General features: G+C 73.7%; 47 protein-coding genes and 3 pseudogenes (2 of these 50 only partly in view). 26 read left to right on the top strand and 24 right to left on the bottom strand.

Going from position 1 to position 56,971, the window contains the following annotated elements; genetic code table 11:
• The 8 genes from ACIBQZ_RS04565 to ACIBQZ_RS04530 form a co-directional block, all read left to right on the top strand.
• Positions 1-233, top strand: the final stretch of a protein-coding gene (locus ACIBQZ_RS04565; protein WP_396087055.1) for a response regulator. The gene continues 454 nt to the left of window position 1, outside the view; the window shows 233 of its 687 coding nt (coding positions 455-687); its start codon lies off the left edge, out of view; the stop codon is at positions 231-233.
• Between the two features lie 73 nt (positions 234-306).
• A complete protein-coding gene (locus tag ACIBQZ_RS04560; RefSeq protein ID WP_396087054.1) occupies positions 307-1,674 on the top strand; it encodes a glycoside hydrolase family 6 protein in 1,368 nt (455 codons plus the stop codon).
• Positions 1,668-2,825 carry a cellulose-binding domain-containing protein gene (locus ACIBQZ_RS04555; protein WP_396087053.1) on the top strand — a complete coding sequence of 386 codons (1,158 nt, stop codon included), beginning with the start codon at positions 1,668-1,670 and terminating at the stop codon, positions 2,823-2,825. The genes ACIBQZ_RS04560 and ACIBQZ_RS04555 overlap by 7 nt, the downstream gene beginning before the upstream one ends.
• A 112-nt stretch (positions 2,826-2,937) precedes the next feature.
• On the top strand, positions 2,938-4,395 hold the full coding sequence (locus ACIBQZ_RS04550) for an ATP-binding protein (protein ID WP_396087052.1): 1,458 nt from the start codon (positions 2,938-2,940) through the stop codon (positions 4,393-4,395).
• A gap of 110 nt (positions 4,396-4,505) precedes the next feature.
• Positions 4,506-5,357 carry a hypothetical protein gene (locus ACIBQZ_RS04545; RefSeq protein ID WP_396087051.1) on the top strand — a complete coding sequence of 284 codons (852 nt, stop codon included), beginning with the start codon at positions 4,506-4,508 and terminating at the stop codon, positions 5,355-5,357.
• Between the two features lie 52 nt (positions 5,358-5,409).
• Entirely contained in the window at positions 5,410-6,183 is a 774-nt protein-coding gene (locus ACIBQZ_RS04540; protein ID WP_396087050.1) for a MerR family transcriptional regulator, read from the top strand.
• Complete coding sequence (locus ACIBQZ_RS04535; RefSeq protein WP_396087049.1) at positions 6,180-7,088, top strand: ABC transporter ATP-binding protein; 909 nt, start codon at positions 6,180-6,182, stop codon at positions 7,086-7,088. Before ACIBQZ_RS04540 ends, ACIBQZ_RS04535 begins: the two co-directional genes overlap by 4 nt.
• Positions 7,085-8,665 carry a hypothetical protein gene (locus ACIBQZ_RS04530; RefSeq protein ID WP_396087048.1) on the top strand — a complete coding sequence of 527 codons (1,581 nt, stop codon included), beginning with the start codon at positions 7,085-7,087 and terminating at the stop codon, positions 8,663-8,665. The genes ACIBQZ_RS04535 and ACIBQZ_RS04530 overlap by 4 nt, the downstream gene beginning before the upstream one ends.
• A gap of 15 nt (positions 8,666-8,680) precedes the next feature.
• Here ACIBQZ_RS04530 and ACIBQZ_RS04525 read toward each other — a convergent pair whose 3' ends face one another.
• From ACIBQZ_RS04525 to ACIBQZ_RS04500, 6 genes are all read right to left on the bottom strand, one after another.
• Positions 8,681-10,915 (bottom strand): putative bifunctional diguanylate cyclase/phosphodiesterase, encoded by a 2,235-nt coding sequence (locus tag ACIBQZ_RS04525; RefSeq protein ID WP_396087047.1) that lies wholly within the window; start codon positions 10,913-10,915, stop codon positions 8,681-8,683.
• 93 nt (positions 10,916-11,008) lie between these two features.
• On the bottom strand, positions 11,009-12,634 hold the full coding sequence (locus ACIBQZ_RS04520) for an acyl-CoA dehydrogenase family protein (RefSeq protein ID WP_396087046.1): 1,626 nt from the start codon (positions 12,632-12,634) through the stop codon (positions 11,009-11,011).
• A 10-nt stretch (positions 12,635-12,644) separates the two neighbouring features.
• Positions 12,645-13,361 (bottom strand): alpha/beta hydrolase, encoded by a 717-nt coding sequence (locus ACIBQZ_RS04515; RefSeq protein WP_396087045.1) that lies wholly within the window; start codon positions 13,359-13,361, stop codon positions 12,645-12,647.
• 151 nt (positions 13,362-13,512) lie between these two features.
• On the bottom strand, positions 13,513-14,934 hold the full coding sequence (locus tag ACIBQZ_RS04510; protein WP_396087359.1) for a DUF4332 domain-containing protein: 1,422 nt from the start codon (positions 14,932-14,934) through the stop codon (positions 13,513-13,515).
• Positions 14,935-15,060: 126 nt separating this feature from the next.
• Positions 15,061-18,000: an Ig-like domain-containing protein gene (locus ACIBQZ_RS04505; protein WP_396087044.1), complete on the bottom strand. Its 2,940-nt coding sequence runs from the start codon at positions 17,998-18,000 to the stop codon at positions 15,061-15,063.
• 219 nt (positions 18,001-18,219) lie between these two features.
• Positions 18,220-18,348, bottom strand: coding sequence for a hypothetical protein (locus ACIBQZ_RS04500; protein ID WP_396087043.1), 129 nt, complete (start codon positions 18,346-18,348; stop codon positions 18,220-18,222).
• A 136-nt stretch (positions 18,349-18,484) separates the two neighbouring features.
• Between ACIBQZ_RS04500 and ACIBQZ_RS04495 the strand changes: the two genes are divergently transcribed.
• The 5 genes and pseudogenes from ACIBQZ_RS04495 (at position 18,485) to ACIBQZ_RS04475 (ending at position 23,141) form a co-directional block, all read left to right on the top strand.
• Complete coding sequence (locus tag ACIBQZ_RS04495; protein WP_396087042.1) at positions 18,485-20,233, top strand: dynamin family protein; 1,749 nt, start codon at positions 18,485-18,487, stop codon at positions 20,231-20,233.
• Positions 20,230-21,672, top strand: a complete 1,443-nt coding sequence (locus ACIBQZ_RS04490) for a dynamin family protein (RefSeq protein WP_396087041.1) — start codon at positions 20,230-20,232, stop codon at positions 21,670-21,672. The genes ACIBQZ_RS04495 and ACIBQZ_RS04490 overlap by 4 nt, the downstream gene beginning before the upstream one ends.
• A gap of 24 nt (positions 21,673-21,696) precedes the next feature.
• Positions 21,697-22,104, top strand: coding sequence for a YccF domain-containing protein (locus tag ACIBQZ_RS04485; RefSeq protein ID WP_396087040.1), 408 nt, complete (start codon positions 21,697-21,699; stop codon positions 22,102-22,104).
• A gap of 65 nt (positions 22,105-22,169) precedes the next feature.
• Positions 22,170-22,438: pseudogene (locus tag ACIBQZ_RS04480) on the top strand (GlsB/YeaQ/YmgE family stress response membrane protein).
• 136 nt (positions 22,439-22,574) lie between these two features.
• Positions 22,575-23,141 (top strand): GNAT family N-acetyltransferase, encoded by a 567-nt coding sequence (locus ACIBQZ_RS04475; protein WP_396087039.1) that lies wholly within the window; start codon positions 22,575-22,577, stop codon positions 23,139-23,141.
• Here the strand turns inward: ACIBQZ_RS04475 and ACIBQZ_RS04470 are convergent.
• The 3 genes and pseudogenes from ACIBQZ_RS04470 to ACIBQZ_RS04460 all read right to left on the bottom strand — a co-directional run.
• A complete protein-coding gene (locus tag ACIBQZ_RS04470; protein WP_396087358.1) occupies positions 23,123-26,452 on the bottom strand; it encodes an Hsp70 family protein in 3,330 nt (1,109 codons plus the stop codon). The genes ACIBQZ_RS04475 and ACIBQZ_RS04470 overlap by 19 nt on opposite strands.
• A 119-nt stretch (positions 26,453-26,571) precedes the next feature.
• Positions 26,572-26,979, bottom strand: a pseudogene (locus ACIBQZ_RS04465) (NUDIX domain-containing protein); the annotation flags it as partial.
• Between the two features lie 141 nt (positions 26,980-27,120).
• Positions 27,121-27,564, bottom strand: a pseudogene (locus ACIBQZ_RS04460) (GNAT family N-acetyltransferase); the annotation flags it as partial.
• Positions 27,565-27,669: 105 nt separating this feature from the next.
• Here ACIBQZ_RS04460 and ACIBQZ_RS04455 point away from each other — a divergent pair.
• Both ACIBQZ_RS04455 and ACIBQZ_RS04450 read left to right on the top strand, forming a co-directional pair.
• Complete coding sequence (locus tag ACIBQZ_RS04455) at positions 27,670-29,889, top strand: glycoside hydrolase family 9 protein (RefSeq protein ID WP_396087038.1); 2,220 nt, start codon at positions 27,670-27,672, stop codon at positions 29,887-29,889.
• Positions 29,890-29,899: 10 nt separating this feature from the next.
• Positions 29,900-30,454 carry a hypothetical protein gene (locus tag ACIBQZ_RS04450; RefSeq protein ID WP_396087037.1) on the top strand — a complete coding sequence of 185 codons (555 nt, stop codon included), beginning with the start codon at positions 29,900-29,902 and terminating at the stop codon, positions 30,452-30,454.
• Between the two features lie 199 nt (positions 30,455-30,653).
• Here the strand turns inward: ACIBQZ_RS04450 and ACIBQZ_RS04445 are convergent, their stop codons facing one another.
• Complete coding sequence (locus tag ACIBQZ_RS04445) at positions 30,654-31,223, bottom strand: pyridoxamine 5'-phosphate oxidase family protein (protein WP_396087036.1); 570 nt, start codon at positions 31,221-31,223, stop codon at positions 30,654-30,656.
• A gap of 141 nt (positions 31,224-31,364) precedes the next feature.
• On the opposite strand from ACIBQZ_RS04445, the gene ACIBQZ_RS04440 reads away from it, so the two are divergent.
• Together ACIBQZ_RS04440 and ACIBQZ_RS04435 are read left to right on the top strand one after the other, a co-directional pair.
• Positions 31,365-31,727, top strand: a complete 363-nt coding sequence (locus ACIBQZ_RS04440; protein WP_396087035.1) for a metalloregulator ArsR/SmtB family transcription factor — start codon at positions 31,365-31,367, stop codon at positions 31,725-31,727.
• Complete coding sequence (locus ACIBQZ_RS04435) at positions 31,724-32,203, top strand: SRPBCC family protein (RefSeq protein ID WP_396087034.1); 480 nt, start codon at positions 31,724-31,726, stop codon at positions 32,201-32,203. The genes ACIBQZ_RS04440 and ACIBQZ_RS04435 overlap by 4 nt, the downstream gene beginning before the upstream one ends.
• Before the next feature lie 383 nt (positions 32,204-32,586).
• Here ACIBQZ_RS04435 and ACIBQZ_RS04430 read toward each other — a convergent pair whose 3' ends face one another.
• The 5 genes from ACIBQZ_RS04430 to aceA all read right to left on the bottom strand — a co-directional run bounded on the left by ACIBQZ_RS04430 (position 32,587) and on the right by aceA (position 39,580).
• Positions 32,587-33,894: a DUF1996 domain-containing protein gene (locus ACIBQZ_RS04430; protein ID WP_396087033.1), complete on the bottom strand. Its 1,308-nt coding sequence runs from the start codon at positions 33,892-33,894 to the stop codon at positions 32,587-32,589.
• Between the two features lie 241 nt (positions 33,895-34,135).
• Positions 34,136-34,921 (bottom strand): pectate lyase, encoded by a 786-nt coding sequence (locus ACIBQZ_RS04425; RefSeq protein ID WP_396087032.1) that lies wholly within the window; start codon positions 34,919-34,921, stop codon positions 34,136-34,138.
• Positions 34,922-35,033: 112 nt separating this feature from the next.
• Positions 35,034-36,509, bottom strand: a complete 1,476-nt coding sequence (locus ACIBQZ_RS04420; protein ID WP_396087031.1) for a mannitol dehydrogenase family protein — start codon at positions 36,507-36,509, stop codon at positions 35,034-35,036.
• A gap of 180 nt (positions 36,510-36,689) precedes the next feature.
• Complete coding sequence (gene aceB, locus ACIBQZ_RS04415) at positions 36,690-38,291, bottom strand: malate synthase A (protein ID WP_396087030.1); 1,602 nt, start codon at positions 38,289-38,291, stop codon at positions 36,690-36,692.
• Positions 38,291-39,580: an isocitrate lyase gene (gene aceA / locus ACIBQZ_RS04410; RefSeq protein WP_396087029.1), complete on the bottom strand. Its 1,290-nt coding sequence runs from the start codon at positions 39,578-39,580 to the stop codon at positions 38,291-38,293. The genes aceB and aceA overlap by 1 nt, the downstream gene beginning before the upstream one ends.
• Positions 39,581-39,710: 130 nt before the next feature.
• Between aceA and ACIBQZ_RS04405 the strand changes: the two genes are divergently transcribed.
• On the top strand, positions 39,711-41,216 hold the full coding sequence (locus ACIBQZ_RS04405) for a helix-turn-helix domain-containing protein (RefSeq protein ID WP_396087028.1): 1,506 nt from the start codon (positions 39,711-39,713) through the stop codon (positions 41,214-41,216).
• Between the two features lie 25 nt (positions 41,217-41,241).
• On the opposite strand, the gene ACIBQZ_RS04400 is transcribed toward ACIBQZ_RS04405, so the two are convergent.
• The 4 genes from ACIBQZ_RS04400 to ACIBQZ_RS04385 form a co-directional block, all read right to left on the bottom strand.
• On the bottom strand, positions 41,242-41,853 hold the full coding sequence (locus ACIBQZ_RS04400; protein ID WP_396087027.1) for a hypothetical protein: 612 nt from the start codon (positions 41,851-41,853) through the stop codon (positions 41,242-41,244).
• Positions 41,850-42,044, bottom strand: a complete 195-nt coding sequence (locus ACIBQZ_RS04395) for a hypothetical protein (RefSeq protein WP_396087026.1) — start codon at positions 42,042-42,044, stop codon at positions 41,850-41,852. Before ACIBQZ_RS04395 ends, ACIBQZ_RS04400 begins: the two co-directional genes overlap by 4 nt.
• A 56-nt stretch (positions 42,045-42,100) precedes the next feature.
• On the bottom strand, positions 42,101-42,946 hold the full coding sequence (locus ACIBQZ_RS04390; RefSeq protein WP_396087025.1) for a polysaccharide deacetylase family protein: 846 nt from the start codon (positions 42,944-42,946) through the stop codon (positions 42,101-42,103).
• 80 nt (positions 42,947-43,026) lie between these two features.
• Entirely contained in the window at positions 43,027-44,328 is a 1,302-nt protein-coding gene (locus tag ACIBQZ_RS04385) for an EAL domain-containing protein (RefSeq protein ID WP_396087024.1), read from the bottom strand.
• Between the two features lie 220 nt (positions 44,329-44,548).
• Here ACIBQZ_RS04385 and ACIBQZ_RS04380 point away from each other — a divergent pair, with 220 nt between their 5' ends.
• The 4 genes from ACIBQZ_RS04380 (at position 44,549) to ACIBQZ_RS04365 (ending at position 47,011) form a co-directional block, all read left to right on the top strand.
• The gene (locus tag ACIBQZ_RS04380) at positions 44,549-45,310 is read left to right on the top strand and encodes a lytic polysaccharide monooxygenase (RefSeq protein WP_396087023.1); all 762 of its coding nucleotides are present in this window, start codon (positions 44,549-44,551) and stop codon (positions 45,308-45,310) included.
• A 67-nt stretch (positions 45,311-45,377) separates the two neighbouring features.
• Positions 45,378-45,917, top strand: a complete 540-nt coding sequence (locus ACIBQZ_RS04375) for a DUF305 domain-containing protein (RefSeq protein WP_396087022.1) — start codon at positions 45,378-45,380, stop codon at positions 45,915-45,917.
• A gap of 48 nt (positions 45,918-45,965) precedes the next feature.
• Positions 45,966-46,451, top strand: coding sequence for a MarR family winged helix-turn-helix transcriptional regulator (locus tag ACIBQZ_RS04370; protein WP_396087021.1), 486 nt, complete (start codon positions 45,966-45,968; stop codon positions 46,449-46,451).
• 26 nt (positions 46,452-46,477) lie between these two features.
• Positions 46,478-47,011, top strand: coding sequence for a GNAT family N-acetyltransferase (locus tag ACIBQZ_RS04365; RefSeq protein WP_396087020.1), 534 nt, complete (start codon positions 46,478-46,480; stop codon positions 47,009-47,011).
• A 6-nt stretch (positions 47,012-47,017) separates the two neighbouring features.
• Here ACIBQZ_RS04365 and ACIBQZ_RS04360 read toward each other — a convergent pair whose 3' ends face one another.
• Positions 47,018-47,656, bottom strand: coding sequence for a response regulator (locus tag ACIBQZ_RS04360; protein ID WP_396087019.1), 639 nt, complete (start codon positions 47,654-47,656; stop codon positions 47,018-47,020).
• Positions 47,653-48,828: a sensor histidine kinase gene (locus ACIBQZ_RS04355; protein ID WP_396087018.1), complete on the bottom strand. Its 1,176-nt coding sequence runs from the start codon at positions 48,826-48,828 to the stop codon at positions 47,653-47,655. Before ACIBQZ_RS04355 ends, ACIBQZ_RS04360 begins: the two co-directional genes overlap by 4 nt.
• Positions 48,829-48,977: 149 nt before the next feature.
• Here ACIBQZ_RS04355 and ACIBQZ_RS04350 point away from each other — a divergent pair, with 149 nt between their 5' ends.
• Positions 48,978-49,766: an ABC transporter ATP-binding protein gene (locus tag ACIBQZ_RS04350; protein WP_396087017.1), complete on the top strand. Its 789-nt coding sequence runs from the start codon at positions 48,978-48,980 to the stop codon at positions 49,764-49,766.
• Positions 49,763-52,306 (top strand): ABC transporter permease, encoded by a 2,544-nt coding sequence (locus tag ACIBQZ_RS04345; RefSeq protein ID WP_396087016.1) that lies wholly within the window; start codon positions 49,763-49,765, stop codon positions 52,304-52,306. Before ACIBQZ_RS04350 ends, ACIBQZ_RS04345 begins: the two co-directional genes overlap by 4 nt.
• Here the strand turns inward: ACIBQZ_RS04345 and ACIBQZ_RS04340 are convergent.
• Positions 52,227-53,054, bottom strand: a complete 828-nt coding sequence (locus ACIBQZ_RS04340; RefSeq protein WP_396087015.1) for an HAD family hydrolase — start codon at positions 53,052-53,054, stop codon at positions 52,227-52,229. The two genes, ACIBQZ_RS04345 and ACIBQZ_RS04340, sit on opposite strands and share 80 nt — an antisense overlap.
• A gap of 192 nt (positions 53,055-53,246) precedes the next feature.
• On the opposite strand from ACIBQZ_RS04340, the gene ACIBQZ_RS04335 reads away from it, so the two are divergent.
• Entirely contained in the window at positions 53,247-54,194 is a 948-nt protein-coding gene (locus ACIBQZ_RS04335) for an alpha/beta hydrolase (RefSeq protein ID WP_396087014.1), read from the top strand.
• Here the strand turns inward: ACIBQZ_RS04335 and ACIBQZ_RS04330 are convergent.
• Entirely contained in the window at positions 54,179-54,478 is a 300-nt protein-coding gene (locus tag ACIBQZ_RS04330) for an antibiotic biosynthesis monooxygenase family protein (RefSeq protein WP_396087013.1), read from the bottom strand. The two genes, ACIBQZ_RS04335 and ACIBQZ_RS04330, sit on opposite strands and share 16 nt — an antisense overlap.
• A gap of 152 nt (positions 54,479-54,630) precedes the next feature.
• Between ACIBQZ_RS04330 and ACIBQZ_RS04325 the strand changes: the two genes are divergently transcribed.
• Complete coding sequence (locus ACIBQZ_RS04325; protein ID WP_396087012.1) at positions 54,631-55,269, top strand: GNAT family N-acetyltransferase; 639 nt, start codon at positions 54,631-54,633, stop codon at positions 55,267-55,269.
• Positions 55,270-55,305: 36 nt separating this feature from the next.
• On the opposite strand, the gene ACIBQZ_RS04320 is transcribed toward ACIBQZ_RS04325, so the two are convergent.
• Positions 55,306-56,971: the 3' portion of a response regulator gene (locus ACIBQZ_RS04320; protein ID WP_396087011.1), read on the bottom strand. Its footprint extends 428 nt past the window's final position; only the last 1,666 of its 2,094 coding nucleotides appear in the window; its start codon lies beyond the right edge, outside the window — the gene reads right to left on this strand; it ends in the stop codon at positions 55,306-55,308.

Genomic DNA, 56,971 nt, shown 5'->3' with positions numbered 1-56,971 from the left:
GGCCGGCGCTGACCGGGCTCACGGAGCGGGAACGCGAGATTCTCGTGCTGGTCGCGCACGGACTGTCCAACGACGACATCGCCGAGCGGCTGCACGTGTCCCCGCTGACCGTGAAGACCCACGTCAACCGGGCGATGACCAAGCTCGCCGTGCGGGACCGGGCGCAGCTGGTGGTGCTCGCGTACCGCACCGGGCTGGTCCGGCCGGGGGAGCAGCTGCCCGCGCACCCTTGAGGTTTCGGTGGTGTTACAACTACCGTGGTCGATGCATGGGAGCGCTCCCATACTCATCCCCAGGAGTTGTCGAATGCGCTTGAGAACCCTCGCCACCGCCACGGCGGCCGCCGCCGTGGTCGCCGGCACCGCCGTGCTCTGGCCCGGCTCCGCCTCCGCTGCCGAATCCCCCTTCTACGTCGACCCGCAGACCGGCGCCGCCCGCTGGGTCGCCGCCAACCCGGGTGACTCCCGGGCCGCGGTGATCCGCGACCGGATCGCCGCGGTCCCGCAGGGCCGCTGGTACACCCAGAACAACACCGCCACCGTCGCCGGCGAGGTGGACTCCTTCGTCGGGGCCGCCGCGGCCGCCGGCAAGACACCGATCCTGGTCGTCTACAACATCCCCAACCGCGACTGCAGCGGCGCCAGCTCCGGCGGCATGCCCAACCACAGCGCGTACCGGCAGTGGATCGACCAGGTGGCTGCCGGGCTCAAGGGCCGCGCGGCCGCGATCGTCCTGGAGCCGGACGTCCTGCCGATCATGACCTCCTGCCTGACCACGGCCCAGCAGGAAGAGGTCTACGCCTCGATGGCGTACGCCGGCAAGAAGCTCAAGGCCGGCTCGGCCGCCGCGAAGGTCTACTTCGACGCCGGGCACTCGGCCTGGCTGTCCCCGTCCGAGATGGCCGCACGGCTGAACCGGGCGGACATCGCCAACAGCGCCGACGGCATCTCGGTCAACGTGTCCAACTACCGCACCACCGCGGAGTCGACCACGTACGTCCGCAACGTCATCGCCGCCACCGGCGTCTCCCGGCTCAAGGGCGTGATCGACACCAGCCGCAACGGCAACGGCCCCGCGGGCAGCGAGTGGTGCGACCCGGCCGGCCGCGCCATCGGCACCCCCAGCACCAACGCGGTGTCCGACTCGATCCTGGACGCGTACCTGTGGATCAAGCTGCCGGGTGAGGCCGACGGCTGCATCGCCGGGGCCGGGCAGTTCGTCCCGCAGCGCGCCTACGACCTGGCGATCGCGGCCGGCCCGGTGACCACCCCGCCGACCACGCCGCCGACGACCCCGCCCACGACCCCGCCGACCACGCCGCCCACCACCCCGCCGACGACGCCGCCGACCAGCCCGCCGCCGGCCGGTGGCTGCGCGGTGGCCTACACCGCGAACGCCTGGTCGACCGGCTTCACCGCCGACGTGCGGATCACCAACCGCGGCCCGGCGCTGAGCTCCTGGACGCTGACCTTCACCGTGCCCGCCAACGTCACCCTGGCCAGCGGCTGGAGCGGCACCTGGAGCCAGTCCGGCAGCACCATCACCGTCCGCAACGCGGCCTGGAACGGCTCGCTCGCCACCGGAGCCACCACCAGCACCGGCTTCCAAGCGACCTTCACCGGCGCCGCCCCGGCGAACCCGACCGCCTTCACCCTGAACGGCACGCCGTGCTGATCCGGCTGGCGGCAGCCGGCGCCCTGCTGCTGGGCACGGTCCTCGCCGCGGCGGCCCCGGCGGCCGCGGCCACCGCCTGCGACGTCACCTACACCGCCAACTCCTGGAGCACCGGCTTCACCGCCGACGTGCGGGTCACCAACAACGGCGCGCCGGTCAGCGGCTGGGTGGTGAGCTGGACCTTCACCGGAAACCAGCAGGTCACCAACGGCTGGAACGCGCAGCTGACCCAGTCCGGCCGCGCGGTGACCGCGGCGGCGCCGTCGTACAACACCACGCTGGGCACCGGGGCGTCGGCGAGCTTCGGCTTCCAGGCGACGTACTCGGGCAGCAACCCGGCGCCGGCGTCCTTCGCGCTCAACGGCGTCTCCTGCAACGGCGACACCCCGCCGACCACTCCGCCGCCCTCGACCCCGCCGTCGTCCACCCCGCCGTCCGTTCCGCCGTCCACCCCGCCGACCTCGACGCCGCCGCCGGCCGGCTGCACGTCCGGGGTCCGGTGTGACGGTTTCGAGGGCACCCAGGCCGACTGGGCGGTGACCTATCCGGACTGCTCGGGCACCGGCAGGGCGGCCTTCGACACCGCGGTCGCGCACAGCGGCAGCACGTCGCTGCGCGTCGACGGGGCGGCGGGCTACTGCAACCACGTGTTCATGCGCAACACCGCGCTGCTGCCGGCGGGCGCCTCGGCGCTCTTCGTGCGGTACTGGGTGCGGCACACCACCGCGCTGCCCGCCGCGCACACCACGGCGGTGGCGCTGCGTGACGTCAACGACGGCAACCGGGACCTGCGCTTCGGCGGCCAGAACGGCGCCCTGCAATGGAACCGCGCCTCCGACGACGCCACGCTGCCGGAACAGAGCCCGGCCGGGGTGGCGCTGTCCGCGCCGCTGCCGACCGGCGCCTGGACCTGCGTGGAGTTCAAGGTCAACCAGGCGGACGGCACGATGCAGACCTGGCTCAACGGCACCTCGGTGCCCGGGCTGCTGCAGGACGGCGTGCCGACGCACGACATCGACGGCCAGTGGCTGAACCGGACCTGGCGCCCCGCCCTGGCGGACCTGCGACTGGGCTGGGAGAGCTACGGCGAGGGCGCGGACACCCTCTGGTACGACGACGTCGCCGTGGGCACCACCCGCGTCGGCTGCTGACGCACGCGGTACGGGGGCGGCGGCGCTGTGACGGCGCCGCCGCCCCCGGCCGATCGGTGAGCGAGCCGATGTGTGCCCGGCGTGTCACTCTTGGTCGGGAGAGGGGGCCGCCATGTCCTTCGAGTACGCCGGCGCCACCGTCGAGATCGTCGACGCCACCACCATCCTCGCCGCCGCCCGGGTCAACCCGGTCGAGCTGCTGCGCCGGGCCACCTTCCCGGCCCCGGTGCGCCGGGCCGGGCTGACCGTGACCAGCGCGGACACCGAGTCCGGGCCGGTGCACGTGTTCGTCGCGGAGATCCGCACCAACGACGACGACCGGCCCCAGCGGGAGCGGATCCGCGCGGTCGTGCTGGGCAACGACCCGGTCGGCACGCTGCTCGCGAAGCGGATCGCCGCCGGCGACCCGGTGGCCACCAAGATCGTGGACGGGGTGGGTGCGGCGGCCGTCGCGGCGTACAAGAAGCTCGGTCTGGACCGGCCGTCCGGGCCGGCGGCGGACCGCGAGCCGGACACCGCGGTGCTGGCCGATGCGACCGCCGGGCTGCAGGCCGCGGTGACCTACGACCAGGCCGGCGGCCTGGTGCGGCTGCGCGCCGAGGTGGCCCGCGACGAGGTCCAGCCCGCCCACCTGGCGGCCATGGTCAAGCTGACCCTGCAGGCCGTGGTCGAGCTGCTCGGGCCCGAGGCCGGCGAGTCGCCGCTGGCCGGCCGGCGCTACGTGGTCAGCCGCGAGGTCATCCCGAAGGTCGCGACGACCACCCAGACGGTCACCCTGGACCAGGTCGGCGGGCTGGCCGACGTGGTCGCCGAGCTGCGCCAGATCGCCGTGTCGTTCCGGCACCCGGAGGCGATGGCCCGGTGGGGCGCCCGCCGGCCGCAGGGCATCCTGATGTACGGCCCGCCCGGCACCGGCAAGACGATGCTGTCCCGGGCGCTGGCCAACGAGATCGGCGCCGACTTCCGCGAGATCCGCACGCCGGAGATCCTGGACAAGTGGCTGGGCGGCTCCGAGCGCAACATCAAGCAGATCTTCCGCGACGCCCGCCGCTACCGGGTGCCCACGCTGATCCTCTTCGACGAGTTCGACTCGATCATCAGCTACGCGGGCTCCGGCGGCGACGCGGCCAGCCAGGCGATCAACGCGGTGGCCGGCATCTTCAAGCAGGAGATGAACGACCTGATCGAGGCGAACCCGAACGTCATCGTGGTGGCGACGACGAACTTCCCGCACCGGGTGGACGACTCGCTGATCCGCTCGGGCCGGTTCGACGTGAAGATCTCGGTGCCCAAGCCCGACGAGGTGAGCCGGGCCGAGATCTTCCGCAAGATGATCGCTCAGCTGGTGGCGGTGCACGAGGAGCCGGGCTTCACGATGTTCGCCGACGGGATCGACACGGCCGAGCTGGGCCGGCTCAGCCACGGCATGACCGGCGCGGACATCAAGGAGATCCTGCGCCGGGTGCAGCTGACCAAGGCCATGCAGGACGCCCGCACCGGCGGCCTGGTCGAGCCGATCAGCCAGCGGGAGCTGATCGCCAGCATCAACGAGCTGCTGGGCAACCGCTGAGCAGGCGGCGGGCCCGGGACGCCGGGGTCCGCTACTGCTCGCGGTCCGCGACCACGAACAACCGGTCCGGGCGCGGGGGCCGCCGCGGGCCGCGTGAGAGGATTCGGGCCATGGCACATCAGCGTGGGACCGGCAATATCGATGCGCGGGTATCCCTCGCCCAGGACCGCGGCACCACCCCCGCCGAGCTGTACGGGCTGGCGTCGGACTCGTCGGCGCTGGTCCGCGCGGCGGTCGCGGCCCGGCCGGACGCGCCGGCGGAGGCGCTGCGGCCGCTGGCGCGCGACCGGGACCGCACGGTCCGGGAGGCGGTCGCGAAGAACCCGGCCACCTCCCAGGGCAACCTGCTGCGCCTCGTCGGCGACGCCGACCGGTGGGTGCGCTGGGCGGTCGCGGCCAACCCCGCGGTGGATGCCCGGATCCGCAGCGTGATGGCGAAGGCCCAGGACAAGGAGCTGCGCGGGCTGCTCGCGGAGATGCCCGCCCTCGAGCCCGAGCTGGCCGCGGTCCTCATCACCGACGCGTCGCCCGAGGTGCGGGAGCGGCTCGCCGCACACACCCAGGACCCCGAGGTGATCACAGAGCTGCTGCAGGACCGTACCGTCCGGGTGCGCAAGGGGCTCGCGATCAACAGGCGGACCACCGCCGAGCAGCGGCACCTGCTGGCCCAGGACCCCTCGCCGGACGTCCGCGCCGCGCTGGTGCGGGCGGTGCCGCTGGACGAGGCCGACCTGGCGGCGCTGGTGGACGACCGGTCGGTGGAGGTGCGCCGCTCGCTGGCGACCTCCGCGGTCACCCCGGAGCACATCCGGCAGGCGCTGGAGAACGACGCCGACGAGACGGTCGCGGAGGACGCCCGCCGCTACCGCGCGTCGACCGCCGACAAGCCCGCGGCCGCGGCGAAGCGCGGCGGTCACCGCCGTGCGGTCGGCACGCGTTTCCCGGGCAAGCCCACCCGATAGCCCCCGCGTTCGGCCTTGCGTGTGACGTTACGTCACAGTCCACACTGACCTCATGCGGGTCAAGGAACTGGCCGACCTCACCGGCACCACGGTGCGCACCATCCGGTACTACCACCAGATCGGGCTGCTCCCGGTGCCTGCGATGCGCGACGGCCGCCGCGCCTACGACCTGACCCACGTGGCCCGGGTGAGCCGGATCCGCTGGCTGGCCCGCGCCGGTGTGCCGCTGTCCCGGATCACCGGGCTGCTCCAGGACCGTCCCGGCGCGGGCACGATGGCCGACCTCACCGCGACCGCCGCGGCCATCGAGGAGCAGATGGCCCAGCTGGAGGCGCAGCGGGAGCTGGTGTGCCGGCTGCTCGAGGCCGCCGTCCGCGGCGACCTGCTCTCACCCATGCCGGCGGTGGCCGCCCGCTTCTACGAGGGCCTGCTGGAACGGGCCCCCGACGAGAAGGTCCGGCGGGAGATCCGGCGCGAGCGCGACTTCGTGGAGCTGGCCTACTACCGCGGCGACATGCCTGCCGAGGCGGAGGCGGTCTACCACGGCTTCACCGAGGCGCGGCTGCAGGAGAGCCTGGCCAGCTACTGGGAGATCGCCCACCGGTCACCGGAGGACCACGAGGTCGACCAGGTGGCGCTGGCCACGGTGGAACGCATGGTGGGCCGGCTCGGCCCCCGGTTCTCCCGGCTGGCCGCCGCGCTCGACCCGGCGACGGTCCGCCGCGCCGCCGAGCTCTACGTCCGGGTCTCCGGCGACGACGAACGGCTCAGCCGGGCCATCGCCGACACCCTCATCCGCACCATCGAGGAGGTACGGGGCCGATGACCACCACTGCGATCATCGACGTGCGGGAGCTGGTCAAGCGGTTCGGCCGGTGCGCCGCCGTGGACGGGCTCGACCTGGCCGTCACCGCCGGGCAGGTGCACGGGTTCCTCGGCCCGAACGGGGCCGGCAAGACCACCACCATCCGGGTGCTGCTCGGGCTGTACCGGGCCGGCGCCGGCCACGTCCGGGTGCTCGGCCTCGACCCGGCCGTGCGGTCCGCGGCCATCAACCGGCGGACCTCGTACGTGCCCGGCGAGCTCCACCTCTGGCCCAACCTGACCGGCCGGCAGTGCCTGGACGCGCTGGCCGGGCTGCGGGGCGTACGGGACGAGGCCGCCGAGCGGCGGCTCGCCGACGCGTTCGCGCTGGACGTGCGCAAGCGGGTGCGCGCCTACTCCAAGGGTAACCGGCAGAAGGTGGTGCTGGTCGCCGCGTTCGCCGCCCCCACCGACCTGCTGATCCTGGACGAGCCGACCTCCGGCCTGGACCCGCTGATGGAGGAGGTGTTCCGGCAGTGCGTCCGGGAGGCGGTGGCCGCCGGGCGTACGGTGCTGCTGTCCAGCCACATCCTCAGCGAGGTCGAGCAGCTCTGCGACACCGTCACCATCATCAAGGACGGGCGGCTCGTCGAGTCCGGGCGGCTGGCGGCCCTGCGGCACCTGGCCGCCTCGCGCGTCACCGCCCGGGTGGCCGACGGGCACCGTACGGCGGTCACGGCCGGGCTGCGCGGGCTCGGGCTGCTCAACGGCGACCCGCCCGGCGCCGAGCTGACCCTGAGCGTGCCCCGCGAGCAGGTCCCGCCGGTGCTGGAGCTGCTCGCCCGCACCGGTGTCGTCGACATCACCTGCACCCCGGCCAGCCTGGAGGACCTCTTCCTGCGGCACTACGAGACGGTGCAGCGGTGACCACCGTACGGCTGCTGCTGCGCCGGCACCGGCTGCTGATCGGGTCCTGGCTGGTGTTGTTGTGGGCGCTGTGTGCCGCGACGCCGTGGGCGTACCAGAACACGTACCCGACGGCGGAGGCCCGCGCCGTCGCGGTGCACCAGGCCCGCGCCGAGACCGCCTCCACCCTGCTGCTCGGGGAACTGCCGCTGCCGGGTACGCCGGCCCAGATGTTCGCCTGGGAGATCGGCGGCATCGTCAGCATCCTGGTGGCGATCTTCGCGGTGCTGCTCGCGGTGGCCCTGACCCGGGCCGGCGAGGACGACGGCACCCTGGAGCTGATCCGCGGCTCCGGGGTGGCCCGCCGGACCCCGCTGCTGGCCGCGCTGACCGTGCTCACCGCGGTGGCCGCGACCGCCGGACTCGGGGCGGGCGTGGCGGCCGGGCTGTGGAGCGGTCACGTGGACGGCGTCACCTGGTCCGGCGCCGCCGCGTTCGGCGCCGCGCTGACCCTGGTGTGCCTGCTGTTCGGCACTCTCACCGCGGTGCTGGCGCAACTCGCCTCGACGGCGCCGACAGCCCGCCTGCTCGGCTCGGCCGGTCTCCTGCTGGCGTTCGTCCTGCGCGGGGTGGCGGACGTCCGCGACGTGGGCCCGCTGAACTGGGTCAGCCCGCTGGCGGTCCGGGCCACGGTGCTGCCGTTCACCGCGAACCGCTGGTGGGCGCTGGGCGTGCACCTGGCGGTGGCGGTGCTGCTCGGGGCGGTCGCGGTGACCCTCGACGGCCACCGGGAGTACCGCGCCGGGATGGTCCATCGCCCGGAGACCCGGGACACCCGGCTGCCGGTGCGCTCCGTGCGGGGACTGCGGCTGCGGCTGGCCCGCCGCTCGCTGCTGATCTGGACTTGCGCGGTGGGCGGGCTGGCCGTGTTCTTCACCGCGATGGGCTCAGGGGTGGTCGATCAGAGCCGCACCGGCGAGGTCGGCGGCTTCCTGGGTGCGCAGCTCGGCGCCGACCCGGTGGCCGGGTTCTGCCGGTACGCCGCCACGCTGCTCGGCATCGTCGTCGGCGCGTACGCGATCCTCCAGGTCTCGCAGTATCACCGCGAGGAAGCCGAGGGCCGCACCGCGCTGCTGCTGTCCACCGGCATCCGCCGCCGCGCGCCGCTGCTGGCCCAGACCGCAACCGCCCTGCTGACCAGCGCCGCAGTGCTGGCCGTCGCCGCCGTGCTGGCCGCGGCCGTCGCACCCGCGACCATCGGCGGCACGGACCCGGCGCTCCGGATGTTCGTCTTCGTCGCCGGGCAATGGCCGGCCACCGCCGCGATGGCGGGGGCGGCGGCGATGCTGGCCGGGCTCTGGCCGCGGGCGCTGGGCGTGGCCTGGCTGCCGCTGGCCGCCGGTGGGGTGTTCGCGCTGCTGGGCACGCTGCTGGAGGTGCCCCGGCGGATCCTGGACTGGGGGCCGTTCCAGCAGGTCCCGGACCCGGTGGCGGCCCACCCGGACTGGTGGGGGCTGCCGGCACTGCTGCTGCTCGCGGCGGTGACCGCCGGCATCGGACTGCTGGCCGCGGGCCGCCGCGACCTCCTGGCCGGCTGACCCACCGGAAACCCGTTACGGGTGGGCGGTGAGGGCGTGGGCGGCGAAGTCCGGCTCGGCGACCGGTTTGCCGAAGTGGTAGCCCTGGGCCAGCTGGTAGCCGAGGCGGTACAGCTCCGCCGCCTGTTCCGCCGTTTCCACGCCCTCGGCGACCGCGGACAGGCCGAGGCCCTCGCTGACCCGGATCAGGGCCGTCGCGATGACGGCGTGCCGGCCCGCCATGGTGATGTTGTCGACGAACGACTTGTCGACCTTGAGGACGTCCACCGGGACCTGCTGGAGCAGGCCGAGTGACGAGTGGCCGGTGCCGAAGTCGTCGAGCGCGATCCGGACGCCCAGCTCGTGCAGCTCGTTGAGGGTCTGTACGGCCTGGCCGCCGCCGAACACCGCGGTCTCGGTGACCTCCACGGTGAGCCGGTCGACGGGCAGGCCGGTCTCCGCCAGGGTGCGGGCGACCACCGCGGCGAAGCCGGGCTGGGCGAGCTGGCGGGCCGAGACGTTGACGCTGATCTTGCTCGGGGCCTGGGTGCCCCAGTCGGCCAGCCACTCGACGGCCTGGGCGCACGCGGTGCGCAGGATCCACTCGCCCAGCTCGATGATGAGCCCGTTGTGCTCCGCGGCCGGGATGAACCGGTCCGGGGAGATCATGCCGCGTTCCGGGTGGTCCCAGCGGACCAGCGCCTCCACCGCCCGCAGCCGGCCGTGCGGCAGCTCCACGATGGGCTGGTAGACCATCCGGAACTGGCCGGCGTCCAGCGCGGTGCGCAGTTCGGCGCCGAGGCGGGCCTGCTCGTCGGCGTTGTCGTCCAGTTCGACGGTGTGCCGGCGGCAGGCGCCACCGCCGCTGCGCTTGGCGGCGTACATGGCGACGTCGGCGCGGCGGAGCACCTCGACGGCGTCGTCGGTGCCGGTGGCGTCGGCGATCCCGATGCTGGCGCTGACCAGCAGGTCGTGCCCGCCGGCGCGGACGGGCTCGTGCAGCGTGCCGGCCAGCCGGGCCATCGTGGCATCGACGGCCGCGGCCGTCCTTCCGGTCAGCAGCACCGCGAACTCGTCGCCGCCCATCCGGGCCACCAGCGCGTCCGGGCCGGCCGCGCGGAGCAGGCGTTCCGCGACGGCGATCAGCAGCCGGTCGCCGATCGCGTGCCCGAGTGCGTCGTTGACCTCCTTGAAGTCGTCCAGGTCCAGCAGCGCCACCTGCATCGTGCCGGTGGCCAGGCCCTCGGTCAGCCCCTGCTCCAGGCGGCGGCGGTTGGCCAGCCCGGTCAGGTCGTCGGCCATCGCGAGGTCCTCGAGCAGGTCGGCCTGGTGCTGGACCTGGGACACAAAACCGGCCATCCGGATCACCACGAGGACGAACAGGATGACGGCGCCGGCGGCGATCACCAGCCGGTCCACCGCGTTGTCGCCGATGCCGGGCACGAACAGCAGCGCGGGGGCCAGCAGCGAGCTGACCGCCAGCAGGACCAGCCGGGACCGGCCCACCCGGGCGTCGCTGGGCCGGCTCGCCGTGGTGCCGGTCCAGCGCATGGACGGGTGCAGGGCGGCCGCCGCCCACCAGATGTAGGAGAGCAACCAGCCGGACTCGAGCAGGCTGCCGCCGTCGGACTCGGAGTAGAGCGAGAGCAGCGAGTAGGAGACGTCCGCCGCGAGCAGCAGCAGCGCCGCGACGCTCAGCAGCCATGCGCTGGTCGAGCGGGCGCCCGAGCTGGTGAAGAACCGCGCCAGTATCGCCAGCAGCAGGGCGTCGGCGGCCGGGTAGGCCACCCCGATGACCCGTTCCAGCGTCGAGGCGGTCGAGCCGGCCGCGATCGGGTGCATGACGAACACCCAGAACACCAGGCCGATGCCGATCGCCACGATGGCCGGGTCGACCAGGCCCCGGAGGTCGACGCCGCGGCGCCGGCCCCGGCTGAGCTGCACCAGACCGACAACCAGCATCGGGTACGCGCACAGATAGAAGAAGTCGGCCGCGGACGGGTACGGCTCCTGGTCCAGGATGTACTTGTAGTACTCCCAGACGAGGTCACCGATGACCCAGGTGGTCTGCCCGGCGGCGAACCAGTACCACATGCGGGGCCGGGCGGGGCGGTGCAGGCGGACCGCCAGCGGGATCAGCAGGCACGACAGCAGCCCGATGATGTTGTAGATGACGTTGGCCGCGAGCCCCTCGTACGGCAGCAGGCTGTGGCCGGCCGTGGCGAGCCCGCCGACGACCAACCACCACCACCAGAGCCGCTTATGCCACACGGAATGCCATCGGTCGGCGCCGCGGCCACCTGAGAATTTCACCCGGGCACGCGACGGCCGTCACGCCGCACGCAGCCGCCTCCGGTCCGGCGGTCAACCCGGGAAGGCGCGGTCGACCAGGGCAGCCGTGTCCAGCCCGCGCGGCAGCGTGCCGAACGAGTGACCCCAGTCGCCGCCGAGCCGGCTGGCACAGAACGCGTCGGCCACCACGGCCGGGGCGTGCCGCACCAGCAGCGACCCCTGCAACACCAGCGCCATCCGCTCCACCACGCGGCGGGCGTCGGTCTCCAGATCCTCGCCCGCGCCCAGCAGGCCGGTCAGCTGCGCCGCGGCCGCGTCGAGGCGCGCGTCGGCACCCGCCGCGGCGCCCACCTCGGCCCGGAACGCCTCCAGGCCGGCCGGGTCGCGGCGCAGCGCGCGCAGCACGTCCAGCGCCTGCACGTTGCCGGAGCCCTCCCAGATCGAGTTCAGCGGGGCGTCCCGGTACAGCCGGGGCAGGCCCGACTCCTCGACGTAGCCGTTGCCGCCGAGACACTCCAGGGCCTCGCCGACCACGGCGGGCTGCCGCTTGCACACCCAGAACTTGCCGACCGCGATCGCCAGGCGGCTGAAGGCGCGCTCACCGGCGTCACCGCGCGCCCCTCGGTCCACGGCCCCGGCCAGCCGCAGGGCCAGCGCTGTCGCGGCCTCCGACTCCACCGCCAGGTCTGCCAGGACGTTGCGCATCAGCGGTTTGCCGATCAGCGGCCCGCCGAAGGCGGACCGGTGCCGCGCGTGATGCACGGCCTGGACCAGCGCCGCGCGCATCCCTGCGGCCGATCCGGTCACGCAGTCCAGCCGGGTCATCGCGACCATCTCGATGATGGTGCGCACGCCCTGGCCCTCAGCGCCGACCGGCCAGGCCACCGTGTCGTCGAACTCGGGCTCGCTGCTGGCGTTGCTGCGGTTGCCGAGCTTGTCCTTGAGCCGCTGGATGGCGAACGGGTTGCGCTCGCCGCCGGGCAGCACCCGCGGCACCAGGAAGCAGGTGAGCCCGGCCGGGGCCTGGGCCAGCACCAGGAACAGGTCGCACATGGGCGCGCTGGTGAACCACTTGTGGCCGCGCAACCGGTAGGTGCCGTCGGCGGCGGGCAGGGCGGAGGTCGTGTTCGCGCGGACGTCCGAGCCGCCCTGCTTCTCGGTCATGCCCATCCCGGCGAGCAGGCCCCGCTTGGCCGCCGGGGTCCGCAGGCCGGGATCGTAGACCCGGGCGGTGAGCAGCGGCTCGTAGACGGCGGCCAGCTCCGGGGCGTGGCGCAGGGCCGGGACGACCGCGTACGTCATCGAGATCGGGCACGAGTGGCCCGCCTCGACCTGGCTCCAGGTGAACAGGCCGGCCGCGCGGGCGACGTGGGCGCCGGCCCGCTGGTCCGCCCACGGCGCGCCGGCCAGGCCCTCGGTGACCGCGACCTCCATCAGGTGGTGCCACGCGGGGTGGAACTCGACCTCGTCGACGCGGTGGCCGTATCGGTCGTGGGTGACCAGGCGGGGCTCGTACACGTTGGCGTCGGAGGCCCAGCGCTGCGCCTCCGCCTGCCCGCCCAGCTTGCCGAGCCGGTGCAGGTCGTCGGCGGCCCAGCCGGCGCCCTGCAGGGTGAGGTGCTCCAGCAGGGCGGCGTCGGCGGCGATGTCGTGGCCGGCCAGCGGCGGCGGCTGGTTGACGACCTCGTGGGTAGGCATGCCCCCAAACTTAGGCCCCGGCGGCGGGTGGGGACCAGGTGCGAGCCATCTCCGCGATCCGCTCGGCGACCCCGCCCGGGTCGACGACCTGGTGCAGGTGCCGGCCCGGGATCCGCTCGACGGCCCAGCCCCGGGCGGCGGCCTCGTTCGCCACCTGGTCGTACGGCGGGCCGAACAGCAGGTAGCCGCACGGCTGCGCGTCCCAGCCGGCCGGCACCGGGATCAGCTGCTCGTAGAAGCTCAGCGGCAGCCGGGGCTGCTCGGCCTCGACGGCGGCGCGGACGGCCGGCTCCGGCAGCATCGGCGCCACCTCCGACTCGTCGAACCAGGTGGTCCACGGCGGCAGGATGCCGTCGACGGCCCGCTCCCGCAGGAACGGCAGCGCCTCCGCCGGCACCACCGGGGTCGGCCCCTGCCGGGCCGGCAGCGACGCGTCGACGAACAGGCAGCCGACCACCGGCCGGGTCGCCGCGGCGACGACCACCGGCACGAACAGCCCGGCGTTGCTGTGCGCGACGAGCACGACGGAACGGCCGGCCGGCACCGCGTCGACGGCCGCGCCGACCGCCGCCACCACCCGCGGCCAGAACGGGGGCCCGCCCGCGCCGACACCGGCCAGCGACGGCACGACCACGGTGGCTCCGCGCCCGCGCAGCCGCTCGGCGACCGGCGTCCAGGTCCCGGGCCCGACCGACGGGCTGTGCACCAGTACAAAAACGGCGTCCATGGTGCTCACGGTGTCGGAAACCGGCCGCCGTGACCAGTGCGGCGCGTGCGCCCTGAGCGAAACCGCGCCGGCCCCAGGCTGTCCAGACAGGAGTGACGGCGAAGGCCCGGCCCCGCTCAGGTGCGGGGCCGGGCCTTCGTGGCGTTTCCGGTCAGTTCTGCAGGACGCCGCGGTCGGCGAGCAGCTTCGCCTGCTGCGGCCAGGTCACCAGGCTCGGCGAGAAGCGCATCCCGGCGGCGGCGATGGCGGCCCGCAGGGTGGCCTCGTCGGCCGCGGCGAGCTGGGCGAAGGTGGTGATGCCGGCGGCGACCAGGGCGGCGGCCATCTTCGGGCCGATGCCCTCGATCCGGATCAGGTCGTCCGGGGCGGCCGGTGCGGTGCTGTCGGGGGTGCGCTGCGCCGGGACCGGGTCGGCGCTCGCGGTCGGCTCGGCGCTCTCGGTGGTGGCGGGCTCGGTGCTGTCCGCCGGCTCCGGGGTCGGAGTCGGGGTCGGGGTCGGGGTCGGGGTCGGGGTCGGGTCGAGCGCGGGGGCCGGCTCGGTGAGCGCCGCCGGGGCCGCGATCACCGGGTCGGTGGTCGCCGGGGCGGTGGTCGCCGGGGCGGTGGCCGCCGGCGCGGTGGCTTCCGCAGCCGTGGCTTCGGCGGTGGTGGCTTCGGCGGTGGTGAGGGGCTCGACGGCCGGGGCGCGGTCGGCTGCCAGGTCGTCGGCGAGGGCATGGAAGCCGCGCTGGTCGCCCTCGGCCAGCAGGCGGGCCTGCGCGGGCCAGGTCGCCAGGTTGGGGGAGAGGCGCAGCTTGGCGGCCTTGACGGTGGCCCGCAGGTCGGCGAGGTCGGCGTCGGCCAGCTCGCGGTAGGTGGTGATGCCGGCGGCGGCCAGGGTCGCGGCGATCTTCGGGCCGATGCCCTCGATGCGGGTCAGCTTGTCGCCCACCGGCGCGGCGCCGGTCCCGGCGGAAACCGGGGCGGCGGCGACGGGCTCAGCCTCCGGCACGACGACGGCAGCCGGCTCGGCCACCGCAACCGGCTCGGCGTCGGCGAACGGCTCGGCGTCGGCGGCGGGCTCAGCGACCGCAACGGTCTCGGTGTCGGCGAACGGCTCGGCCACCGCGTCCGGCTCGGCGACGGGCTCGGTCACCGAGGTGTCAGACGCGGCTACCGAAGAGTTGTCGGACGTAGCGACCGGCGAGGTGTCGGACGCGGCGGTGAGGACGGGCTCCGGGTGCGCGACCGGCTCGGTCTCCGCGGCGACGGGCTCGGCGTCGAACTCAGGCGCCTCGGCCGGCGAGGCCTCCACGATGGCCGCGACCGGCTCCGCAACCGGCTCGGCGGCGGTCACGGCAACCGGCTCCGCGACGGGCTCGGTGGCGGTCTCGGCAACCGGCTCCGCGACCGGGTCGGTGGCGGTGTCGGTGACCGGCTCCGGCTCTGCGGCGGTCTCGGTGGCCGGCGGAGCGACAGCCGTCGCCGCAGCGGGAGCCGCGGCCGCGGACCGGCGGTTGACGAGGATCCGTCCCCAGATCAGCCAGCCCGCGAGCAGGCCGACCAGGAGGGCGGCAACGATGGACAGGAGCATTGCCACGGCATGCCTCCGAAGACGAGGGTCGAGATGTAGGCGCGCAGCTTCGCACATCTCGATACCGCCCCGGTTGCGGCGTGCCGTTTTTTCGGCCACCGGACGGGTGATTTCCCCACGAGCCGGTCAGGGGCGCGGCCTCAGCAGCGTGATCCGGCTCGCGCCGAGCTCCGTCACGTACAGATTCCCGGTGCTCAGGTCCTGGGTCACGTCGAGTGGCTGGCTGAATCCGGTCAGGCCGGTGAGGCCCGTGGTCCGGTTGCTCAGCGTGCCGTTCGGCGCCACGTCGAAGGTCTCGATGTCCTGCCCGGCCGAGTAGCGCACCACCAGCAGCTTGCCGTCCAGCGCGCCGCCGCGGTACTCGATCGCGCCGTTCGCCGAGGCGTGCAGGCCCGCGTCGTACGTGCCGGCCAGGTCGAAGTTCGGGTCCGGCAGCGTGCCCACCGGGTACGCGCCCACCTGGTACGGGTCCGTGCCCGCGGTCGGGTTGCCGCCGGCCAGCACCCACTCGCAGCGTTGCGGGTTCGGGTGGCCGTAGTAGCGGCCCGGCTTGACGTCGAACACGTAGTCGGTCTCGGCGGTCGGCACCGACGTCAGCCCCGGCACGGCCGGTCCGGTGTAGCCGCGGCGCGCGCAGGACGCGGGCAGCGGCGCCGGCGTCGCGGGCGTGTTCCCGCCGGCCGCGGAGCCGTTGGTCGGCGCGTACAGGTGGCCGTTGCGGTGCCAGACCAGGTCGTACGCGTTCCGCACCCCGGTCGCGTGGAGGGTCAGCGGGGCCCCGGCCGCGTACGGGTCGTAGCCGCCCCCGTCCGCCGTCTTCACGTCGATCGGCGTACCGGTGAACGCCGCGGTGTCGAACCGCAGCACGGCCGCGCTGAGCAGTTGCTCGGGCCGGTTGCCCCACGTCGAGTCGGCGGCGCCCATCGCGTTGTTCGCGCCCTGCGAGACGTAGAGCGCGCCGTCGGGTCCGAAGGCGAGCGAGTTCGTCTCGTGGTCCTTGACCGAGCGCGGCAGGTTGACCACCACCGGCGTGTAGGTGGCCAGGTTCGTGCCGCTGAGCCGGCCGATCCGGCCCGACCAGTCCGGCACGTTCAGCGGGCCCACGTACTCGTAGTTGTCGGTCACCCAGAGGTTCCCGGCCGGGTCGAAGGCCATGCCGATCACCGTGCGGGCGGGCGCGCCGGGCAGCCCCAGCGCGGCCGCGTTGTCCCGGACCGCGGTGTTGATCGTGGCGGTGCCCAGGGTGCCGTCGGCGTTGACCGGGAAGCGGAAGATGCGCCCGTCGAGCGTGCCCGCGTACAGGCGGTTGTCGGGGCCCTTGAGCACCGTCGTGAAGGACGCGCCGGTCGCGACGCCGACCACCTTGTCGAAGGCGGCCCCGCCGGTGCCGCCGCCGGCTCCGGTGGTGAAGACGATCGAGTACGGGGTGAACGCCCGCCCGCTGACGTCCTGCACCCCGCTGGTCAGGCTGAACCGGTACGTCGTGTTCGCCGCCAGCGGCGCGGTCGGGGAGAGGTTCACGACGTCCCCGCCGCCGCTGGTGATGGTGGTGGCCGGCACCGCCGTGCCGTCGGCGACCCGGGTCAGCGTCACCGTCGCCGCGGTCAGCGTGGCCTGGTCGACGCCGCCGTTGGGCAGGACCAGATCCTCGACCACGCTGCCGGTCGGCGGCACACCGGTGGCGCCGTTGGCGGGTGTGCTGGTGCGCACGCCGGGGATCGCGCCCGCGCCGGGCACGCTGGCCACGTCCACGTAGTTGAGCTTGGTGTTGGTGCCGCCGGCCGGGCTCAGCGTGAGCCGCCCGTCGGTGACCCGGACCGTCCGGGTCGCGGTGGCGTGCTTGACCGACGCGGCCGGGGTGAAGGCGGCGACGGCGTTCTGGTCCTCGATGCTGAGCCAGTGCGTGCTGTCCACGGCGGTGCCCGCGTCGCCGACCGCGGCCGTCACCGTGTACGTGCCGTTCGGCACGACGGCCTCCCACGAGCCGGGCGTGGTCACCCCGGTGGACCCGGCCGGCAGCTGGGCGTGGATCAGCGTGGCCAGCCGCACGTCGGCCTGCCCGGCGGCCGGGTTCCGGTTGCGGCCGTTGCCGGCCAGGCTCAGCGGCGTCGCGGTGCCCAGCTGCACCCAGCCGTAGCCCCGCGCAGCGGCGAACGCGTCACCGGAGTCGCGGACGTAGCCGGCCGGCGGCGCGGTCGCCGCGTCGGAGAAGTTCACCTTGAGCGCGTACGCGGCCGGAGTGGCCGTGACGGCAGCGGAGCGCGGCGACTCGGCGCCGGCGCTGTCCACGGCGGCCACGGTGTAGGAGTACGCAGTGCCGTTGGCGGCGGTGAGATCCAGCCAGCTCGTCGCGGCGACCGGAGCGGTGCCAGACACCAGGGTGGTGCCCCGGTAGACGCGGTATCCGGCAGCGGCGGACGCCGTCCAGGCCAGCGCGACCTGCGAGTCGCCCGGTGTCGCGGTCAGCCCGGTGGGCGCCTCGGGCGCGCCGACCCGCGCGATCTCCAGGTGGTTCAGCTTGGTGTTGGTGCCGCCGGTCGCGTCGACGGTCAACCGCCCGTCGCTCACCGGCACGGTCACGGTGGCGGTGCGGTACTCGGCGGCGGCGGTGGAGACGAAGCCGGACACCGCGGTCACGCCCTCGGCGCGGACGGTGTGCGCGCTGTCGTAAGCCGGCTGGTCGCCGACCGACACGGTGACCTGGTAGGTGCCGGCGGGCAGCGCGTACTCCCATGCGCCGGGAGTGGTCACGCCGTTGGTGCCGCCGACGTCGCCGTACTGCAGGTGGATCAGCGTGTTGAGCCGGGCGTCGATCCCGGCCCGGGCGCGGTCGCGCGTGTTGCGGCTCAGGTCCAGCGGGTCGTGTGTGCCGGCCGTCACCCAGCCCGAGCCGCGCGCGGCGTCGTAGCCGAGCCCGGTGTCCGCGGTGTAGCCGGCCGGGACCGCCGACGCGGCCGGCTGGAAGTTGACCTTCGCGACCGGGGTCACCGCCGCCTGCGCGGGCGCCGCGGCTGCGAACGGCGCGACGAGGGCGGCCACGGCCACTGTCCACAGAAGACGACGCACGACGAGCCCCCAGACCGGCCCGCACAGGCCTGGCGGCAGCCTGGCACGGACGTCGCGCCACGCTCACTGTCAGCAATCTGTCTGCTCCGTTTCCCCAGGTCAGCGCCGGACCGAATGGTCTTGCTCGGACCGTTGGGCACGAACGGATACAGCGCCCGTAAGCGCCGATCATCGAGCGGATCCGGCTGACCCGGTACAGATCACCTGCGGGCCGGCGGTCTACTGTGGCCGGCGCCGGCGGGCGATCGTGTAGAGGTCCCGGGCCGGGCCGATGAGCTGCCCGGCGGCCGGCCACACCGCCCGCAGCCGCCGGTGCAGCGGCACCGCCTCGGCCCTGCCGGCAGCCATCGCCGTGACCCTCTGTGCCATGCTGCTGGCCACCTGGTCCGTCGTCGCCGTCCGCACGGTGCGCGCGGCCCGCCGGGGTGACCTTCTCCGGCCTGCGCCGCCCGCGTAGCCTCTGAGCAGGGCCGCGACGAGATGAGTGAGGGAGCCGTTGGCCACGGATCTGCTCGCCGAGCTGGCCGGCGCACGCCGCCTGGCCGTGGCACACGACCGGCCCGACCTCGCCGGACGGCTGGACCGCGCGACGGTGCAGCTGCGCGGCGAAGAGGTCACCGTCGCGGTGGTGGGCGAGTTCAAGCAGGGCAAGAGCACGCTGGTCAACGCGCTGCTGCGGACCGACGTCTGCCCGGTCGACCCCGACGTGGGCACTGCTGTGCCCACGGTGCTCCGCTACGGCAAGGAGCCCTCGGTCACGCTGCGGGTGCCCGCCGCCGACGGCTCCGCGGAGGCCGTCGTGGTGCCGTTCGACCAGCTCCTGCCGGAGGTCACCGCGGCCACGCCGACCGCACGCAGCGTGGAGGTCCGGCTGGACCGGCGGCTGCTCGGCACCGGCCTGTCCTTCGTCGACACGCCCGGCGTGGGCGGCCTCAACTCCGCGCACGGCAACCTCACCCTGGGCGCGCTGACCGGGGCCGCGGCGGCGCTGTTCGTCACCGACGCGTCCCAGGAGCTCACCGCGCCCGAGGTCGCGTTCCTGCGCCGGGTGCTGGAGCGCTGCCCGGTCGCCTGCTGCGTCGTCACCAAGATCGACCTCTACGACGAGTGGCGGCGCATCGTCGAGCTGAACGCCGCTCACCTGGCCGCGGCGGGCATCGACGTGCCGATCGTGCCGGTCTCGTCGTTCCTCCGGCTGCGCGCCCAGGCCCGGGAGAACGCCGAGCTCAACGCCGAGTCCGGCTACCCGAGGCTGGTCGAGCTGCTGCGCCGCGACGTGCTCGGTGCGGCCCGCGCGGGGGCCCGCACGGCCGCGCGCGCCGAGCTGGCGTTCGTGGTGGGCCAGCTGCGCGAGCGAGTGGCGGCCGAGCAGGCCGCGGCGAGCTCACCCGCCGCGGCGGAGACGCTGGTCCACCGGTACGCGGAGAAGCAGCGCCGCACCCGCACGCTGGGCTCCTGGCAGACCGTGCTGGGCGACGGCATCCAGGACCTCACCGCCGACGTCGACCACGACCTGCGCGAACGCCTGCGCACGATGCTGCGCGAGGGCGAGGAGCTGCTGAACGAGTCGGACCCGCGCGACACCTGGCAGGACTTCCAGGCCTGGGCCGCCCGGGAGGCCGCCGCGGCCGCGGTGGACAACCTGATGCTGCTGGCGAACCGCACCGAGCAGCTGGCCCAGGAGGTCGCGGCCCGCTTCGACCTGGAGTACGAGGGCCTCGACCTGGACCTGCCCGCCCCCGAGCAGGGCCTGGTCAAGGTGTCCGACCTGGACGTGGACTTCCACCGCTCCGGCATGCAGCAGTTCCTCGGCGCGTTCACCGCCGCCCGGATCACCTACGGCGGCTTCTACATGCTCGGCGCCCTCGGCGCGCTGTTCAACATCGCCGTCGCCGCGCCGATCGGCATCATCGCCGGCCTGACCCTGGGTCGCCGGCTGGTCAAGCAGGAACGCGAACGGCAGATCCAGCAGCGCCGCCAGCAGGCCCGGTCCGAGCTGCGCCGCTACGTCGACGACGTGTCGTTCCACGTGGGCCGCGACTCGCGCGAGGCGGTCCGGCGCACCCAGCGGCTGCTCCGCGACGAGTTCGCCGCCCGCGCCGCCGCGGTCGAGCGCTCGACGGCGGCCGCGGCCTCGGCGGTCCGCGAGACGGCCGCCCTGCCGAACGACCAGCGCCAGGCCCGGGCGAAGCAGCTGGCCGCCCTGCGCGCGGAACTGGACCGGCTGGCATGACCCTGCTCAACGACGTGCGGGACCTGCTGGACCGGACGCTGGCCGGCACGGCCGACCCGGCGGTGCGGGCGGCGATCACCGACGCCCGCCGCCGGCTCGGCGAGCCGCTCCGGGTCGCGCTCGCCGGCAAGGTCAAGGCGGGCAAGTCCACGCTGCTCAACGCGCTGGTCGGCGAGGGCCTGGCGCCCACCGACGCGGGGGAGTGCACCCGCATCGTCACCTGGTACGCCGACGGCCCGACCTACGCCGTCACCGCCCACCTGACCGACGGCAGCACCCGGGCGCTGCCGTTCCACCGGGTCGGCGGCGCCGTGCGGATCACCCTCGACCGGCCCGCCGCCGAGGTCGGCCACCTGGAGGTCCGGGTGCCCAGCTCGCGGCTGCGCCGGCACACCCTGATCGACACCCCCGGCATCGCGTCGCTCTCCACCGACGTGTCTTTGCGGACCACGGCGTTCCTCGACGCGGAGGCCGACCGCCCGGCGCAGACCGACGCGGTCATCTACCTGCTGCGCCACCTGCACGCCGGCGACGTGCGGTTCCTGGAGTCGTTCCACGGCGACGAGCTGGCCAGCGGCACCCCGGTCAACACGGTCGGCGTGCTGTCCCGCGCCGACGAGATCGGCGGGGCCCGGCTCGACGCGATGGAGGCCGCCGCCCGGGTCGCCGCCCGCTACGCCGCCGACGACCGGCTGCGCCGGCTCTGCCCGGTGGTCGTGCCGGTCGCGGGCCTGCTCGGCGCGGCGGGCGCGACGCTGCGCGAGGACGAGTACCGCACGCTGGCCGCGGTGGCCACGGCGCCGATGGCCGACGTGGTGGAGCTGCTGCTCACCGCCGACCGCTTCGCGTCGTCGGCACCGGAACGGCGTGAGGCGCTGCGCCGCCTCGGCCTGTTCGGGGTACGGCTGTCGGTCCGGCTGATCCGCGAACAGAAGGTGCACGACTCCGCCGACCTGGCCGCCGCCCTGACCGCGCACAGCGGCATCGACCGGCTCCGGGAGGTCTTCGCGGCCCAGTTCGTCGGGCGCAGCGAGGTGCTCAAGGCCCGCTCGGCCCTCGCCGTCCTCGACGAATACCTGGACCCCGGCTCGGCGCCGGCCGCCGAGGCGGAACGGATCCGGGCCAGCGCCCACGAGTTCGTCGAGCTGCGGCTGCTGCACCTGCTGCGCTCGGGACGCCTGCCGGGCACCGCGGCGCAACTGTCCGAGATGGACCTGCTGCTCGGCGGGGCGGGCAGCGCCGCGTACCTGCGCCTGGGCCTGCCGGCGGACGCGGCGCCGGAGCGGATCATGGCGGCGGCGGGGGAGGCGCTGGCGCGCTGGCAGATGCTGGCCGAGCACCCGTTCTCGGCGCGGGAACTGCGCACGGCCGCCCGCGCGGTCACCCGCAGCTGCGAGGGCCTGCTGGCCGCGGTCCGGCCGGCACCGGGACCGGGATAGCTGGCGGGGGCGCGTCATGCTGGGTTGGTGCGCCTCATCCTGAACGTCCTCTGGTTCATCTTCGGCAGCGGTTTTGTGCTGGCGCTGGGTTACGGTCTCGCGGCCCTGCTGTGCTTCGCCCTCGTGGTCACCATCCCGTTCGGCGTGGCGGCGCTGCGGCTGGCCTCGTACTCGCTGTGGCCGTTCGGCCGCACACTGGTCACCCGGCCCACCGCGGGGGTCGCCTCCGGGCTCGCGAACGTGCTCTGGGTGGTGATCGCCGGCTGGTGGCTGGCCCTGGGCCACGTGCTGGCCGGCGTCGCCCAATGCGTGACGATCATCGGCATCCCGTTCGGCGTCGCGAACTTCAAGCTGGTCCCGGCCGCGTTCTGGCCGCTCGGCCGCGAGATCGTCGACCTGGATGAGGTGCCCGTCACAGCAGCGGCCCGGTAGCCGACGTTTGCCGGCCCCGCGGGCACGGGAACCCATCGGCATCCACCTCGCTGGGAGGAGCCGACATGGAGATCACCGGGATCTTCACCGCCATCGTCATCGGCCTGATCATCGGCGCGCTGGGCCGCCTGGTCGTGCCGGGCCCGCAGCGCATCCCGATCTGGCTGACCCTGCTGATGGCATCGTGGCGGCGCTGCTCGGCACGCTGCTGGCCGCGGCCCTGGGCGTCGACGACACCGCGGGCATCGACTGGATCGAACTGATCCTGCAGGTCGCGGTCGCCGCGGTAGGCGTGACGGTCGCCGCCGGGCTGATGGGCCGCCGCACCCGCTGACTGCCTCGCGACCCGGGTCTGATCCCGGTGGAGGTGGGTGCCGGGCGGACCGGTCAGGCCCGTCCGGCACCGCGACCCCGCGCTTGTCCCGGGAAAGGTGCTTGCCGGGCGGCGGCGGGTCGTCGATCATCGGCCGATGGCCGTCGACTTTTCCGTCAAACCCACTCTCGTCGGCTCCCGGGTGGTGTTGCGGCCGTTCGTGGCCGGCGACCACCCGGCGATCTGCGAGGCACTGCGGGACCCCGAGGTGGTGCGGCTCACCGGCAGCCAGCCGATCGTCTGGGACGCGGCCGCCGAGCAGAAGATGCGCGAGTGGTACGACAGCCGCGCCGACCAGCCCGACCGGCTCGATCTCGCCGTCGAGGAGCGGGCCACCGGTGCCTGGGTCGGCGAGGTCGTGCTGAACAAGTGGGACGCGCGGCACCGGAGCTGCAACTTCCGGACCATGTTCGGGCCGCACGGCCGGGACCGGGGGCTGGGCACCGAGGCGGCCCGGCTCATCGTCGGCTACGGCTTCGAGCAGCTGGGCCTGCACCGCATCGAACTCGAGGTCTACCCCTTCAACCCGCGCGCCCGGCGGACGTACGAGAAGGTGGGCTTCGTGGCGGAGCAGGCGCTGGACCCGCCGGAGGGGCCGGCGGGCACCACGGTGATGGCGATCCGGGCCGACGAGTGGCGGGCCGATCAGGACCAGCAGGGGTGACCCTCGCGGGCGTCGCCCTTGGTGAGCGTCTTCTCCTCGGAGCCGTCCGCCTTGACGATCACGATCTTCGGCTTCTCCAGCACGCCCCGGGTGAAGGCCAGCCAGCTGCCGTCCGGCGACCAGGACGGATCCATCTCCCGGGACTTGTGGTCGGTCAGCCGGCGGGCGCCCGAGCCGTCGCTGCCGATCACCCAGATGTCCGAGTTGTCGGTGCCGGTACCCCGGGTGTAGGCGATCTCCGAGCCGTCCGGTGACCAGGCCGGGTCGACGCCGGGCCCGCTGGCACCGTCGGTGATCTGCCGGCCCGGCTCGTCGGGTTTGTCCACATCGAGCACGAAGATCTGCCGCTGCCCGCCCTTGTACGCCCAGTAGGCGATCGAATCGCCGTCGAGCGACCAGGCGGGGTCGTCCTTCTTGCCGGGCGCCCGGGTCAGCTGGGTCGCCTTCGACTTACCGATCTCGATGATGAAGATCTGCGGGCTGCCGCCGACCACGCGCATGAACGCGAGCTTGCTGTCGTCGGCGGACCAGGCCACCCGCCCGTCGGTGACGTTCTCCACGACCTTCTCGGAGTTCGTGCCGTCGGCGTCCATCACCCAGATCGTGCTGCCGCCGCCCGGCTGGTAGCGGGTCAGCGCCAGCCGCTCACGGTCGTGCGACCACTCCGGCAGCACGTCCCGGCCGGTGTTGGCGACCTCGGTGCGGCCGGGCTGCCCGGGGGTCAGCAGGAACACCCCGGACTTGCGTTCCGGCGGCAGGCCACCGCCGGTGTCGACGCGGATCAGCATGGTGTCGGTCGGGTACGGCGCCGCGCTGACGGACGGTGACGCCGGCGGCCGTGACGCCGGGTTCTGCGCGCCGGTGCCGCCCTTCTTCCCGTCACCCCGGTTGAGCGCGACCAGGATCGACGTACCGGCGAGGATCGCGAGCGTGAGCACGCCGACGAGCACGAGCACCCGGCCGCGCCGCTTCGGCGACGGCTCGTCCGGCCCGGCCGCGGCCGGCGGATAGTGGACCGGCGGGCCGGGCGTGAAGGGCGCGGTCCGCTGGGCCGCGGCGGACGCGAAGACCTGGCTGGTCTTCTCGGGTACGGCCGCGGCGCCGCGCTGATATGCCACCGATGCGGCCGAATTGTGCACTGTCCCGCCGCTGACCGGTCGGTTCCCGGGTGGGCCGTCGCTGACTGGCCGGTTCCCGGGTGGGCCGTCGCTGACTGGCCGGTTCCCGGGTGGGCCGTCGCTGACCGGCCGGTTCCCGGGCGGGCCGTCGCTGACCGGCCGGTAACCGGGCTGGCCGCTGTTGCCGGGCGTGACCTGCGTGGGCCGCGCATCCTCGGTGATCTTGGGCGCGACCCGGGTGGCCGCGGTGTCGAGGGGAGCGGGCTGCGCGGGGACGCCGTTGTGCGGCCGGACCGGTCGATTGTCGACCGTGGTGCGGGAGCCGCCCGGGGAGGTGGCATCCCGGCGCTCAGCGGGCGCCTGACGGGCCGGCGGGGGTGCCGCGGACCGAGGACGGTGGGTGTCCGGACCTGCCGTGCCGCCGGCTGTGGTGGCTGCGGCCCTGGTCTCGGTAGCGGCCGACCCACCGGCCGGGGGAGCGACGCGCGCCGGGTGGGCGGACTCGCCCAGGGCGGGAGCCTTGACGCCGGCTGCGGCACCGGCAGCGGCGCCGGCTGCCGATCCGCCAGCGGCCGGAGTCGTGACGCCGGTCGCGGCGGTGGACTCGCCCAGGCCGGGAGCGCGGACGCCGGCCGCGGCCTTGGGCCTGGTGGGGGCCGGGGTGGTCGTGCTCGTGGCATCCGGATCGGCCGTGGCCCCGGCCGGGGCCGGGGACCTGGCGCCTGGGGCGGCGAGGGCTTGCTGGCCCGCGTCGGTCGCGGTCCCGGAACCAGCGCTCGCCATCGCGCCGGTCGCGTCGGTCGCGGAAGACCCGGCCACAGTCGTGCCGGTCGCGGTCGCGCTGGTTCTGGAGGGCGTGGTCGCGTGGGTCGCGGGTGGCCCGCTCGCGGTCGGCCCGCTCGCGGAGGGCGCGGTCGCGGTCGGCCCGCTCGCGGTCGGCCCGCTTGCGGTCGGCCCGCTCGCGGACGGCCCGCTCGCGGACGGCCCGCTCGCGGAGGGCACAGTGGTCGCGGCCGTGGAAGAAGCGATCGGTCCGGTGGTGGCGGGCGCCGCGGAAGATGCGGCCGGCGTGTTCGAGGGCCGAGCCGCCGGCAACGGCGCGACCGCCTCGGCGAACGGCGAGACCCCGCCGGTGATCAGCGCCGTGGAGACCGCCGCCCCCATCGCGATGCTGTGCTCCGGGTGCGGATCCGCCACCACCGGCCGCTCGAACGCCGTCGACAGCAGCTGGCTGATCAGCGGGATCCGGGACGAGCCGCCGGCCAGCAGCACCGCGTCGAGCTGGTCCGGCGTCACCCCGGCGCCGCGCAGTGCCCGGTGCATCGCCGCCACCGTGTCGGCCAGGGCCGGGGCGATCATCGATTCCAGTTCGGAGCGGTTCAGCCGGACCCGGGTGTGCACGCCCGGCAGCGCCACCGGGATCATCACCTCGGTGTCGAACGACAGCGCCTCCTTGGCCTCCACGCAGTCGCGGCGCAGCCGGGCCAGGGCCGTGACCACCTCCGGCTCGTTCGGGTCCAGGCTGTCCAGGCGGCTGCCGAGCACCCCGAGCACGTGGCCGAAGACCGCCTCGTCGAAGTCGGCCCCGCCCAGCTGCTCGATGCCCTCCGGCTCGCCGAGCAGCTGGAAGCCCTCGCCCTCGCGGCGCAGCACCGCCGCGTCGAACGTGCCGCCGCCCAGGTCGTAGACCGCGACCGTCTCACCCGGAGCGATCCGCCGGGCGGTCGCGTGCTGCAGCGCCGCCGCCTCGGGCTCGGTGCGCAGCAGCACCGGGCCGGTGTCGGCCAACCGCAGCGCCTGGTCGAGCTGTTCGCGCTTGTAGGGGCCCCAGTTCGCCGGGTGGGTCACCGTCAGCACGGCGGGCGGGCCGTCCTGGAGCTTGATGACCTCGTCCAGGACGTGCCGGAGCAGCTTGGCGGTCAGCGCGTGCGCGGAGAACGGCACGCCGCCGGCCAGGATCGGCACCGGGTCGCCGATCCGCCGCTTGAACTCGCGGGCCAGCCGGCCCGGCTCGGCCTGCCCGCGGCGCTCGGCCGCCTCGCCGATCAGCAGCCCGCCGTCGGGGCGCACGAAGACCAGCGACGGGATCTCGGCCCGGCGTCCGCCCAGCCGGACGATCTCGATCCGCCCGTCCACGCGGACCGCCGCCGCTGTCTGGGTGGTGCCGAGATCGATCCCCAAGCCGTACTGCATCGCCACAGCTGAGACCTTAAGGGCAGCGCGCTACGCCCGGCACCGCCGGACGGCCGGTGTCGCGGGTGGTTCCGCCCAGGTCACCCCCTACCGGTACGCCCACAGCGAGCCGACCGTGGTCATCCCGACGGGTGACCGAGGCGGTACAAGGTCAGCGCCGCCAGCGAGGGTGCGTCCACGACGAGCCCGCCGCGGATCGCCTCGGCCACCTCGTCGTCGGTGAACCGGCGGTGCACCATGCCCTGCTCACCGGCCTCCCGGTCCGGCTCGCCCGGGGTCAGCCCGGTCGCCAGGTACACGTCGAAGCCCTGGGTGGCGTAGCCGTACGCCTCGTACAGGTGGCCGAGGTGGGTGAGCTCGGCGGCGCGCAGCCCGGTCTCCTCGGCCAGCTCGGCGCGGGCCAGCTCGGTGGCCGTGCCGGTGGCGCCGTGACCCCAGCTGCCCTGCGGGAACTCCCAGGCGCGCCGGCGTACCGGATAGCGGTACTGCTCGACCAGCCAGAACCCGTCCGCCCAGCGGGGGAGCACCAGGGCGGAGTCGGGTTTCTCGACGACGCCGTAGATGCCGGGTGTGCCGTCCGGGTGCCGGACGGTGTCCTCCCGGACGGTCATCCACGGGTTGCGGTACACCTCCCGGGTGCCGGTTTGCTCGGTGTGGGTCCGGCGCTCCATGATGTGCCCGGTCGCGGTGAAGCTTTTGTTGCCCACCAGCGGGCCCGTCCGGGTTTCCCGCACAACGAAGCCCTCGCTGCGGTACAGCGCCAGCGCCGCCGGGTTTCCGTCGAGGACGGTCACCTCCGCGCGCCCGCCGGCGTGGCCGAGCGCGTGCCGGAGCAGGGCCCGCCCGATGCCCCGGCGGTAGTGTGCCGGGTCCACGTAGAGCCAGGTGATCTCATTGCCGTCCAGGGCGACGAAGCCGGTCACCCGGCCGCCGGTCTCGGCCACCCAGAGCAGCCCGTCGAACAGGCCCTCGCCCTCGGCGGTCTGCGCCAGGGTCAGGAAGGCGTCCAGGCCGGCGGAGTGGCGCAGCTCGTCGAGCCGGGCGGCGTCGTGGATGCGGGCGATGGCGTCCCAGTCGAGCTCGTCGTATGCACGGATCAACACGCCCGCCATCGTAGGCAGGGCGGATCACCGAACGTTTCGCACGTGTTGACAGGTCGTGACGGAGGGATCAACATATCTGAACTGACTGATGGAAGCGCTCCCAAGGAGACCTTCGTGATCCGTACCCTCGGCGCCGCCGCCCTTCTCGTGGCCGGTCTGCTCGCCGTTCCCGCCGGTCCGGCGGCCGCCGCCGACGAGGTCGAGCAGGTGGTCAACGGCGGTTTCACCGCCGGCACCGACCCGTGGTGGTCGACCTCCGGCATGCCCATCACCCTGCGCGACGGCAAGGCCTGCGTGGACGTACCCGGTGGTACGACCAACCGATGGGACGCTGCCGTCGGTCAGAACGACATCGATCTCGTCGCGGGCGAGACCTACCGGTACTCGTTCACAGCCAGCGGCGATCCCGATGGGCATGTCGCCCGGGCGATCGTGGGGCTCGCGGTCTCGCCGTACGACACGTACTTCGAGGCGTCGCCGGCCCTGACCGTCTCGGGCGACACGTACTCGTACACCTTCACCTCGACCGTGACCACCGCGCAGGCGCAGGTCGCGCTCCAGGTCGGCGGCAGCGCCGACGCCTGGGGCCTGTGCCTGGACGACGTCTCGCTGGTCGGCGGCGTGCCGCCGGAGGTGTATGTGCCCGACACCGGGCCGCGGGTCCGGGTCAACCAGGTCGCCTACCTGCCGCGTGGGCCGAAGAAGGCCACGGTGGTCACCGAGGCCACGGCCCGGCTGCCCTGGCAGCTGAAGAACGCGGCGGGCGCCACCGTCGCGCGTGGCTGGTCGGCGCCGCGCGGGGTCGACGTGTCGTCCGGGCAGAACGTGCAGACGATCGACTTCTCCGGCTACCGCAAGCGCGGCACCGGCTACACGCTGGTCGCGGACGGTGAGACCAGCCGGCCGTTCGACATCGACGCCGCCGTCTACGAGCAGCTGCGCGCCGATTCGCTGAAGATGTACTACACCCAGCGCAGCGGCGTCGCGATCCGCGAGGACCTCCGCCCCGGCTACGCCCGCCCGGCCGGTCACGTCGACGTCGCGCCGAACCTCGGCGACGGCGCGGTGCCCTGCCAGGCCGGCGTCTGCGACTACCGGCTGGACGTCACCGGCGGCTGGTACGACGCCGGCGACCACGGCAAGTACGTCGTCAACGGCGGCATCTCCACCTGGGAGCTGCTCAACCAGTACGAGCGCACGGCCGAGCCGAAGAAGCTCGGCGACGGCACCCTGGCCATCCCGGAGAGCGGCAACAAGGTCCCGGACCTGCTCGACGAGGCCCGCTGGGAGCTGGAGTTCATGCTCAAGATGCAGGTGCCGGCCGGGCAGCCGCTGGCCGGGATGGTGCACCACAAGATCCACGACGCCAACTGGACCGGCCTGCCGCTGCTGCCGCACCTCGACCCGCAGCAGCGTGAGCTGCACCCGGTGTCGACCGCCGCGACGCTGAACCTGGCCGCCACCGCCGCGCAGGCCGCCCGTATCTACCGCCGCTACGACCGGGTGTTCGCCGCCAAGGCACTGGCCGCGGCCCGCACCGCGTACACCGCGGCGCTGGCCGAGCCGGCCCGCTACGCCCCGGCCTCCGACGGCAACGGCGGTGGCGCCTACAACGACGACAAGGTCGACGACGACTTCTACTGGGCCGCCGCCGAGCTCTACCTGAGCACCGGCGAGAAGAAGTACGCCGACGCCGTGCTCGCCTCCCCGGTGCACACCGCCGACATCTTCGCCGCCGGCGCCTTCGACTGGGCGAGCACCGCCGCGGCCGGCCGGCTCGACCTGGCCCTGGTGCCGAACAAGCTGCCCGGCCGCAACAAGGTCCGCGCCTCGATCGTCGCCGGCGCCGAGAAGTACCTGGCGATCCAGGCCGCCCACCCGTACGGCGTCCCGTACGCCCCGGCGAACAACATGTGGGACTGGGGCTCGAACAGCCTGATCCTGAACAACCTGGTCGTGGTGGCGTCGGCGTACGACATCACCGGCCGCGACAGGTTCCGCGCCGCGGTGTACGAGGGCATGGACTACCTGCTCGGCCGCAACGCCCTCAACCAGTCGTACGTGACGGGCTACGGCGAGGTCAGCTCGCACAACCAGCACAGCCGCTGGTACGCCCGCCAGCTCGACGCCAACCTGCCCAACCCGCCGCGGGGCACGCTGGCCGGCGGCGCCAACTCCTCGATCCAGGACCCGTACGCGCAGAGCAAGCTGACCGGCTGCGTGGGCCAGTTCTGCTACATCGACGACATCCAGTCCTGGTCCACCAACGAACTCACCATCAACTGGAATTCGGCGCTGGCCTGGGTCGTCTCGTTCGTCGCCGACCAGAACTAGACTGCGTGGCGTGATCGACGTCGAGAGGCCCGTCTGGCTTCTCGACGTCGACGGCGTCGTCAACACGACCACCCCGGGCTGGGGCGCCGCCCCCGGCGGCTCGCTGGTGTGGTCGGGGGCCGACAACATGTCGTACCTGTTGTGCTGGGCGCCGCTGCTGGTCGACCGGATCCGCGCGCTGCACACCGGCGGCGCGGTCGAGGTCCGCTGGTGCACCACCTGGTGCCCGGAGGCGGAGCGCCTGGAGAGGCTCTGGCAACTCCCCGAGCTGACCCGCGCGCTGGACGCCGACCCGATGCCCCGCGGCGCGGAATGCTGGCCGCTCAAGCTGGCGGCGGCCCGCGACGTGCTGGCCGAGGGCCGCCGGCTGATCTGGACCGACGACGAGGCCCTGCCGCCGCCGGGCCCGGAACGCGACGCGCTGACCGCGGCCGGCCGGGCGTTGCTGATCGCGCCGCGGGCGGCGCGCGGCCTGCAACCGGCCGACCTGGACCTGATCGAGAAGTTCGCCGCGGGCCGCCGCCTGCCGACCCACCGCGAGCCGGGCCGCCACCGCCTCACCTGAGCCGGGCCGCCACCGCCTTACCTGAGCCGGGCCGCCACTGGCTTTCCTGGGCCGGGCTGCGACCGGCTTTCCTGGCCGCGACCGGCTTTCCTGAGCCGGGCCCCGGGTGGGCGTCCTCGCGCGGAGCGCTGCGCTGGTCGGCGCGGCCGGTTCCGCCCGGGTGAGCGTCCGGATCGGCCGGTCCGGCGCGCCCGCACCGTCATGGCCGGGACCGGCACGCCGGCTCGGGGACGAAGTAGTCGCTCTTCTTCGGTTGTTCCGCCGCCGCGGACCGCCCCCGCTGCCGGGGGATCTCCACCAGCCGCGGGATGTGCCGCGCGCAGTGGATGTAGGCCTCCTGCACCCGGGCGACGACCCACAGCCGGGCGCGCCGCCCCGGCGGGGTGTCCGCCTGGCCGCCCGGGTCCTCGACCAGCTCCGCCGTGCCGTTCACGTGCAGCCCGATGACCTGGTCGAAGTCCATGAAGAGCAGCCCGACCCGGGGATTCTCGGTGATGTTGCCGAGGCTCGCCATGACACCGTTGCCGCGGTACTCCGGCCAGCTGAGGCGCCCCCGGTCGAGCACCCGGACGAACCCCGGCGGCCCGGCCCGGAAGGTGTTGTCGCAGTCGCCGCGCACGTCCGCGGTGGCGAGGAAGACCATGGTCTGCCGGCCGATGAAGGTCTGCATCGTGTCGTTGAGATGGTCCAGGGTCTGGCGCGCCTGGAACGCGTCTGCCTGCTGCCGGGTGCCGAGGGTGTCCTGCAGTTGTCGCTCGCCGCGGTTCATGAAGGCCTTCCTGCCGGCGGTTACGTCCTGCCCCGTGCCGCCCAGTGTCACACCGTAGTCATGCAATTGCACAGTGTTGCAACTTGCATGATCGGCGGGGCTCACTTGCTTGACGCGTAACATACTGGTTACGCTTCCGGCGTGGACGAGGTGGCGGGCGCGATCGCCGATCCGGTGCGGCGGGAGATCCTGCTGATGCTGCGCGACGAGCCGCGCTCCGCCGGGCAGATCGCCGACCGGTTCGCGATCAGCCGGCCGGCCGTCAGCCGGCACCTGCGCGTGCTGCGCGAGGCCGGCCTGGTGCGTGACACGGCCGACGGACGCCGGCGGGTCTACACGCTGGTCACCGCGCCGCTCGACGAGCTGGCCGGGTGGCTGGGCCGGCTGACCCGCCCGTCCGGTTGGCAGCACCGCCTCGACGCGCTGGAGACCGAGGTCTACCGCACCCGCCGGGAGCGGCAGACGGCCGCCGGAGAGCAGAATTCGCAGAAGGAGACCGCATGAGCCCGACACCGACCGGCCGACTGTTCGGCACCGACCTCGTGCTGACCCGCACGTTCCGCGCCCCCATCGCCGACGTCTGGGCGAGCCTCACCGACCCGGAGCGCACCGCCCGCTGGTTCGGCCCGTGGGAGGGTGACGCGGCGCCGGGCACCACCATCAAGGTCCAGATGGCGCACGAGGAGGGCCGGCCGTGGATGGACATGACAATCGACGCGTGCGAGCCGCCGCGCCGGCTGGCCATCTCCAACGTGGACGAGCACGGCAGCTGGCATCTGGACCTGGTGCTGGCCGAGTCGGCCGGCGTGACCGAGCTGCTGTTCACCCAGCACCTGACCGGCACGGAGAACGTCGGCGAGGTCGGTCCGGGCTGGGAGTACTACCTGGACGCGTTGGTGGCGGCGCGCGATGACCGGCCGATGCCGAGCTTCGACGACTACTACCCGGCGATGAAGGACCACTTCGAGGCGCAGCGTTAGGTGGTGGCGCTGGGACGGTGGGGGCCCCCGGCCCCCACGTGGTGGCCGGCCGCCGAACTTCAACGCCGAGCGGTACGAGGACCGCGACCAGGTAGAACGATCCTTCAACCGGCTCAAGCAGTTCCGGGCCGTCGCAACGGTAACCATCGCCTCAATCATGATCTGGCTCCGCGCGAGACCGACCGCCCGACTTTCGCCATTTCTGGATCACGGTCTCCCCGTGACCCAGCCCTTTGCCGGGTTCGTCCGGTATGCGGGGTTAGCCCTTGGAGGGTGTGTGGAGGTTGAGGGGTTCATTCCAGGAGGAAAGGGGCGTGAGTGGTGGACCTTGTAGCGGTGGGGTGTGGCTGGAACGTTTTAGCTCACCAAGATCTGCGGGAAGGCTAGGCGGAGAAGGGGTCGTAGCTGGTGTTGTTGCAGGTTCGGCGTTGGGCGATGCAGTTTCGGACGCGCTGGTTCATTGCGTTCACGTCCCACATCGCGAAGGCGTCGCCATGCATCGACGAGGCGCTTCGGCCCGTCGGGTCCGAGGACAGGTAGTAGCCGCCCTTCGTGCCCTTGGCGCCGTACGCGATGTCGAAGGTCAGGGCCGGGATCCGCACCGGGTGGCCGGCCGGGCAGCCCGCGTCGGTGCCGAAGGTCACGTGTTCCTTGTGGTGCGGGCTGTCCAGGTGCTTGCCGTCCCAGCAGTCCGGGAACTGCAGCATGAAGTGCAGGCTGGCCGGTTCGCCGCAGATCGGCCAGTTGCCGTTGTCGCTGCGGGCGTAGCCGTTGATGTCGCCGGGGCCGTAGAAGGCGCAGTAGAACTGGCCCTGCGCGCCGCGCGGGGTCGGCTGCTTCTTCTTGGCGTCGCCGGCGACCATGCGCAGGCCGTTCGGCATCGGCCGGACGCCGTCCGAGTTCTTCCGCAGCGAGCGGTAGTAGACCCGGAAACCGGTGGTCTCCACCGGCTTGTCGGTCGCGGCCTCGTAGAGCGTCGGCACCCAGTAGGCGGAATGGTCCACGACCGGCTTGCAGGTCGTGGCGGTGAACTTCTGCAGGTCGGCGGCCTCGGTGTGCGCGTCGACGGCCTTGTTCCCGACGAACGAGTGCATGTGCGACGCGCCGGGCAGGCCGGGGAAGACGATCGGGTCGTCCGCCTTGCGGTGGCTGTAGCGGCAGTCGGCCCGGAATTCCGGCAGATTGCCCGCGTCGCCCGCCGGTTGCGCCTTGGTGGCCCGGTACTTGGCGACCTGCGCGTCCCAGGCGGCCGGGTCGATCGGGAGCCAACCGGCCCTCGGCGCCATCCGGGTGGCGGCGGGTGAGGGCTTCGTGGCGGCCGGCGAGGGCCTGCCGGAGACGGGCGCGGAGGCCGGAGCCGTGGCGGCGGGCGGCGCACCGGCAGCTGTCGCCGGGCTCGACGGCGCGGCCACCGGCTGCTGGCGGGCGGACGCCCGGGTCAGGCTCACCGACACCACGATCGCCGTGATCAGCGCGGCGGTCCCGATGGCGCCGGCGGCGGCCACGGCCGGCCCGCGCCGGGCATGCGTGGCGGTCCCGATGGCGCCGGCGGCGGCTGCGGCCGGCCCGTGCCGGGCATGGGCGGCGGTCCCGACGGCGCCGGCGGCGGCCACGGCCGGCCCGCGCCGGGCATGGCGGCCGGGACGCGCCGGCGGGCCGGTGGCGGGCTCGTGGGACGTGGCAGGCGGCACAGTGACTCCCCAACTGGCGGAACAAGCAAGCCGGCCGGATCGTGCGGCCGCCGGAATGGTAGGCAGGCCGCACGTGCGCCCGACAGGCGCTTAAGCCGCAAGAAAGGATCTCTGTCCGTCAGGACAGAGTTCGCCGGAACCGACCGGAAAAGTGTTAGCGGCGGCCCGGATCCGCGTCCCCTGCCGCCGCGGGGCCGGGCCGGCGCGGGGAGGCGCCGGCCCGGCTGTTCCGGGGGAGCGGTTACTTGTACGTGATGTCCGAGGCGCTGAAGAGGCAGTTCTTGCCGTCCGCCCCGGAGCCCGTCTTCGGCGGCTCCGCGCCGGTGTTGTTGCCGGTGAAGCGGTCGCAGATGCTGATCTTCTTCTTGCTGTCGCCGACGATCGTGATGCCGGAGAACTTCGCGGTGTCGCCGTAGTTGGTGTTGATGCCGGCCAGCGACTTGCCCGGCGCGGTCACGGTGATGTTCTGCAGCACCACCGCCCGCTTGTACTGCGTCTTGCAGTTGCCGCACGAGCGGTACAGCTTGCCGAAGTCGCTGACCTGGAAGTTCCTGACGGTCAGCGTGCCGCCGCCGTTGTGCTGGAACACCTTGTCGGAGGCCGACTTCGCGCCGCCGCCGTCCACCGTGTACCGGGCCGATGTGCCGCCCTTGAACGTCGCCGCGTCCTCGCCGACGTCCTCCCACCAGACGTTGACCAGCGTGCAGGAGCCGCTGCAGTGCACGCCGTCGCCGGCCGGGGCGCCGATGATGACGTTCCTCAGCGTGGCGCCGTCGGCCAGCTTGAACATCGGGTCCTGGCTCTCGCTCTGGCCGCCGTCGCCGATGCCGAAGTAGCGCTTGAGGCCGCCGTCGAAGGTGCCGGTGACGTTCGTGGTGGCGCCGACCTTCACCAGGCCGGTGGCGGACGGCCAGGCGGCGGCCGAGGCGTTCTGCGTGAAGGTGACCGCGGCGACGCCGAGGCCGCAGGCCAGCGCGGCCGCGATGGCGCCGGCGCGGAACCGCCGGAGACGGGCGGCGAGGGGCATGGGGGAGGACAATGAAGTGCCTTTCCGGTAACGGAAACAATGCCGACCATTGGTGGCCGTTCCGGGGCACTTTGGTTGCCGCGTCGCGCGAAATTTCTCCGGGTTGCCGGCCTCAGGCGCCGGCCAGCTCCTCGAGCGTCGCCCGTGCGCCCTTGAGGTGCAGCGAGGAGAGCACCGACCGGTACGTCGAGACGAACCGCTCGTTGTCCACCAGGGCGCCGAACAGGTCCCGGTCCGCGATGAAGGCCAGCGGATCCTCCCGCTGCCGCCGGGCCGCCGCGGTCAGCCTGTCGCCGAGCCGGTCCACGACCTCGATCGGGTTGCCCTGCTCGTCGACGCCCTCGGCGTACCGGGCCCAGCTGGCCACCACCGCCGTGGACCGCAGGATCTCGCCGCCGGTGTCCAGGTTGTGCCGGATCACCGGGAGCAGCCACTTCGGGATGCGGTCCGAGCTCTCCGCGCAGAGCCGCGCCACGGTGTCGCGGACCTGGTCGTTGGAGAACCGCTCGATGAGCTGGTGCCGGTAGGCGTCGAGGTCGATGCCGGGCACCGGCTCCAGGGTCGGGGTGGCCTCGCGGTCCATGTACGCCAGCAGGAAGCGGGCGAACAGCGGGTCCTGCGCGACGTCGTGCACCAGCCGGTAGCCGGCCAGGTAACCGAAATAGCAGAGCGCCTGGTGGCCGGCGTTGAGCAGCCGCAGCTTCATCAGCTCGTACGGCTCCACGTCCGCGACCACCTGCACGCCCGCCTCCTCGAACGGGGGGCGGCCCTGCGGGAACGCGTCCTCCAGGGCCCACTGGGTGAACGGCTCGCAGACCACCGGCCAGGCGTCGGCCACGCCGTACCGCTTGCGGACCTCGGCGCGGTCGTCGTCGGTGGTCACCGGGGTGATCCGGTCGACCATGCTGTTGGGGAAGGCCACGTGCTGCTCGACCCACTCGCCCAGCTCGGCGTCCCGCAGGGTGGCGAACGCGACGAAGCTGCGCCGCGCGGCGTGCCCGTTGCCCTGGATGTTGTCGCAGCTCATGATCGTGAACGGCGGCAGCCCGCGCTCGCGCCGCCGGGCCAGCGCGGCGGTGATCAGCCCGAAGGTGGTCCGCGGCGCGGTGCCGGGCTGCAGGTCGTGCTGGACGTCCGGGTTGTCCGCGACGAAGTGGCCGGTGACCGCGTTGAAGTTGTAACCACCCTCGGTGATGGTCAGCGAGACGATCCGCACCTCGGCCGAGGCCATCTTCTCGATCACGGCCTCGGGGTCGTCCGGGGCGAACAGGTACTCCTTGATCGCGCCGATCACCCGCGCCTCGAGGGTGCCGTCGGGCGCCTTGACGACCAGCGTGTAGAGGCCGTCCTGGTCCCGCATGACCTCGGCCATCCGCCGGTCGGCCGGCATCACGCCGACCCCGCAGATCGCCCAGTCCAGCGCCTGGCCGACGGCCATCAGGCGGTCCAGGTACATCGCCTCGTGCGCCCGGTGGAAGCCGCCGACGCCGAAGTGCACGATGCCGGTCCGCAGGGCGTCACGGTCGTACTCCGGCACCGGCAGGGCAGCGGCCAGGGACGGCAGGTTCTGGGTCTTGAGCGGCAACATCGGCGTGTCCTCCCAGCGCTGCTGACGGGCTTGACGACCCAGCATGTCATCCCGGAAGGCCGCCCGCCGGGCCCGGCGCGACGCAAGCTTTCTCACCGTCCGTCAACACGGGCACACGGGCCGCACAAACGGGCACGGCCCGGCGGCGCATCGCCACCGGGCCGTGCCCGTTGCTCCCAGTCAGGCCGGAACTGTCGCCGCCGGCGTCACACAACCGCCGGTCATGTGCCGCAGGTACGCGGGCAGAGTGAAAAATTCCGGGCAGGTGCGCTCGGTGAGCAGCACCGTCAGCAGCGTCCGCGCCTGGCCGAAGCACCGGGCCGACTCCTCGTCCAGGGCGCCGGTCTCGGCGAGCACGTCGAGCTCCTCGCGCAGCATCCGGGTCACCAGGCCGCCGGTCACCGGCACGCCGTAGTCGGTCGGGGTGCCCGTCGAGATCCACTGCCACAGCTGGGTGCGGCAGATCTCCGCGGTCGCCGCGTCCTCCATCAGCCCGCCGAGCGCCACCGCGCCGCGCCCGCCCAGCCACGCCGCGACGTACCGCAGCGCCACGCTGACGTTGGTGCGCAGCGCGACCTCGCTGACCGTGACCGCGCTGGACTTCACGTCCAGCAGCTCCTTGGCGGTGACCCGCACGTCCTCGCGCTTGCGCACGATCTGGTGCGGCTCGAAGCCGAGCCACTGGTCGAAGACCTCCCGGCAGGTCTCCACCAGGCCCGGGTGGGCCACCCAGGAGCCGTCGAAGCCGTCGCCGACCTCGCGCCGCTTGTCCTGGCGGACCTGGTTGAGCGCGCGCTTGGCGGCCACCGGGTCGCGGCTGGGCACGACCGCGGCCATCCCGCCGATCGCGTGGGCGCCGCGCTTGTGACACGTCTTGACCAGCAGCTCCGTGTACGCCCGCATGAACGGCGCCGTCATCGTCACCTGCGAGCGCTCCGGCAGCACCACGTCCGGCCGGTTCTTGATCATGCTGAACAGGTAGTCCCAGCGGCCCGCGTTGAGTCCCGCCGAGTGCTCGCGCAGCTCGTACAGGATCTCCTCCATCTCGAAGGCCGCCGTGATCGTCTCGATCAGCACCGTCGCCCGGATGGTGCCGCGCGGGATGCCCAGCAGCTGCTGGGCGTAGACGAACACGTCGTTCCACAGCCGAGCCTCGAGGTGGCTCTCCAGCTTCGGCAGGTAGAAGTACGGGCCGCTGCCGCGGTCGATCTGCTTGCGGCCACAGTGGAACAGGTACAGCCCGAAGTCGAACAGCGAGGCGGAGACCGCCCGGCCGCCGATCCGCACGTGGCACTCCGGCAGGTGCCAGCCGCGCGGCCGCACCATGATCGTCGGCAGGTCGGTGCCGACCTTGTACTCGCGGCCGTCCGGCGCGGTGAAGTCCAGCTTGCCGTCCAGCGCGTCCCGCAGGTTGCGCTGGCCCGAGACGACGTTCTCCCAGGTCGGCGAGGTGGCGTCCTCGAAGTCGGCCATCCAGACCTTGGCGCCGGAGTTGAGCGCGTTGATCGTCATCTTGCGCTCGGGCGGCCCGGTGATCTCCACCCGCCGGTCCATCAGGTCCTCGGCCGGCGGCGCCACGGTCCAGGTGCCGTCGATCCGGATCTGCCTGGTCGACTCCAGGAAGTCCAGCTCGGTCGTCCGGGTGGCGCGGCGGCGCCGGCGCCGGTCGAGCAGCTGGACCCGTCGCGCGCCGAACTCTCGGTCCAGCGCCACGACGAAAGCGATCGCCTCGGGGGTCAGGATGTCGGGGTGGTCGGACGGGGCGACGGTGACAGGTTCCATCAGAACTGCTCCGCTTCGGTCGAGCCGGACAGCGCGGTGGTGGAGCTCTCGGGGTTCAGCGCGGTGGAGACGGCGTCGAAGTAGCCGGTGCCGACCTCGGCCTGGTGCTTGGTCGCGGTGTATCCGTGCGCCTCGGCCGCGAACTCGGCCTCCTGCAGCCGCACGTACGCGCTCATGCCCTCGGTCGCGTAGCCCTTGGAGAGCTCGAACATCGAGTGGTTGAGGGCGTGGAAGCCGGCCAGCGTGACGAACTGGAACTTGTAGCCCATCGCGCCGAGCTCCTTCTGGAACCGGGCGATGGTGGCGTCGTCCAGGTTGCGCTTCCAGTTGAACGACGGCGAGCAGTTGTACGCCAGCATCTTGTCCGGGTGCACCTTGTGCACGGCCTCGGCGAACGAGCGGGCGAACTCCAGGTCGGGCTTGCCGGTCTCGCACCAGATCAGGTCGGCGTACTCGGCGTAGGCGACACCGCGGGCGATCGCGGCGTCCGGGCCGCTGCGCACCCGGAAGAAGCCCTCGGCCGTACGCTCGCCGGTGAGGAAGGGCTTGTCCCGCTCGTCCACGTCGGTGGTGATCAGGTCGGCCGCCAGCGCGTCGGTGCGGGCGATGATCAGGCTGGGCACCCCGGCCACGTCCGCGGCGAGGCGGGCGGCGTTCAGGGTGCGGATGTGCTGGGCGGTCGGGATCAGCACCTTGCCACCGAGGTGGCCGCACTTCTTCTCCGAGGCCAGCTGGTCCTCCCAGTGCACGCCCGCGGCGCCCGCGACGATCATGGCCTTCATCAGCTCGAACGCGTTCAGCGGCCCGCCGAAGCCGGCTTCCGCGTCGGCGACGATCGGGGCCATCCAGTCCCGCTCGTGCCGGCCGGCCGCCGTGTCGATCTGGTCGGCCCGCAGCAGCGCGTTGTTGATCCGGCGCACCACCGCCGGCACCGAGTTCGCCGGGTAGAGGCTCTGGTCCGGGTACGTGTGCCCGGACAGGTTCGCGTCGGCCGCCACCTGCCAGCCGGACAGGTAGATCGCCTTGAGCCCGGCCCGCACCTGCTGCACGGCCTGGCCGCCGGTCATGGCGCCGAGCGCGTTGATGTATTCCTCGTCGTGCAGCAGCTCCCACAGCCGGCGGGCGCCCCGCTCGGCCAGGGTGTGCTGCTCCTGAACGCTGCCGCGCAGCTTGACGACGTCGTGCGCCGTGTAACTGCGGGCCACGCCCAGCCAACGGGGATCGCCGGCCCACGCCCGAGTGAGGTCCGCGGCGGTACCGCCCCTGACTTCGGTCAGCTGATCAGTCATGTGATTGCCCTTCCGTGCTTTTGCGCTGTGGTGCTGCGGTGGCAGAACTTCACTCTCACGGAGTGCGCAAGGTCTTCTCCAGGCAAATGTGAGCAGAAGAAACGCGAATATTCTGCTACCGTCAAAAGCCGTGACCGCTTCCGAACTGACCCGCGGCGGAAAACTGAATGTCAACCCGCCGGAGGATGTTGATCTCGTGACCCTCGGCCAGCGCCTCCGGCACCAGCGCCGGGTCAAGGGCCTGACGCTCGACCAGCTCAGCGCGGCGGTCGGGCGGGCACCCTCGCAGCTCTCGCTGATCGAGAACGGCAAACGCGAGCCCAAGCTCAGCGTGCTGCAGGCCATCGCGGGCGCGCTGGGCGTACCGATGCAGGACCTGCTGCGACCGGAGGCGCCGAGCCGGCGCGCCGGGCTGGAGATCGAGCTGGCCCATTTCCAGCGGGAGCCCGCCTACCAGGCGCTCGGCCTGCCGATGGTGCGCGGTGGCCGGCGGCTGCCGGCCGACGCGCTGGAGTCGCTGATCGGGCTGCACGCCGAGCTGACCCGGCTGCTCACCGAGCAGAGCGCCACCCCCGAGCTGGCCCGGCGCGCCAACCAGCAGCTGCGCATCGAGATGCGCGAGCGGGACAACTACTTCGACTACATCGAGCTGGCCGCCGCCAAGGTGCTGGAGTCGGTGCGGCACACCACCGGGCCGCTGTCCCAGCGCGGCATCCTGGACATCGCCGCCCACCTCGGCTTCTCGCTGCACTACGTGAGCGACCTGCCCGGCTCGGCCCGCTCGGTGACCGACCTGCGCAACCACAAGATCTATCTGCCGCAGGTGGCCAGCGGCAAGGGCCACGACCCGCGCGCGGTGGTGCTGCAGACCCTCGGGCACTTCGTGCTCGGCCACCACGACCCGGCCGACTACGGCGACTTCCTGCGCCAGCGGGTCGAGGTCAACTACTTCGCGGCGGCGCTGCTGATGCCGGAGAAGTTCGCCACCGACTTCCTGCGCGACGCCAAGGCCGACCGGGCGCTGGCCATCGACGACTTCCGGGACGCCTTCGGGGTGTCCTACGAGACGGCGGCGCACCGCTTCACCAACCTGGCGACCCACCACTTCGGCATCCCGGTGCACTTCGCCCGGGTGCACGAGAGCGGCACGGTCTACAAGGCGTACGAGAACGACGACGTGCGCTTCCCGACCGACGTGACCGGCGCGATCGAGGGCCAGCCGGTGTGCCGCAAGTGGGCCTCCCGGACGGTCTTCGCCGCCGACGACCCGTACTCGTCGTTCTACCAGTTCACCGACACCGGCAAGGGCACGTACTGGTGCACGGTGCACGTGGAGTCGACGCGCTCGGGGGAGTTCTCGGTGACCGTGGGCACGCCGTACCAGCACGCCCGCTGGTTCCGCGGCGGCGACACCACCCGCCGTACGGTGTCGACCTGCCCGGACCCGACCTGCTGCCGGCGCCCGCCCGCGGAGCTGGTCGAGCGCTGGGGCGGGCAGGCCTGGCCCAGCGCCCGGGTGCACTCGCACCTGCTGGCGGCGCTGCCCCCGGGCACCTTCCCGGGTGTCGACGCCCAGGACGTCTACGAGTTCCTCCAGCGCCGCGCCCAGGACCGGCCCAGCCAGGCGCCTTCCTGACCGGGGCTGCCCGGGCGCCGACCGGTCAGGCCCGGGCCGGGCGGACGCGGGCGGTGCCGCGGGCGTGCTCGGGCTCGGCGGCCCGGGGGACCGGGACCCCGCCGCCGAGCCGGATGATCAGCGGGGCGTCGACGAGGTCGCTGCGGCGCAGCAGGGTGCGCTGCGCCCAGGACAGCTCGACGTCGGCCGTGCAGCGCCCGATCCGCACGTGGGCCAGGCGGCCGGCCCGGACAGTGGCGGCCAGGCCCTGCACGGTGAACGCCACGCACAGGGTCAGCCGCAGCTCGTACACGCGCTCGCGGTCGACGAGCACGTCGAGGTGCGGCTCGGAGACCACCTCGACGCGGTGGTCGTCGAGCGCGACCAGGCGGGTCACGTCCGGCTCGGCGGCGGTCTCCCGGGCGGCGTCGATCAGGCGGTGGTAGCCCATCAGCCCGGAGAGCAGGATCGCGCCGAGCTCCTCCTCGAGCAGGCCGCCCGTGGCCGTGGCCAGCTCCGCGGCGAGCGCCCCCCGGGCCGGGTCGGACAGGGGCCGGCCGATCGCGCTCAGCACGGATTCCATCGGCCCGCCGTGGGTGAGCTCGTGGGTCAGCGCCGCGTCGTCCGCGCCGAGGAAGGCGCGCAGGTGGGCGGTCATGACGGCGCCTCGGTGATGGTCACCCGGCTGGGCGCCGGGCGGCGGCGCACGGAGAGGGTGATCTCCGGGGCCGGCCCGCGGGGCGTGACGACCGTGGTGCGCGCGCCGGGCGTCACGACCACCCTGACGTGCCCGCGCAGCCAGCGGCGGCCCTTGGACAGACGGAACAGCCCCGACCCCATAGTGACCATCTCCCTGGGGTCACTATGCCCGCGTCCCGGGCTCCCAGGCAGTGTTCAGTCGTATATCAGCTCGGGATGTACTCCTCCAGCAACGCCGGGGTCAGCCCGGCCCGGTGGATGGCCCGCAGCGCCGCCAGGAAGTCCTTGACGAACGCGGGCCGGAAGTGCATCAGGATGATGTCGCCCGGCTTGACCCGGCGGCCCTGCTGGTAGCGGACCTTTCCCTTGTGGACGGTCTCGGTCCACATGAAAGCGGCCTTGATCCCGCAGTCCCGGGCGGCCCGCAGCGTGGTGGCGTCCTTGGTGCCGAACGGCGGCCGGAACAGCACCGGCCGGCGCTGGTAGCGGGCGCCGAGCCGGTCCGCCGAGCCGCAGATCTCGTGGCGCTGGCGGGCGTACGGGCGGCCCCGCAGCTCGGTGTGGGTGATCGTGTGCGCCTCGATCACCGCGCCGTGCTGCCGCAGCCGCTCGAAGTACGGCTCGTCGTCGCGGATCGCGTCGGTGGTCAGGAAGAGCGTGACCGGGACCCCGGCGGCCGCCAGCAGCTTGGGCGCCTCCGGCGACTTGAGGTAGCCGTCGTCGATGGTGATGAACGCGACCGGCTGCCGGGTCGGGATCCGCGACAGGTACGGCACCCCGGCCGACTTCGGCAGCACGATCGGCTGTGCGGGCGGCGCCGGCGGGAAGACCGGGATGTCGTCGGAGGTCCAGCCCTTGCCCTTGACCGGCGGGGTGGGCCGGCTGACCGGGGCGGCCCGGTGCTCCGTCGGCGTGGCGGGGGAGCCGGCAGGCGAGACCGAGGTCGAGGCCGAGGCGCCGGGTGGTGACGGCGGATCCGTCGGGGGCGAGCAGGCCGCCAGGGGCAGGACGAGGAGGGCGGCGACAGCGGTGGTCAGGGCTCGGCGGGACATCGACAAGATCACATGGGCAAGCTAGGAAACCCCCGCAACCGCGCACCGCAGGCAAATGCCCGCACACCGTGACGACGGTGTCAGATCGCCAGCAGGTCCGGGAGCGTGCGGGGCCCGGTCGGCGCCAGCCAGTGCACCAGCGAGCGGGCCGCCGCGACCACCAGCGCGCGGTCGTAGGTGGTGGCGAACTCGAACCGCCGTTCCGCCTCCGGCCCCTGGTCGCCCAGGTCGCGGGCGACCAGCGCGGCCGCCTGGTGCGGGCCGACCAGCAGCACGTTCCACTCGCCGCGCAGGGCGTCGCCGGCCGCGAAGTGCGCACCCCGGACGCCGGGCGCGGGCTCGTCGCTCAGGTCCATGCCGAGCGCGGCCACCAGCGGGCTGCGCTGCGCGATCGCGGTGTACCGGCGTGCCGTCGCCGCGGTGAAGTGCCGCGCCTCCTGGAAGCAGGCGAGCAGCACGGGCGGCTGGTGGCTGTCGCGGGCCAGCGACTCGAGGTACTTGCTCATCGGCATCAGCGTGGCCTTGCTCGTCACCGTGGTCGGCCGGTGCGCCGCGACGATCTCGAACGGGGTCGCGGCGGTCCGGTCGACGGCCGGCGGCGGCAGCAGGGCCAGCCGGCCCGTCACCGGCTCGGGGACGGCGGGCAGGGGGCCGGGGCGCCCGTACAGCCAGCCCTGGCCCACGGTCGCGCCCATCGTGCGGGCGATGTTCTCGTGCGCCGCGGTCTCGATCCCCTCGGCCAGCACGGTGGCCCCACTGGCCTCGGCGTACGCGGCGACGGCCGCGACCACGTGCGCGGTGTGCGGGTGGTCCGGGGCGTGCAGCAGCTGCATGTCGAGCTTCACCACGTCCGGCTGCACGAACGGCATCAGTGCCAGCGACATCGGCTCCGCGCCCACGTCGTCCAGGGCCACGCCCCAGCCCGCCGCCCGGCAGCTGGCCGCCGCCGCGAGCAGCCCGGACGGGTTCGCCGCGATCGCCCGCTCGGTCATCTCGGTGACCACCCGCAGGCGGCGCTGCGCCAGGGCCACCACCGGCGCCAGGTCGTCCGGGCAGGGCGTGCCCCAGGCGGTGGGCTCCATGTTGACGAACAGGGTCAGTTCCAGGCCGGCGTCCAGCGCCGCCCGGTAGGCCGAGGCCCGGCACACCCAGTCGAGCTCGCTGTCGCGCCCGGCCGCGCGGGCTGCCGCGAACAGTGCGACCGGCGACTCCCAGGGGGTGCCGGCCGGGCCGCGGCTCAGCGCCTCGTAGCCCAGCACCCGGCCGGAGGCGATCTCGACCAGGGGCTGGAAGACGGAGGTCACCGCGCGGCGGTCGATGACGTCGTGGATGTCCGGCACTCCGTACTGATCGGCGGGAAGCGCCGGAACCTGACGAAACACCGCGCCATCGGTGGGGCGCGGTGCCGCAGGGATCGAAAAACTTCGTTAGCTCTATTTACTGTTAACAAGCTTTAACTTAAGTTGGGCGTACCGCCGACGGAGCTTCCATCCATCGGGCGATATCGATCCACTCCGGGATGCTCCGGCGCGGTCTCGATCCTGCCCGCGGCAGGCCGGGTCCCCCAGTCCGGCCTGCCGCCCCCATGAAGAGGAGCGCTTCATGAGAAGAAGAGCCACCCTGCCGCTGCTGACCGTCGCCACGGTCGGCGCCTCACTGTTCGTCGCCGTGGCACCGGCCTCGGCGCACGGTTACATCTCCTCACCGCCCAGCCGGCAGGCCAACTGCGCCCGCGGCGCGGTGGCCAACTGCGGCGACATCGTCTACGAGCCGCAGAGCGTCGAGGCGCCCAAGGGCTCGACGCAGTGCAACGGCGGCGGCAGCCGCTTCGCCGTGCTCAACGACAACAGCCGCAACTGGCCGGCCACCACGGTCGGCTCGTCCGTGACGTTCAACTGGGTGCTCACCGCCCGGCACTCCACCAGCACGTGGGAGTACTTCATCGGCGGCACCCGGCTGGCCTCGTTCAACGACGGCGGCGCGCAGCCCGGCGCCACCAAGTCGCACACGGTCAGCATGGGCGGCTTCACCGGACGGCAGACCGTGCTGGCCCGGTGGAACATCGCCGACACCATCAACGCGTTCTACTCCTGCGTGGACGTGAACATCGGCGGCGGTGGCGGCACCCCGCCGCCCACCACTCCGCCGCCCACCACTCCGCCGCCGACCACTCCGCCGCCCACCCAGCCCACCACGCCGCCCACCACCCAGCCGCCGGCCGGTGGCACCTGGCGGGCCGGCACCGCGTACGCGGTGGGCAACGTCGTCACCTATGGCGGCGCCTCGTACAGCTGCCGGCAGGCGCACACCGCGCTGGCCGGCTGGGAGCCGCCGAACGTGCCGGCCCTCTGGTCCCGGATCTAGTCACCCCGGCGGGCGGGTCCACGGCCACCGGCGTGGACCCGCCCGCACCACCACCGGAGGGGGTTCCGTGCGCCGTCTCGCCGCCGCCCTGCTGATGCTGCTCGCGCTGGCCGGCTGCGCGGCCGGCCCGGCGCCCCCGCCGCCCGCGTTCAACGCCACCGACGTGATGTTCCTGCAGATGAGCCTCGACTACATCCGCCAGGGCGACCAGGTCGTCGAGCTGGCGGAGCGGCGGTCGGCCGATCCCCGGGTGCGCGCGCTGATCACCGAGCTGGGCGGGCAGTGGCAGACCGAGGCCGGCACCATGCAGCGCTGGCTGACCGGCTGGCAGCAGCCGCCGTCCGCGGACCCGTCCGCGGGCGCCCACGCCGGCCACGGCGACCCGCACTCGCTGCGCCCGGCCGACCTCGCCGAGCTGGCCGCGGCCCGCGGGCCCGACTTCGACCGTACGGCGGTGAGCCTGCTCCTGGGCCACCTGCACAACTGCGTCGAGGTGGCCCGGATGGAGGCCACCGGCGGGCAGTACCCGCCGGCCAAGGCGCTCGCCGAGACGATGACCACCCGGCGCCAGGCGCAGATCCAAGGCCTGCTCACCCTGGCGGCGTAGGCCGTTCGGCCCTGCTTGAAGCTTCAAACCAGCGGTACGATGGGGTCCGTGACCGACGACCCTCGCTGGCTCAGCACCGATGAGCTGCGGGCCTGGCTCCCGCTGGGCGGCCTGCTCCTGAAACTGCCCGCGGCCCTGGACGCGCAGATGCAACGGGACTCGGGCCTGAGCCACTTCGAATACCTGGTGCTCGCGAACCTCTCCGAGGCGCCGGAGCGCACCCGCCGGATGAGCGCCCTGGCGGCCCTGGCCAACGGCTCGCTCTCCCGGCTCTCGCACGTGGTCAAGCGCCTCGAGGCGCGCGGCTGGATCGAGCGCCGGGCCTGCCCCTCCGACGGCCGCTACACCAACGCGGTGCTCACCGACGCCGGCTGGGAGAAGGTGCTGACCAGCGCGCCCGGTCACGTCGAGGCCGTCCGTACGCTGATCCTGGACGCCCTGTCCACCGCGGAGCTGGACCAGCTCGGCGCGGTGGCCCGGCGCCTGCTGGAGCGGCTGGAGCCGGGCGACGCCGCCGGCGCCCTGCCGGGCTGACCGCCGCGCCCGATACTGTCGCGGACATGGCTGATCTCATCGCCCCCACCGCCCGGCTGCACGGCTCCTGGCTGCGGTCGCGTGACGACTGGGGCCGCGGCGTGCACCAGGACGGCGCGGGCCTGCGCCCCGAGGACGACGTGGACAGCGCGGACGGCTTCGCCGCCTGGGTGCGCCGGCTGCTGCGGGAGAGCGACCCGGCCACGCTGCTGCCGGCCGGGCTGGTGCACTGCACGTACTGGTGGATCGTCGAGGACGACGAGGTGCTCGGCGCGATCGCGCTGCGCCACGAGCTCAACGACTTCCTGCTGCGGGCCGGCGGCCACATCGGCTACGGGGTACGGCCGTCCGCGCGCCGCCGCGGCCTGGCGTCGTACGCCCTGGGCGCGGTCCTGCCGCACGCCGCCAAGCTCGGCCTGCCCCGCGTGCTGGTCACCTGCACCGTGGACAACGAGGGCTCGCGCCGCGTCATCGAGCACAACGGCGGCGAGCTGGAGGACATCCGCGACACCGAGATCGGCCGGCTGCGCCGCTACTGGATCCCGCTCCCGGCGGCGTAGGCCCGCTCAGCCGACCAGCCGGCGCTCCCAGGCCCAGGCCGCGATCTCCACCCGGTTGCGGGCGCCGAGCTTGGTCTGCACGCTGCCCAGGTGGGTCTTGACCGTGCCCACCGAGATGAACAGCTGGGTGGCGATCTCCGCGTTGGTCAGCCCGCGGGCGGCCAGCTTGACCACGTCCAGCTCCCGCGGGGACAGCCCGCCGTCGTCGCCGGTCGGGGCCGGCGGGGAGAGGTGTTCCAGCAGCCGTACGGTGATCGACGGGCTGATCAGCGCGTCCCCGGAGACCGCCGCGCGCACCGCCTCCACCAGCAGCGCCGGGCCCGAGTCCTTCAGCAGGAAGCCGGCCGCGCCGTTGCGCAGCGCCTGGTGCACGTACTCGTCGAGGTCGAAGGTCGTCACGACGACCACCTTGATCGGGTCCGCGACGCCCGGGCCGGCCAGCAGCCGCAGCGCCTCCAGGCCGTCCATCCGGGGCATCCGGATGTCGAAGAGGGCGACGTCCGGCTTGAGCCGGCGGGCCATCGCCACCGCCTCGACGCCGTCGGCGGCCTCGCCGATCAGCTCCATGTCGGGCTGCGCACCGATGATCATGCCGAAGCCGGTCCGTACCATCGCCTGGTCGTCGGCGATCATCACGCGGATCACCGCGTCACCTCCTGGTCGAGCGGCAGGGCCGCGTCGACGACCCAGCCGCCGTCGATGCCCGGCCCGGCGGTGATGCGACCGCCGACCGCGCGGACCCGTTCGGTCAGGCCCACGAGACCGTACCCCGGCTGCTCGCGCGGCAGCGCGGCGCGCGGCGGCGCGCCGTCGTTCGCCACCCGGACCAGCAACCAGTCCGGGGTACGGCGCACCCACACGTCGGCGACCCGGGCGTCCTTGGCGTGCCGGCGGATGTTGGTCAGCGCCTCCATCACCACCCGGTACGCCGACGTGGACACCTCCACCGGGACCCCCACGGTGCTCCCGTCCACGTGCAGCCGGGCGAGCACGTCCCCGGCGTTGCTGAACTGCTCCAGCAGCGGGCCCAGCTCGTCCACCCCGGCCAGCGGCGCGAGCGGCGCGTCCGGCCGGGCGTCCGGGTCCCGCAGCACCCCGACCATCCGGCGCATCGACGCCATCGTCTCGGCGCCGGCCGCCTCGATCTGCTCCAGCGCCAGCAGCACCCGCTTCGGGTCCTGCTCGGCGATGAACCGCGCGCCCTGCGCCTGCACGACGATGCCGGTCACGTGGTGGGCGATGAAGTCGTGCAGGTCCCGGGCGAACTCGGCGCGCTGCTCGGCGCGGACCGAGTCCATCGCCCGCAGCCGGGTCGACTCGATCATCCGCAGGTAGACCGCCAGCGCGATGACCGCGGTCGCGACCAGGCCCAGGGCCAGGCCGGCGATCACGTAGTCGGCGCTGAGGCCGGCCCGCAGCGGGATGAAGCCGATCGCCATGCCGAGCAGCAGCACGGCGCCGACCGCCCACCGGACCTCGGCCCGGCGGCAGACCACGAACAGCACCGCGAGCAGCCCGACCGTCTCGGCCAGGCCGAAGCTGCCGCCGAGCCCGGCGGACAGGCCGCCCAGGCCGATGGTCAGGAACAGCGAGAACCCGGCCAGCACCATGGCGGCGCGCGGCAGCCGTACCGAGCCCTGCCGGTGCGGGGGGAGCCAGACCGCGGCCGTCGCCAGCGCGCCGACGACCATGACGAGGGCCAGCAGCGGCCCGCCGCTCTCCATCGCGGCGACGAGGTCGACCAGCCCGAACACCCCCATCACGAACAGGGTGGTGAGCTGCCCGCCTCGGCGGATCATCTGGGGTCGCGTCAACATCGTGACCCAGCGTAACCGCTGCTCAACCCGCCTCCATCGGCCGAAAGACAGACCCGCCGCGCCCGGCGATCCCCGCTGCGGGCCGATGTGCGGGGTGCCCACCGGCCATCAGGCTGCTCACAGTTTCGCCGACCCCTGGAGGCACCCTGATGAGAACGCAGTCCCCGGCCGCCGCGCCGACGACACCGCCGGCCGGCCCGGCCGACGGCATGACCGCCGTCGCCGCCGTGGACCTGGTCAAGGTGTACGGCAGCGGCGAGACCGCCGTCCGCGCCCTCGACGGTGTGACGGTCGGCTTCGCCCGCGCCCAGTTCACCGCGATCATGGGGCCGTCCGGTTCCGGCAAGTCCACGCTGATGCACTGCCTGGCCGGCCTCGACACGGCCACCTCGGGCCGGGCGCTGCTCGGCGGCACCGACCTCACGGTGCTCAGCGACAAGGTCCTCACCCGGGTCCGCCGGGAGCGGATCGGCTTCGTCTTCCAGTCCTTCAACCTGCTCCCGCAGCTCACCGCCGCGCAGAACATCACGCTGCCGCTGGACCTGTCCGGCGCCCGGGCCGAGCGTGGTCTGTTCGCCCACCTGACCGACGTGCTCGGGCTGGCCGGGCGGCTCACCCACCGGCCCAGCGAGCTCTCCGGCGGCCAGCAGCAGCGGGTCGCGCTGGCCCGGGCACTGGTCTCCCGCCCCGAGGTGGTCTTCGCCGACGAGCCGACCGGCAACCTCGACTCCCGGTCCGGCGCCGAGGTGCTGTCGTTCCTGCGCGGCTCCGTGCGCGACCTGGGCCAGACCATCGTGATGGTCACCCACGACCCGGGCGCGGCCGCGTACGCCGACCGGGTCGTGCTGCTGGCCGACGGCCGGGTGGCCGGCGACCTGGACCGTCCCGACCGCGCGTCGATCGCCGACGCCCTGCAGCACCTGGGATCGCACCGGTGAACGTCCTGCGCACCCAGCTCGCCGGCGTCGCCCGGCGCCCGGCCCGGCTGCTGCTGACCGGGCTGGCCATGCTCGTCGCGTCCTTCGTGGTCTACGCCACCGTGCTGGCCCAGCAGATCACCGAGCGCAGCGTGCTGGACGGGCTCAGCGGCACCCCGGCCACCGTCGACCTCGTGGTGGACGGGTCGGCCCCGCTCGCCCCCGCCGCGCTGGAGCAGCTGCGGGCCGTGCCCGGCGTCGCCGACGCGGCCGGCCGGGCCGAGTTCTCCGGCGAGACCGGCGGCCAGTACCTCACGATCCTGGCGGACCCGGGCAGCGGCCCGCTCGCCGTCACCCGCGTCACCCAGGGCCGGTTCCCGGCCGCGAGCGGGGAGATCGCGGTCAGCCCGCGGACGGCGGACCGGATGGGCCTGCCGGTCGGCACGACCCTGTCGCTGTTCACCGTCTGGGACGACGACGGCAAACCCGGCAAGCCGGTGCGGCTCACGGTCACCGGGCTGGCGGAGGGCAACGGCGACTACGGGTTCACCGCATACGCGCCGACGGCCACCGTGCTCGGGCTCGGCACCGGGGGCTCGATGGCGCGGGTGGACCTGCGCCTGGCGCCGGGCGCCGACGCCGCGGCCGTCCGGGCCGCGGTGGACCGGACCGTGCAGGCGATGCCCGCTCCGGCCGAGGGCGCCGAGCGGCCGGAGGTACGTTCGGGCGCCGAGGTGCGCACCGACGAGGCGAACTCGGCGGCGTCCGACCTCAACGAGCTGTTCGCGGTCGTGGCGATGTTCGTGGCCATCGCGGTCGTCGCCGCCGGGCTGGTGGCCACCTCGACGTTCCGGATCGTCTTCGCCCAGCGGATGCGCCAGCTCGCGCTGCTGCGGGCGGTCGGCGCCGGCCGCGGCTCGATCCGCCGGGCGCTGGCGGTGGAGGGCGCGCTGACCGGCTTCGTCGCCGGGCTGGCCGGGGTGCTCGGCGCGCTGGCGGTGGGCCACGCCCTGCCGCCGGTGCTGCGCGCCTTCGACTTCGCGGTGTCCTCGCCCGGCGTACCCGTGCTGCCCGCGGCCGGCGTGGTCGCGCTGTCGGTGCTGATCACCGTGCTGGCCGTGCTGGCGCCGGCGTTCTCGGCCGCGAAGGTCGCCCCGCTGGAGGCGCTGCGCGCGGCGAGCACCACCGCCGGCCGCCGCGACATCGGCAAGCTGCGCTGGGCGTTCGGCCTGCTGCTCCTGCTGGGCGCGAGCGCCGCGGCCGGGTACGTCATCACGCACCTGCCGGGCCGCGACGCCAAGAACTACGACCCGGGCCCGATGCTGTTCACCGTGGTCCTGTCCGGGGCGCTGGCGTTCTTCGCCCTGATGGCGCTGGGCCCGGTGCTGGTGCGCCCGGTGCTGGCCGCCGTCGGCTGGCCGCTGCGCCGGCTCGGCGCGGTGGGCCGGCTCGCGGTCGGCGGCGTGGGCGGCGCGCCCCGGCGGGCCGCGGCGGTCTCCGTGGTGGTGGCGCTCGGCGTCACGCTGATCGCCGGGGTCGTGGTGACCGGCTCGTCGGTGCGGGTGCTGGTCGACCGCGAACTGGCCTCCGCGGTGCCCGCCGACTTCGAACTCACCGCCAACGGCGGCGAGCGGCTGCCGGCCGGCCTGATCGACCAGGCGCGGGCCAGCACCGACCTGGCCCACGTCACCGGCTACCGGCGGCTCGACAACGTCCGGATCGGCGGCACCGAGCCCCAGCTGCAGGCCACCGACCTGGACCTGGCCGCACTGCCCACCCTGGACAAGATCGACGTGTCGGCGGGCTCGCTGGCCGGCGTCGGGCCGGGTGCGGTCGCCATCTCCGGCTTCGCTACGGACCTGAGCGGGCTGGCGGTCGGCGACACCACCACGCTGACCGCGGGGAAGAAGCAGCTGCAGGTCAAGGTGGCGGCCCTGCTGCCGGACAGCGGGCCGCTGCAGTCGTACGTGCTGCTGGACGCGAGTGACCTGAGCAAGCTGGGGGCGCCGGCGACGTACTCGGGGCTGCTGGCCGACGCGGCGCGGCCCGGGGAGGACGGCCGTACCGCCGGGCAGAAGGCCATGCAGCAGCTCACCCAGGGCCGCCCCGGGGTCGGGGTCGAGGTGCTGGCCGACCAGCGCGACGAGATCAACCTGGCGATCGACGCGGTGCTCGCGGTGGCGATCGGCCTGGTCGGGCTGACGGTGCTGATCGCGGTGGTCGGCGTGGGCACGACCACGGCACTGTCGGTGGTGGAACGGGTCCGCGAGTCCGGCCTGCTGCGCGCGGTGGGCCTGTCCCGCGGCGGCCTGCGCGCGATGCTGACGGCGGAATCCAGCCTGTACGGCGTCATCGGGGCGACGATCGGCTTACTGCTCGGGGTGCCGTACGCCTGGTTGTCGATCAAGGCACTCGGCGTGAACGCGCCGCTGACGCTGCCGGTGTGGCAGCTGGCCGCGGTGTTCGCGGCGCTGGTGGTGTTCACGGCGGTGGCGGGGGTGCTGCCGGCCCGGCGGGCGTCGCGGGTGAGCCCGGTCGCGGCGCTGGCCACGGACGGCTGAGGGAAAGCACCTGACGCAGCGACCCGATGACCCCGCCGGCTGCGGGGTCATCGGTGTCGCGGTCGAGCGTGACGCCGCTCCCGGCGGGGTCATCGGCGTCGCGGTCGAGCGTGACGCCGCTCCCGGCGGGGTCATCGGTGTCGCGGTTGAGCGTGACCCCGCGATAGCCGAGGCGCAGGGCGGCCGCCACGAGCTCGGGATCGTCGTCGACGAACAAGCAGTCGCGCGGCTCCAGCCCGAGCAGCCGGCTGCCCTCGGCGTACATCCGCGGGTCCGGCTTGCGGCAGCCGAGGAGCTCGGAGATCGCGAAGCCCGCGAAGTAGTGCCCGACGTCCAGGCCGGCGAACGTCGCCTCCAGGCCGGCCCAGTTGTCGGAGACGACCGACATGCGGACGTCCCACCGGCGGAGCTGCTCGAGCACCGGGCGGACGTCGGGGTACAGCTCGATGACGGGGCCGGCGGCGGGGGCCTCCAGCTCGGTCAGCAGGCGCTCCGACGGGTTGGGGATGCCGAGCGCGGTGAGGATGGTCCGGTGATAGGCCGTGCGGTCCGCGGTGACGGTCGAGGCGTCCAGGAAGCGCTGCCCGGCTGTGAAGGCCCGTTCGAACAGCTCGGTGCGCAGGTGTGGGTGGTGCTTTGCGACGATGCGCTCGAAGTCGTAGCGGGGGTTCCAGCGGCCGCCGACGGGTCGCGTCAGGACCCCGCCGGCATCGAACATGACGCCGCGGACCGGTCGCCGATCCTCCACCGGGCGAGCCTACCGCCGGTTTTTGTCGGACCCGGCGGGTAGGTTGCCGGGGTGACCGAGTTTCCCGCGGATCCCTTTGCCGGTAACGATTCACCTGTCGCGTCGGGCTCTCGGGCCGGCCCGGCGGACGCGTTTCGGCTGCCGGGAGGCGCTGCCGCAGACGAGGGCTCGGCGTTGGATGGAGGTGGCACGGTGGGCGGTGGGGAGTTGGACGCGGTGGATCCGGAGTTGCGGGCTCCGCTGCCGGAGATCATGGCGGCGAGCCCGCGGCCGCTGACGCTGGAGGTGTTGCCGGCCCGGCGCGCGCTCGGTGCCGAGCTGGCGCCGGACGACGAGGTGCTGGCGCGGGACGGCCGGATCGCGTTGGAGAGCAGGCAGGCGGGGGAGGTCGGTGTCCTCGTCGCCCGGCCGGCGGGCGCCGCGGGGCCGTTGCCGGGTGTCGTCTATCTGCACGGCGGCGGGATGATCGCCGGGGACGAGCGCAGTGATCTGCCCGCGGTGCTGGACTGGGTCGAGCAGGCCGGCGTCGTGCTCGTCTCCGTCGCATACCGGCTCGCGCCGGAACACCCGTACCCCGCCGGGGTCGAGGATTGCCACGCCGCGCTGGCCTGGTCCTTCGCGCACGCGGAGGAGCTGGGGATCGACGGCCGGCTGGTGCTGGCGGGCGCGAGCGCCGGGGGCGGCCTGGCCGCGGCGACGGCGCTGCTGCACCGCGACCGCGGCGGCCCGGAGCTGGCCGGGCTGATGCTGATCTGCCCGATGCTGGACGACCGGAACGTGCACGCCCCGGTCCGCCCCTACGAGACCTGGAGCTCGATCTCCAACCTGACCGGCTGGACCGCCTTGCTCGGCGCGGCCCGCGGCGGCCCGGACGTCCCGCCCTACGCGGCGCCGGCGCGGGCCACCGACCTGACCGGCCTGCCGCCGGCCTTCATCGACGTGGGCACGGCCGACCTCTTCCTCACTGAGGACATCACGTTCGCCCAGCGCATCTGCGCCGCCGGCGGCCGCGCGGACCTGCACGTGTGGGCGGGCGGCTACCACGGCTTCGAAGCGCTGGTCCCGGAGGCGGCGGTGTCCCGAGCGGCCCGCGCGGCCCGGATCGACTGGCTGCGCCGGATCCTTCAGGCGACGGTGTAATGGGTGACGGTCTCCTCGCGGTCGAGCAGGAAGTCGTCGTCCTCGGGGTAGAAGACCGCCCGGGTGACGTCCGGGCCCGCAAACCCCCGAATGGCGTCGAGCGACTCCCACCAGCTCAGCGTGACAACCTCGGTGCGCCCGTCGGTGAGGTCCCGGGTCCACATCTGAGCGTCCCGATTGCCGGGCGTCCGGCGATAGGCGGCGATGCCGGTGGCCTTGATGTAGGCGACGTATTCGGCGGCCCGGTCGGTGGCGACCCAGCCACGCCACATGCGCGCGATCATCCTTGCGATGGTAGGCGCATCGGGAGCGTCCACCGGCTGCACCCGGTGGATGACCAAAGAGACGCTGATCGAGGTCAGTGGCGGCTCGTCGACACCACCCGGCCGCTCGACCTGTGCCGGGGCGACGTGATCCGGCACGCGGGATTCGCGCCGTGACGACCTGGCCCCTGCACGGGCTGCGGCTGGGCTGCCGCGAGGTCTCGCTGCGCCCGGTCCGGGAGGCCGACCTGCCCGCGCTGGCCGCGATCCTGCCCGCGGACTTCGAGCAGGACCCGCGGCTTGAGCTCTTCCCGGGCCTCAGCGACGAGCACAACCAGCGCCGGCTGTTCTACCAGGGCTACTGGAAGGCGCTCGGCACCTGGTCGCCGTCGTCGTGGGTGCTGCACTTCGCGGTCGCGTACCGGGGAGAACTGATCGGGGTGCAGACGCTGGAGGGGGACGACTTCCCGGTGCTCCGCACGGTCGACTCGGCGTCGTGGCTGGTGCCGGAGGTGCGCGGGCGCGGGCTCGGGGTGGCGATGCGCACCGCGGTGCTGGGCCTGTCGTTCGACCACCTCGGCGCGGTGGCGGCGGTCTCCTCGGCGGTGGCGGGCAACGCGGCCTCCCTCGGCGTCTCCCGGCGGATCGGCTACACCGACAACGGGGTCGGGCTGATCGCGGTGCCGGGCGGCGGGGTGGCGGAGCTGCAACACCTGCGGCTGACCGCGGAGGCCTGGCAGACCGCGGGCCACGGCAGAACCGTGACGGTTGACGGACTGGAGCCGTGCCTGCCCTGGTTCGGCCTGATCTGACCCGGCCCGCGCCCGGGCGGCCCGTGCGGCCGGTCCTCAGGTGGCCCGGCCGGGTCCACGGTGGACGGGCGGGAGCGTGAACCAGAACGTCGCGCCGTGCCCGTCCTCGCCCTCGGCGTGGATCTCGCCGCCGTGCCGTTCCACCGCCCGGTGCACCGTGGTCAGGCCGATGCCCGTGCCGGGGAAGTCGGCGGCGTCGTGCAGCCGGGCGAACGGCCGGAACAGCTCGATCGACTGGCCGGACGGGAAGCCGGCCCCGTTGTCCCGGATGTGGTACCTCGGGTTGTCGCCCGGCCCGCTCCAGCCGATCTCGATCAGCGCGTGCGACACCCGCCGGGTGAACTTGCAGGCGTTGTTGATCAGGTTTTCCAGGATGACCCGGACCAGGCCCTCGTCGCCGTCCGCGGTCATCCCCTCGGTCACCGTGAAGCGGATGGCCCGCCCGGGCTCGCGCGCCTCGACCTCGCCGATCACCTGCCAGACCGTCGTGGTCAGGTCGAAGCGTTGCCGGCGCAGCTCGCCGCGGCTGGCCCGGGCCAGGATCAGCAGCGACTCCACCAGGTCGGCCATCCGCTCGGCGGCGGCGTGGATGCGCTCCACCCGGTGCCGGACCTGCGCGCTCAGCGGTTCCTCGTCCTCGTCCAGGATGGTCTCCGCGAAGCTGCTGATGATCTGCAGCGGCCCGCGCAGGTCGTGCGAGACCGACCCGCTGAACGCCTCCAGCTCGCGGTTGCGCCACTCCAGCTCCTCGACCAGCGCCGCCCGGGTCTCGGCGAGCTGGCGGGCGGCCCGTTCCCCGGCCGCGTCGAGCTCGCGGCGCATCAGCTCCTCGCGGATCCGGCGGCTCTCGTCGAGCGACTGCTTGCGCCGGATCTGGCCCCGGACGTGCGCCCGCAACGTCTCGACGCCGTCGGCGGCGCGCACGTAGTCGTCGGCGCCCGCGGCCAGGCAGTCCAGCAGCGCCTCGTCGTCGTCGCCGGTCATGATGACCGGGGTGTCGCCGATCTGTGGCACCTCCTTGATCCGGCGGCAGATCTCCCGGGCCTCGGCGCCGGAGGCGTCCGTGCTCAGCACGATGCAGTCCACCGGCTGCGCCGCGAGCAGGTCCAGCGCGTCGTCGCCGGTGCCGGCCGCCACCACGTCGTAGCCGTCGTCGCGCAGCGCGTCGCCGAGCGCGCCCAGCCGGCGCCGGTCGGCGGTCACGGTGAGCACCTTGCCCGGCCCGTGCAGGCTCCCGGTCACCTCGATCGGCAGTTGCGCGGCGCTGGTCCGCAGCACGGCGGCGAGCTTGGCCAGCACCACGGCCAGGTCCTGCTGCTTGCGGACGAACGCGTCGGCGCCCGCCTCCAGCATCTGCACCTCGGTCGCGTAGTCGTCCGACGCGGTCATCAGCAGGCACGGGATGTCGCGCAGGGCGGGGTCGAGCCGTAACCGCCGGATCACCGTCGCGCCGTCGATGCCCGGCATGACCCCGTCCACGATGACCGCCTGCGGCCGGCGGTCGGCGGCGGTGCGCAGGCCCTCCTCGCCGGAGTTGGCGGTCAGGACGGCGTACCCCTCGGGCTCGAGCAGCTCCCTCAGCCGTTCCCGGAACGTCAGGCTGTCGTCGATGACCAGCACGGTGGTGCGGTCGTCGGCGCGGAACGGATCGTCGCCGAGCAGCTGCCGGGCCCGGGCGACGACGTACCCGGCGTCGTAGGGC

The sequence above is a fragment of the Actinoplanes sp. NPDC049599 genome, assembly GCF_044465625.1.
Taxonomy (GTDB): Bacteria; Actinomycetota; Actinomycetes; order Mycobacteriales; family Micromonosporaceae; genus Actinoplanes.
The sequence above is the reverse complement of the archived record's forward strand: the minus strand, read 5'-3'. Positions and strand labels throughout refer to the sequence as shown.

Excerpts from the sequence above, each read along its gene's own strand:
- ACIBQZ_RS04470 (WP_396087358.1), bottom strand. The coding sequence starts at position 26,452 with ATGCAGTACGGCTTGGGGATCGATCTCGGCACCACCCAGACAGCGGCG.
- ACIBQZ_RS04540 (WP_396087050.1), top strand. The coding sequence starts at position 5,410 with ATGCGGGTCAAGGAACTGGCCGACCTCACCGGCACCACGGTGCGCACC.
- ACIBQZ_RS04400 (WP_396087027.1), bottom strand. The coding sequence starts at position 41,853 with ATGACCGCCCACCTGCGCGCCTTCCTCGGCGCGGACGACGCGGCGCTG.
- ACIBQZ_RS04355 (WP_396087018.1), bottom strand. The coding sequence starts at position 48,828 with ATGTTGACGCGACCCCAGATGATCCGCCGAGGCGGGCAGCTCACCACC.
- ACIBQZ_RS04550 (WP_396087052.1), top strand. The coding sequence starts at position 2,938 with ATGTCCTTCGAGTACGCCGGCGCCACCGTCGAGATCGTCGACGCCACC.
- ACIBQZ_RS04330 (WP_396087013.1), bottom strand. The coding sequence starts at position 54,478 with ATGATCGCGCGCATGTGGCGTGGCTGGGTCGCCACCGACCGGGCCGCC.
- ACIBQZ_RS04490 (WP_396087041.1), top strand. The coding sequence starts at position 20,230 with ATGACCCTGCTCAACGACGTGCGGGACCTGCTGGACCGGACGCTGGCC.
- aceA (WP_396087029.1), bottom strand. The coding sequence starts at position 39,580 with ATGACTGATCAGCTGACCGAAGTCAGGGGCGGTACCGCCGCGGACCTC.
- ACIBQZ_RS04365 (WP_396087020.1), top strand. The coding sequence starts at position 46,478 with ATGGCTGATCTCATCGCCCCCACCGCCCGGCTGCACGGCTCCTGGCTG.
- ACIBQZ_RS04420 (WP_396087031.1), bottom strand. The coding sequence starts at position 36,509 with ATGTTGCCGCTCAAGACCCAGAACCTGCCGTCCCTGGCCGCTGCCCTG.
- ACIBQZ_RS04520 (WP_396087046.1), bottom strand. The coding sequence starts at position 12,634 with ATGCCTACCCACGAGGTCGTCAACCAGCCGCCGCCGCTGGCCGGCCAC.
- ACIBQZ_RS04475 (WP_396087039.1), top strand. The coding sequence starts at position 22,575 with ATGGCCGTCGACTTTTCCGTCAAACCCACTCTCGTCGGCTCCCGGGTG.
- ACIBQZ_RS04390 (WP_396087025.1), bottom strand. The coding sequence starts at position 42,946 with ATGTCCCGCCGAGCCCTGACCACCGCTGTCGCCGCCCTCCTCGTCCTG.
- ACIBQZ_RS04445 (WP_396087036.1), bottom strand. The coding sequence starts at position 31,223 with ATGAACCGCGGCGAGCGACAACTGCAGGACACCCTCGGCACCCGGCAG.
- ACIBQZ_RS04380 (WP_396087023.1), top strand. The coding sequence starts at position 44,549 with ATGAGAAGAAGAGCCACCCTGCCGCTGCTGACCGTCGCCACGGTCGGC.
- ACIBQZ_RS04545 (WP_396087051.1), top strand. The coding sequence starts at position 4,506 with ATGGCACATCAGCGTGGGACCGGCAATATCGATGCGCGGGTATCCCTC.
- ACIBQZ_RS04560 (WP_396087054.1), top strand. The coding sequence starts at position 307 with ATGCGCTTGAGAACCCTCGCCACCGCCACGGCGGCCGCCGCCGTGGTC.
- ACIBQZ_RS04350 (WP_396087017.1), top strand. The coding sequence starts at position 48,978 with ATGAGAACGCAGTCCCCGGCCGCCGCGCCGACGACACCGCCGGCCGGC.
- ACIBQZ_RS04510 (WP_396087359.1), bottom strand. The coding sequence starts at position 14,934 with ATGCTCCTGTCCATCGTTGCCGCCCTCCTGGTCGGCCTGCTCGCGGGC.
- aceB (WP_396087030.1), bottom strand. The coding sequence starts at position 38,291 with ATGGAACCTGTCACCGTCGCCCCGTCCGACCACCCCGACATCCTGACC.
- ACIBQZ_RS04395 (WP_396087026.1), bottom strand. The coding sequence starts at position 42,044 with ATGGTCACTATGGGGTCGGGGCTGTTCCGTCTGTCCAAGGGCCGCCGC.
- ACIBQZ_RS04425 (WP_396087032.1), bottom strand. The coding sequence starts at position 34,921 with ATGCCCCTCGCCGCCCGTCTCCGGCGGTTCCGCGCCGGCGCCATCGCG.
- ACIBQZ_RS04435 (WP_396087034.1), top strand. The coding sequence starts at position 31,724 with ATGAGCCCGACACCGACCGGCCGACTGTTCGGCACCGACCTCGTGCTG.
- ACIBQZ_RS04500 (WP_396087043.1), bottom strand. The coding sequence starts at position 18,348 with ATGGCTGCCGGCAGGGCCGAGGCGGTGCCGCTGCACCGGCGGCTGCGG.
- ACIBQZ_RS04515 (WP_396087045.1), bottom strand. The coding sequence starts at position 13,361 with ATGGACGCCGTTTTTGTACTGGTGCACAGCCCGTCGGTCGGGCCCGGG.
- ACIBQZ_RS04535 (WP_396087049.1), top strand. The coding sequence starts at position 6,180 with ATGACCACCACTGCGATCATCGACGTGCGGGAGCTGGTCAAGCGGTTC.